59 protein-coding genes and 2 pseudogenes (2 of these 61 running past the window's edge) are annotated in these 54,023 nt (G+C 71.2%); 30 read left to right on the top strand and 31 right to left on the bottom strand.

The genetic code is table 11. From position 1 onward, the window contains the following. The 6 genes and pseudogenes from pstA to ACQP0U_RS30135 all read right to left on the bottom strand — a co-directional run. Positions 1 to 1,036 carry the 5' portion of a phosphate ABC transporter permease PstA gene (gene pstA / locus ACQP0U_RS30160; RefSeq protein ID WP_433313644.1) on the bottom strand. Its footprint begins 53 nt before the window's first position, so only the first 1,036 of its 1,089 coding nucleotides appear in the window; its start codon is at positions 1,034 to 1,036; its stop codon lies off the left edge, out of view. Then, positions 1,033 to 2,124 (bottom strand): phosphate ABC transporter permease subunit PstC, encoded by a 1,092-nt coding sequence (gene pstC / locus ACQP0U_RS30155; RefSeq protein ID WP_433313641.1) that lies wholly within the window; start codon positions 2,122 to 2,124, stop codon positions 1,033 to 1,035. Before pstC ends, pstA begins: the two co-directional genes overlap by 4 nt. Positions 2,125 to 2,162: 38 nt before the next feature. Next, entirely contained in the window at positions 2,163 to 3,269 is a 1,107-nt protein-coding gene (gene pstS / locus ACQP0U_RS30150) for a phosphate ABC transporter substrate-binding protein PstS (protein WP_366629586.1), read from the bottom strand. A gap of 291 nt (positions 3,270 to 3,560) precedes the next feature. Continuing rightward, positions 3,561 to 4,486: pseudogene (mshD, locus tag ACQP0U_RS30145) on the bottom strand (mycothiol synthase). Positions 4,487 to 4,544: 58 nt separating this feature from the next. Further along, positions 4,545 to 5,432 carry a polysaccharide deacetylase family protein gene (locus ACQP0U_RS30140; RefSeq protein ID WP_433313638.1) on the bottom strand — a complete coding sequence of 296 codons (888 nt, stop codon included), beginning with the start codon at positions 5,430 to 5,432 and terminating at the stop codon, positions 4,545 to 4,547. A 157-nt stretch (positions 5,433 to 5,589) separates the two neighbouring features. Continuing rightward, complete coding sequence (locus ACQP0U_RS30135; protein WP_181518701.1) at positions 5,590 to 6,309, bottom strand: winged helix-turn-helix transcriptional regulator; 720 nt, start codon at positions 6,307 to 6,309, stop codon at positions 5,590 to 5,592. Between the two features lie 241 nt (positions 6,310 to 6,550). Between ACQP0U_RS30135 and ACQP0U_RS30130 the strand changes: the two genes are divergently transcribed. The 7 genes from ACQP0U_RS30130 (at position 6,551) to ACQP0U_RS30100 (ending at position 11,642) form a co-directional block, all read left to right on the top strand. Next, entirely contained in the window at positions 6,551 to 7,609 is a 1,059-nt protein-coding gene (locus tag ACQP0U_RS30130; RefSeq protein WP_433313635.1) for a hypothetical protein, read from the top strand. Positions 7,610 to 7,717: 108 nt separating this feature from the next. Continuing rightward, positions 7,718 to 8,506 (top strand): LmeA family phospholipid-binding protein, encoded by a 789-nt coding sequence (locus ACQP0U_RS30125; RefSeq protein WP_433313632.1) that lies wholly within the window; start codon positions 7,718 to 7,720, stop codon positions 8,504 to 8,506. A 104-nt stretch (positions 8,507 to 8,610) separates the two neighbouring features. Continuing rightward, on the top strand, positions 8,611 to 8,688 hold the full coding sequence (locus ACQP0U_RS30120; RefSeq protein WP_310503780.1) for an Ms5788A family Cys-rich leader peptide: 78 nt from the start codon (positions 8,611 to 8,613) through the stop codon (positions 8,686 to 8,688). Positions 8,689 to 8,894: 206 nt separating this feature from the next. Further along, entirely contained in the window at positions 8,895 to 9,743 is an 849-nt protein-coding gene (locus ACQP0U_RS30115; protein ID WP_357351188.1) for a sulfurtransferase, read from the top strand. 2 nt (positions 9,744 to 9,745) lie between these two features. Continuing rightward, positions 9,746 to 10,066, top strand: coding sequence for a DUF1416 domain-containing protein (locus ACQP0U_RS30110; protein ID WP_433313628.1), 321 nt, complete (start codon positions 9,746 to 9,748; stop codon positions 10,064 to 10,066). A 106-nt stretch (positions 10,067 to 10,172) separates the two neighbouring features. Further along, entirely contained in the window at positions 10,173 to 10,718 is a 546-nt protein-coding gene (locus ACQP0U_RS30105; protein ID WP_433313625.1) for a winged helix-turn-helix domain-containing protein, read from the top strand. A gap of 60 nt (positions 10,719 to 10,778) precedes the next feature. Continuing rightward, positions 10,779 to 11,642, top strand: coding sequence for a hypothetical protein (locus ACQP0U_RS30100; protein WP_433313622.1), 864 nt, complete (start codon positions 10,779 to 10,781; stop codon positions 11,640 to 11,642). Between the two features lie 20 nt (positions 11,643 to 11,662). On the opposite strand, the gene ACQP0U_RS30095 is transcribed toward ACQP0U_RS30100, so the two are convergent. From ACQP0U_RS30095 to ACQP0U_RS30085, 3 genes are all read right to left on the bottom strand, one after another. Next, positions 11,663 to 13,717 carry an amylo-alpha-1,6-glucosidase gene (locus ACQP0U_RS30095; protein WP_433313619.1) on the bottom strand — a complete coding sequence of 685 codons (2,055 nt, stop codon included), beginning with the start codon at positions 13,715 to 13,717 and terminating at the stop codon, positions 11,663 to 11,665. Further along, positions 13,714 to 14,094, bottom strand: a complete 381-nt coding sequence (locus ACQP0U_RS30090) for a hypothetical protein (RefSeq protein WP_433313616.1) — start codon at positions 14,092 to 14,094, stop codon at positions 13,714 to 13,716. The genes ACQP0U_RS30095 and ACQP0U_RS30090 overlap by 4 nt, the downstream gene beginning before the upstream one ends. Positions 14,095 to 14,173: 79 nt before the next feature. Next, positions 14,174 to 14,548: a DsrE family protein gene (locus ACQP0U_RS30085; protein WP_238666984.1), complete on the bottom strand. Its 375-nt coding sequence runs from the start codon at positions 14,546 to 14,548 to the stop codon at positions 14,174 to 14,176. 12 nt (positions 14,549 to 14,560) lie between these two features. On the opposite strand from ACQP0U_RS30085, the gene mtfM reads away from it, so the two are divergent. Both mtfM and ACQP0U_RS30075 read left to right on the top strand, forming a co-directional pair. Beyond that, entirely contained in the window at positions 14,561 to 14,665 is a 105-nt protein-coding gene (mtfM, locus tag ACQP0U_RS30080) for a small membrane protein MtfM (protein WP_030327764.1), read from the top strand. Continuing rightward, positions 14,659 to 15,249, top strand: a complete 591-nt coding sequence (locus ACQP0U_RS30075) for an FABP family protein (protein WP_433321270.1) — start codon at positions 14,659 to 14,661, stop codon at positions 15,247 to 15,249. Before mtfM ends, ACQP0U_RS30075 begins: the two co-directional genes overlap by 7 nt. Positions 15,250 to 15,269: 20 nt before the next feature. Here the strand turns inward: ACQP0U_RS30075 and ACQP0U_RS30070 are convergent, their stop codons facing one another. Next, positions 15,270 to 16,139 (bottom strand): aminotransferase class IV, encoded by an 870-nt coding sequence (locus ACQP0U_RS30070; RefSeq protein ID WP_433313613.1) that lies wholly within the window; start codon positions 16,137 to 16,139, stop codon positions 15,270 to 15,272. Between the two features lie 69 nt (positions 16,140 to 16,208). Here ACQP0U_RS30070 and ACQP0U_RS30065 point away from each other — a divergent pair, with 69 nt between their 5' ends. The 4 genes from ACQP0U_RS30065 (at position 16,209) to ACQP0U_RS30050 (ending at position 19,651) form a co-directional block, all read left to right on the top strand. After that, entirely contained in the window at positions 16,209 to 16,637 is a 429-nt protein-coding gene (locus tag ACQP0U_RS30065) for a Fur family transcriptional regulator (RefSeq protein ID WP_433313610.1), read from the top strand. After that, positions 16,634 to 17,746 (top strand): YgfZ/GcvT domain-containing protein, encoded by a 1,113-nt coding sequence (locus ACQP0U_RS30060; protein ID WP_433313607.1) that lies wholly within the window; start codon positions 16,634 to 16,636, stop codon positions 17,744 to 17,746. Before ACQP0U_RS30065 ends, ACQP0U_RS30060 begins: the two co-directional genes overlap by 4 nt. Before the next feature lie 23 nt (positions 17,747 to 17,769). Continuing rightward, positions 17,770 to 18,597 (top strand): 3-keto-5-aminohexanoate cleavage protein, encoded by an 828-nt coding sequence (locus ACQP0U_RS30055; protein ID WP_433313604.1) that lies wholly within the window; start codon positions 17,770 to 17,772, stop codon positions 18,595 to 18,597. A 94-nt stretch (positions 18,598 to 18,691) separates the two neighbouring features. Further along, a complete protein-coding gene (locus ACQP0U_RS30050; protein ID WP_433313601.1) occupies positions 18,692 to 19,651 on the top strand; it encodes an asparaginase in 960 nt (319 codons plus the stop codon). 5 nt (positions 19,652 to 19,656) lie between these two features. Here ACQP0U_RS30050 and ACQP0U_RS30045 read toward each other — a convergent pair whose 3' ends face one another. Beyond that, on the bottom strand, positions 19,657 to 20,454 hold the full coding sequence (locus tag ACQP0U_RS30045; RefSeq protein WP_433313598.1) for an alpha/beta fold hydrolase: 798 nt from the start codon (positions 20,452 to 20,454) through the stop codon (positions 19,657 to 19,659). Between the two features lie 112 nt (positions 20,455 to 20,566). On the opposite strand from ACQP0U_RS30045, the gene ACQP0U_RS30040 reads away from it, so the two are divergent. The 6 genes from ACQP0U_RS30040 (at position 20,567) to ACQP0U_RS30015 (ending at position 24,772) form a co-directional block, all read left to right on the top strand. Continuing rightward, complete coding sequence (locus tag ACQP0U_RS30040; RefSeq protein ID WP_433313595.1) at positions 20,567 to 21,154, top strand: helix-turn-helix domain-containing protein; 588 nt, start codon at positions 20,567 to 20,569, stop codon at positions 21,152 to 21,154. Then, complete coding sequence (locus tag ACQP0U_RS30035; RefSeq protein ID WP_433313592.1) at positions 21,151 to 21,783, top strand: hypothetical protein; 633 nt, start codon at positions 21,151 to 21,153, stop codon at positions 21,781 to 21,783. Before ACQP0U_RS30040 ends, ACQP0U_RS30035 begins: the two co-directional genes overlap by 4 nt. Positions 21,784 to 21,854: 71 nt before the next feature. After that, positions 21,855 to 22,169, top strand: a complete 315-nt coding sequence (locus tag ACQP0U_RS30030; RefSeq protein ID WP_124820335.1) for a DUF2516 family protein — start codon at positions 21,855 to 21,857, stop codon at positions 22,167 to 22,169. Beyond that, on the top strand, positions 22,166 to 23,053 hold the full coding sequence (locus ACQP0U_RS30025; RefSeq protein ID WP_433313589.1) for an alpha/beta fold hydrolase: 888 nt from the start codon (positions 22,166 to 22,168) through the stop codon (positions 23,051 to 23,053). The genes ACQP0U_RS30030 and ACQP0U_RS30025 overlap by 4 nt, the downstream gene beginning before the upstream one ends. Before the next feature lie 11 nt (positions 23,054 to 23,064). Next, complete coding sequence (locus ACQP0U_RS30020; protein ID WP_433313586.1) at positions 23,065 to 23,802, top strand: alanyl-tRNA editing protein; 738 nt, start codon at positions 23,065 to 23,067, stop codon at positions 23,800 to 23,802. Positions 23,803 to 23,857: 55 nt separating this feature from the next. Continuing rightward, entirely contained in the window at positions 23,858 to 24,772 is a 915-nt protein-coding gene (locus ACQP0U_RS30015) for an SDR family oxidoreductase (RefSeq protein ID WP_433313584.1), read from the top strand. Here ACQP0U_RS30015 and ACQP0U_RS30010 read toward each other — a convergent pair. From ACQP0U_RS30010 to ACQP0U_RS29990, 5 genes are all read right to left on the bottom strand, one after another. Next, positions 24,763 to 25,731 (bottom strand): helix-turn-helix transcriptional regulator, encoded by a 969-nt coding sequence (locus ACQP0U_RS30010; protein WP_433313581.1) that lies wholly within the window; start codon positions 25,729 to 25,731, stop codon positions 24,763 to 24,765. The genes ACQP0U_RS30015 and ACQP0U_RS30010 overlap by 10 nt on opposite strands. A gap of 23 nt (positions 25,732 to 25,754) precedes the next feature. Next, positions 25,755 to 26,330 carry a response regulator gene (locus tag ACQP0U_RS30005; RefSeq protein WP_433321267.1) on the bottom strand — a complete coding sequence of 192 codons (576 nt, stop codon included), beginning with the start codon at positions 26,328 to 26,330 and terminating at the stop codon, positions 25,755 to 25,757. Between the two features lie 62 nt (positions 26,331 to 26,392). Next, positions 26,393 to 27,661 (bottom strand): sensor histidine kinase, encoded by a 1,269-nt coding sequence (locus ACQP0U_RS30000; RefSeq protein WP_433313578.1) that lies wholly within the window; start codon positions 27,659 to 27,661, stop codon positions 26,393 to 26,395. Positions 27,662 to 27,672: 11 nt separating this feature from the next. Then, positions 27,673 to 28,407 carry an ABC transporter permease gene (locus tag ACQP0U_RS29995; RefSeq protein ID WP_433313575.1) on the bottom strand — a complete coding sequence of 245 codons (735 nt, stop codon included), beginning with the start codon at positions 28,405 to 28,407 and terminating at the stop codon, positions 27,673 to 27,675. 12 nt (positions 28,408 to 28,419) lie between these two features. After that, positions 28,420 to 29,328: an ABC transporter ATP-binding protein gene (locus ACQP0U_RS29990; RefSeq protein ID WP_433313572.1), complete on the bottom strand. Its 909-nt coding sequence runs from the start codon at positions 29,326 to 29,328 to the stop codon at positions 28,420 to 28,422. A 197-nt stretch (positions 29,329 to 29,525) separates the two neighbouring features. On the opposite strand from ACQP0U_RS29990, the gene ACQP0U_RS29985 reads away from it, so the two are divergent. Continuing rightward, positions 29,526 to 30,317, top strand: coding sequence for an EI24 domain-containing protein (locus tag ACQP0U_RS29985; protein WP_433313569.1), 792 nt, complete (start codon positions 29,526 to 29,528; stop codon positions 30,315 to 30,317). Between the two features lies 1 nt (position 30,318). Continuing rightward, positions 30,319 to 30,840, top strand: coding sequence for an O-acetyl-ADP-ribose deacetylase (locus ACQP0U_RS29980; protein WP_433313567.1), 522 nt, complete (start codon positions 30,319 to 30,321; stop codon positions 30,838 to 30,840). A 125-nt stretch (positions 30,841 to 30,965) separates the two neighbouring features. On the opposite strand, the gene ACQP0U_RS29975 is transcribed toward ACQP0U_RS29980, so the two are convergent. Continuing rightward, positions 30,966 to 31,619 (bottom strand): XRE family transcriptional regulator, encoded by a 654-nt coding sequence (locus tag ACQP0U_RS29975; protein ID WP_433313565.1) that lies wholly within the window; start codon positions 31,617 to 31,619, stop codon positions 30,966 to 30,968. Positions 31,620 to 31,901: 282 nt separating this feature from the next. On the opposite strand from ACQP0U_RS29975, the gene ACQP0U_RS29970 reads away from it, so the two are divergent. Continuing rightward, positions 31,902 to 32,195 carry a hypothetical protein gene (locus ACQP0U_RS29970; RefSeq protein ID WP_433313563.1) on the top strand — a complete coding sequence of 98 codons (294 nt, stop codon included), beginning with the start codon at positions 31,902 to 31,904 and terminating at the stop codon, positions 32,193 to 32,195. Then, the gene (locus ACQP0U_RS29965; RefSeq protein WP_433313560.1) at positions 32,192 to 32,461 is read left to right on the top strand and encodes a hypothetical protein; all 270 of its coding nucleotides are present in this window, start codon (positions 32,192 to 32,194) and stop codon (positions 32,459 to 32,461) included. The genes ACQP0U_RS29970 and ACQP0U_RS29965 overlap by 4 nt, the downstream gene beginning before the upstream one ends. A gap of 7 nt (positions 32,462 to 32,468) precedes the next feature. Here ACQP0U_RS29965 and ACQP0U_RS29960 read toward each other — a convergent pair whose 3' ends face one another. From ACQP0U_RS29960 to ACQP0U_RS29930, 7 genes are all read right to left on the bottom strand, one after another. Next, positions 32,469 to 33,365 carry a GNAT family N-acetyltransferase gene (locus tag ACQP0U_RS29960; protein ID WP_433313557.1) on the bottom strand — a complete coding sequence of 299 codons (897 nt, stop codon included), beginning with the start codon at positions 33,363 to 33,365 and terminating at the stop codon, positions 32,469 to 32,471. Between the two features lie 308 nt (positions 33,366 to 33,673). After that, positions 33,674 to 34,681: a LacI family DNA-binding transcriptional regulator gene (locus ACQP0U_RS29955; RefSeq protein WP_433313555.1), complete on the bottom strand. Its 1,008-nt coding sequence runs from the start codon at positions 34,679 to 34,681 to the stop codon at positions 33,674 to 33,676. 20 nt (positions 34,682 to 34,701) lie between these two features. Next, positions 34,702 to 36,114 carry a GH1 family beta-glucosidase gene (locus tag ACQP0U_RS29950; RefSeq protein ID WP_433313552.1) on the bottom strand — a complete coding sequence of 471 codons (1,413 nt, stop codon included), beginning with the start codon at positions 36,112 to 36,114 and terminating at the stop codon, positions 34,702 to 34,704. Then, positions 36,111 to 36,944 carry a carbohydrate ABC transporter permease gene (locus ACQP0U_RS29945; RefSeq protein WP_433313549.1) on the bottom strand — a complete coding sequence of 278 codons (834 nt, stop codon included), beginning with the start codon at positions 36,942 to 36,944 and terminating at the stop codon, positions 36,111 to 36,113. The genes ACQP0U_RS29950 and ACQP0U_RS29945 overlap by 4 nt, the downstream gene beginning before the upstream one ends. Next, the gene (locus ACQP0U_RS29940) at positions 36,941 to 37,924 is read right to left on the bottom strand and encodes a carbohydrate ABC transporter permease (protein ID WP_433313546.1); all 984 of its coding nucleotides are present in this window, start codon (positions 37,922 to 37,924) and stop codon (positions 36,941 to 36,943) included. Before ACQP0U_RS29940 ends, ACQP0U_RS29945 begins: the two co-directional genes overlap by 4 nt. 69 nt (positions 37,925 to 37,993) lie before the next feature. Then, positions 37,994 to 39,298, bottom strand: a complete 1,305-nt coding sequence (locus tag ACQP0U_RS29935) for an ABC transporter substrate-binding protein (protein ID WP_433313543.1) — start codon at positions 39,296 to 39,298, stop codon at positions 37,994 to 37,996. Between the two features lie 204 nt (positions 39,299 to 39,502). Then, complete coding sequence (locus ACQP0U_RS29930) at positions 39,503 to 40,261, bottom strand: maleylpyruvate isomerase family mycothiol-dependent enzyme (RefSeq protein ID WP_433313540.1); 759 nt, start codon at positions 40,259 to 40,261, stop codon at positions 39,503 to 39,505. Positions 40,262 to 40,330: 69 nt separating this feature from the next. Here ACQP0U_RS29930 and ACQP0U_RS29925 point away from each other — a divergent pair, with 69 nt between their 5' ends. Then, positions 40,331 to 41,413: a UDP-N-acetylmuramate dehydrogenase gene (locus ACQP0U_RS29925; protein WP_433313538.1), complete on the top strand. Its 1,083-nt coding sequence runs from the start codon at positions 40,331 to 40,333 to the stop codon at positions 41,411 to 41,413. Between the two features lie 118 nt (positions 41,414 to 41,531). On the opposite strand, the gene ACQP0U_RS29920 is transcribed toward ACQP0U_RS29925, so the two are convergent. Together ACQP0U_RS29920 and ACQP0U_RS29915 are read right to left on the bottom strand one after the other, a co-directional pair. Next, entirely contained in the window at positions 41,532 to 42,320 is a 789-nt protein-coding gene (locus tag ACQP0U_RS29920; protein ID WP_433313535.1) for a class I SAM-dependent methyltransferase, read from the bottom strand. A gap of 141 nt (positions 42,321 to 42,461) precedes the next feature. Continuing rightward, positions 42,462 to 43,229: an SDR family oxidoreductase gene (locus tag ACQP0U_RS29915; RefSeq protein ID WP_433313532.1), complete on the bottom strand. Its 768-nt coding sequence runs from the start codon at positions 43,227 to 43,229 to the stop codon at positions 42,462 to 42,464. Between the two features lie 204 nt (positions 43,230 to 43,433). On the opposite strand from ACQP0U_RS29915, the gene mshA reads away from it, so the two are divergent. Continuing rightward, on the top strand, positions 43,434 to 44,798 hold the full coding sequence (mshA, locus tag ACQP0U_RS29910) for a D-inositol-3-phosphate glycosyltransferase (protein WP_433313530.1): 1,365 nt from the start codon (positions 43,434 to 43,436) through the stop codon (positions 44,796 to 44,798). A 57-nt stretch (positions 44,799 to 44,855) separates the two neighbouring features. Further along, a complete protein-coding gene (locus ACQP0U_RS29905; protein WP_433313527.1) occupies positions 44,856 to 45,371 on the top strand; it encodes a YbjN domain-containing protein in 516 nt (171 codons plus the stop codon). A gap of 240 nt (positions 45,372 to 45,611) precedes the next feature. Here ACQP0U_RS29905 and ACQP0U_RS29900 read toward each other — a convergent pair whose 3' ends face one another. Next, positions 45,612 to 46,514, bottom strand: a complete 903-nt coding sequence (locus ACQP0U_RS29900) for a hypothetical protein (RefSeq protein WP_433321362.1) — start codon at positions 46,512 to 46,514, stop codon at positions 45,612 to 45,614. On the opposite strand from ACQP0U_RS29900, the pseudogene ACQP0U_RS29895 reads away from it, so the two are divergent. Further along, a pseudogene (locus ACQP0U_RS29895) lies at positions 46,420 to 46,821 on the top strand (hypothetical protein); the annotation flags it as partial. The gene ACQP0U_RS29900 and the pseudogene ACQP0U_RS29895 overlap by 95 nt on opposite strands. A gap of 365 nt (positions 46,822 to 47,186) precedes the next feature. Here ACQP0U_RS29895 and ACQP0U_RS29890 read toward each other — a convergent pair. Continuing rightward, positions 47,187 to 48,482: an MFS transporter gene (locus ACQP0U_RS29890; RefSeq protein ID WP_433313525.1), complete on the bottom strand. Its 1,296-nt coding sequence runs from the start codon at positions 48,480 to 48,482 to the stop codon at positions 47,187 to 47,189. A 74-nt stretch (positions 48,483 to 48,556) separates the two neighbouring features. Beyond that, positions 48,557 to 49,837, bottom strand: a complete 1,281-nt coding sequence (locus ACQP0U_RS29885; RefSeq protein ID WP_433313522.1) for an MDR family MFS transporter — start codon at positions 49,835 to 49,837, stop codon at positions 48,557 to 48,559. Between the two features lie 152 nt (positions 49,838 to 49,989). On the opposite strand from ACQP0U_RS29885, the gene ACQP0U_RS29880 reads away from it, so the two are divergent. Continuing rightward, the gene (locus tag ACQP0U_RS29880; protein ID WP_124817985.1) at positions 49,990 to 50,757 is read left to right on the top strand and encodes a phosphoglyceromutase; all 768 of its coding nucleotides are present in this window, start codon (positions 49,990 to 49,992) and stop codon (positions 50,755 to 50,757) included. 67 nt (positions 50,758 to 50,824) lie between these two features. Here the strand turns inward: ACQP0U_RS29880 and phoU are convergent, their stop codons facing one another. After that, the gene (gene phoU / locus ACQP0U_RS29875) at positions 50,825 to 51,478 is read right to left on the bottom strand and encodes a phosphate signaling complex protein PhoU (protein WP_433313519.1); all 654 of its coding nucleotides are present in this window, start codon (positions 51,476 to 51,478) and stop codon (positions 50,825 to 50,827) included. A 204-nt stretch (positions 51,479 to 51,682) separates the two neighbouring features. Between phoU and ACQP0U_RS29870 the strand changes: the two genes are divergently transcribed. After that, positions 51,683 to 52,966 carry a sensor histidine kinase gene (locus tag ACQP0U_RS29870; RefSeq protein ID WP_433313516.1) on the top strand — a complete coding sequence of 428 codons (1,284 nt, stop codon included), beginning with the start codon at positions 51,683 to 51,685 and terminating at the stop codon, positions 52,964 to 52,966. Positions 52,967 to 52,990: 24 nt separating this feature from the next. Further along, a complete protein-coding gene (locus tag ACQP0U_RS29865) occupies positions 52,991 to 53,674 on the top strand; it encodes a response regulator transcription factor (RefSeq protein WP_030329696.1) in 684 nt (227 codons plus the stop codon). Between the two features lie 340 nt (positions 53,675 to 54,014). On the opposite strand, the gene ACQP0U_RS29860 is transcribed toward ACQP0U_RS29865, so the two are convergent. After that, positions 54,015 to 54,023, bottom strand: partial view of a hypothetical protein gene (locus ACQP0U_RS29860; protein ID WP_433271483.1) — the end only. The gene runs 789 nt beyond the window's last position; the window shows 9 of its 798 coding nt (coding positions 790–798); its start codon lies off the right edge, out of view; the stop codon is at positions 54,015 to 54,017.

Below are 54,023 nucleotides of genomic sequence, written 5' to 3'. Positions count from 1 at the left end.
TGAGTACGAGGGCGACCAGGGTGAGTGCCGCGGTCCACGCCCGTGCCGGTGCGTACTTCGACGCGTCACCGGCCTGCTGGTAGACGAAGAGGGACAGCGACGACTGGTTGTTCTCGAAGGGGTTGGTGTTGATCGCGGCGCCACCGCCGGCGACCAGCAGCACCGGCGCGGTCTCGCCGGCCGCGCGGGCGATGGCGAGCATGACGCCGGTGACGATGCCGGGCAGCGCCGTCGGCAGCACCACCCGCAGGATGGTCTTCCACTTGGGTACGCCGAGCGCGTACGCGCCCTCGCGCAGTGGCGCCGGTACGAGGCGGAGCATCTCCTCGGTGGACCGGACGATGGTGGGCAGCATGAGCACGCTCAGCGCGAGCGCGGCGGCGAAGCCGGAGAAGCTGGGCCGACCGTCGTTGAACCACGGGGACACGATCAGCACCCAGAACGCCAGCACGAAGAGGCCGGAGACGATAGACGGGATGCCGGTCATCACGTCCACGAAGAACCGGATCGCGAAGGCGAACTTGCCCCGCCCGTACTCGACGATGTAGATCGCGCAGAGAACGCCGAGCGGGACGGTGATCAGGGTGGCGATGCCGACCTGCTCCAGCGTGCCGACGATCGCGTGGTACGCGCCGCCGTTGGCGTCCCGGGCCCCGATGTTGTTCATCGAGGTCTGGAAGAAGTTGACGTCCAGCCGGTCGGCGCCCTTGCTGACCAGTGTCCAGACCACCGACACGAGCGGCAGCACCGCCAGCACGAAGGCGGAGTGGATCAGCGCGCTCCAGGTGCGGTTGCGGGCCGATCGGCGCCCCTCGACCGCGTTGGCGGCGGCGAAGAGCCCGACCAGGTAGAGGATCGCACCGAGGACGACCACGAGGACCGGGCCGCCGATGCCGGCGCCGTAGACGATCACGGCGGAGAGCGCCAGGGCCGCCACGGCGATGGCCGGGGCGGCGTACCAGGGCAGCCGCTTGGCCCGCAGCGAGTCGGGCTGGCCCGGCGGCCGGGTGCGGTGGGAGGTGACGGTTGTGGTCATGCGGCCGACTCCGTGAACTCCCGGCGGCGGTAGATGATCGCCCGCGCCGTGATGTTGACGATCAGCGTGATGGTGAACAGCACCAGACCGGAGGCGATGAGCGCGCCCCGGCCGGTCTCGTTCGCCTCGCCGAACGCGTTGGCGATGTTGGCGGCGATGGTGTTGCCGCCGTTCTGGATCAGGTTGAACGAGATGCCGAAGGTGATGCCGAGGGTCAGCGCCAAGGCGATGGTCTCGCCGAGCGCCCGGCCGAGGCCGAGCATCATCGCGGCGATGATGCCGGGGCGGCCGTAGGGGAGCACCGCGGTGCGGAGCATCTCCCAGCGGGTGGCGCCCAGGGCGAGGGCGGCCTCCTCGTTCGCGGTGGGCGTCTGGAGGAACACCTCGCGGGAGAGCGAGGTGATGATCGGCAACACCATGATCGCGAGCACCAGGGCGCCCAGCATGACGGACGCCCCGAAGGGGCCGTCGCCGCCGAAGAGCGGGATCCAGCCGAAGTGCTGGTTCAGCCAGACGGAGAAGTCCCGGACGGGGCTGCTGAAGACGTCCCGTCCCCAGAGGCCGAAGACCACGCTCGGTACGGCGGCCAGCAGGTCGACCAGGAAGCCGAGCGCGGTGCCCAGCCGGCGCGGCGCGTAGTGCGACAGGTAGAGGGCGATACCGAGCGCCACCGGCACCGCGATGAGCAGTGCGAGCGCCGAGCTGAGCACGGTGCCGAAGGCGAGCGCGCCGATGCCGAACTTCGGCTGCGTGTCGTTGGGGGACCAGCCCTCGTAGGACCAGAAGTTCTCGGTGTTGGCGCGTAGGGCCGGAACCGCCTTGGCGACCAGGAAGATCGCGATGGCGGCGATGATGACCAGAACGGCGGTGCCGGCGGCCAGGGTGAGACCGCGGAAGGCCCGCTCGGCGCCGAACTTACGGCTGCGCGGCAGCGCGCCGCCGCCGCCCAGCCCGGTGCCGCCCGGGGAACGGGTGCTGACTGGTGCCTCGGCCACACGCGCCGAGGCACCGGCGGGCCACTCGTGACTCTGGGTCACGCGCGTCCCGCCGGTGCCGGCGTCGGCCGAGCGGTGAGGGGTTTCACCCATCTGCTCGCTCGATTCGGTTGCGGAGGTGTGGAATCGGGTCAGGAGAGGTTCTTGACCGCGGTCTCGACCTTGGTGCGGACCGTCTCCGGCAGCGGGGCGTAGCCCAGCTCGGTGAGAGAGGCCTGGCCCTCGGCGCTGGCGGCGTGGCCCAGCAGGCCCTTGACCAGCTTGAGCTTGTCGGCCGCGAGGCCCTTGCTGCAGACGATCTCGTACGTCGCCAGGACGATCGGGTAGGCCCCGGCCTCCTTGGTGTTGTAGTCGATCTTCAGCTTGAGGTCGTCACCCTGACCCTCGACAGCAGCGCCGGCGATGGTCTTGCCAGCCGCCTCGGCGGTCAGCGCGGCGAACTCGCCGTTGCCGTTGCCGATCTTCGACATCTTCAGGCCGGCGTTCTCGGCGAACGACCACTCCATGTAGCCGATGGAGCCGTCCGCGCCCTTGACCCGGCTGGCCACGCCGTCCGAGCCCTTCGCGCCGGTGCCGCCCGGGGCCTTCCACGCCTTGGCGTTGCCCAGGGTCCAGTCGCTCTCAGCGGTCTTCGAGAGGTACTTGGTGAAGTTGTCGGTGGTGCCCGACTCGTCCGAGCGGTGGACGGTCTGGATCGTGGTCGCCGGGAGCTTGGCGTCCGGGTTGTCAGCCTTGATCGTGGCGTCGTCCCACTTGGTGACCTTGCCGGCGAAGATCTTCGCCAGGGTGGCCGGCTTGAGCTGGAGGTTGTCCACGCCGCTGACGTTGTAGGCGACGGCCACCGGGCCGATCACCATCGGCAGGTGGATGGCCTTGCCGCCGACGCACTTGGCGTCCGCCTGCGGCTGCTCCTCCGGCTTGAGCGCGGAGTCGGAACCGGCGAAGTCGGCGGTCCCGGCGATGAACGCCTGGATGCCGGCGCCCGAGCCGGAAGCCTCGTAGTTGATCGTGGTGCCCTGGCACTTCTGCTGGTACGCCTTGATCCATTCGGCCATGGCGTTCTTCTGGGCCGACGAACCCTGGGCGTTCAGCGTGCCGGTAGCGCAGTCGACCGCGGCGGCCGAGCCCGAAGCGCTCGCGCCGGAGGCGGGCTCGTTGTTGTCCGAGCCGCATGCACTGAGGCCGAGCGTCGCGGCAAGAGCGAGGCAGGCAATAGTGCCGTACCGCTGGAGCTTCACCTGAGGGGTTTCCCTTCGCGTCTGACTTGGCGCCCCGATCCCGGGGCCCGAGGACCGGCACTGACCGGCTGACACGAAAGTTAGAAGTGCCAGGTAGCCGGTTCGCCGGTCGCAAGTGAACGCGAGGTGAACACGTACGGCCGCTGAGGTGACCGCTTGCTGAGGGTGAGTTGTCCGTTAAGTGAACCCGGGTACACCTGTCGGAAGTATGGGTATATTTCCGGTTCGGCGTTATCCCGCCGAGGCCCGGCCGTTACCCGCCGGTGACTCGACCTCGGCGGTGGCCGACGGTCAGCCCAGGTGGTAGTTGATGTGCGCGGACCAGCGGGCGAAGCCCAGCCGCTCGTAGAGCGCGACGGCCCCGGTGTTCGAGTCGTCCACGTAGAGCATCACCCGGTCCAGGCCGCGCTTGTCCCGCAGGTGTGCCAGCCCGGCGGTGGTCAGGGCCCGGCCGAGCCCGCCGCCGTGCGCGGTCGGCTCCACCCCCAGGACGTACACCTCGCCGATCCGGGCCGACCCCGGCCGCTCGTGCACCTTGGTCCAGTGGAAGCCGAGCAGCCGGCCGGTCGCGGTCTCCTCGGCGAGCAGGAAGCCCGCCGGGTCGAACCATGGCTCGGCGAGGCGGACCCGCAGGTCGTCCGACGTCCACCGGCCCTGCTCGGGGTGCTCGGCGAAGGCCCGTGCGTTGAGGGCCAGCCAGGCCGCGTCGTCGGGCCCGGGCCGGAACGCGCGTAGCGCCACCCCGTCGGGCAGACGCGGCTCACCAAGCGGGGCGGCCAACGGCCGACGCAACTGCCAGAGCACCCGGGCGCGGGTGAAGCCGAGGTCGACGGCGAGCGCGGCGGCGGAGGGTGGTCGCCGTGCGCCCACGCCCGCAGCGGCCCGGTGGCCGAGGCGAGGACGCCCCGGGCGAGCGCCCGGCCGGTGCCCCGTCGCCGGTACGCGGGGTGCACCACCAGCTCGACCCCGATCCCGTCGACCGGGTCGGTGGTGTCCAGGTGCGCGTACCCGGTGAGGGTGCCGTCGTCGGCGCGGGCGATCAGGTGCACGGCGGGGGCGTCGCTGTCACGTAGCCGCAGCAGGACGTGCTCGTCGAGCGGGTCCGCTCCGTCCGTGTCACCCGCGGCGCTGGCGAGGGCCAGTACGTCGGCGATCTCCGCCGACGCCAGTCGGTCGCTCCGGGTCACCTGGTCGCTGGTCGGCTCCGCGCTGCTCATCCCGCCACCGTATCCGCTGCGTGTCGTGACGCCCGGACCGTCACCGTAAAGGCGCGGCTCACGTCGGGTCGGTGGGGAGTGCCTCCAGCTCGAACCGGGCGGTCAGGTCGGGCAGGATGCGGCGCAGCGCCTCCACCGTGCCCTGTCGGTCCCCACCGGCATCGTGCAGCAGCACCACCGAGCCCGGTTCGGCCTGGCTCAGCACCGTCGCGGTGATCTTGCTGGCGCCGGGCAACTCCCAGTCCGACGGATCCACCGACCAGTGCAGCGGGGTCATGCCGAGCTGCCGTGCCACCGACACCACCGGGTACGTCCACGCCCCGCCCGGCTGGCGGTACCAGACGATCGGGGCGTTCGGGACCGCCGCCCGGATCGCCGCGTTGGTGCGCAGGAGGTCGGAGCGGATCGCGTCGGCCGACCGGGCGCCCAGGCCGACGTCGTGGTGCCAGGAGTGATTGCACAGGGTGTGTCCGTCGTTCACGATCGACTGCAGCAGGTCGGGGTGGTTCTGCGCGTTCTCGCCGACCACGCAGAACGTGGCTCGTACGTCGTATTCGCGCAGGATGGCGAGGACTTCCGGGGTGTAGCGCGGGTCCGGTCCGTCGTCGAAGGTCAGCGCGAGCCGCGGGGTGCCGGTGGTGGAGTGCGCGCCGAACAGGTTGTCGCCTCCGGCGTCTCGTCCGGACCCGTCCTGGCCGGTCTCGGCCGGGCCGGTCTCGGTCGGGCCGGCGCTGCTGCTGGCACTGGCGCTGGGGGCGCCGCCCGGCTCGCCGACGCTGGGTTGGTCGGCGTAGTGCGGCCCGTCGGCGCTCGTGGTGACACCTGTGGACTGTCGAGGTGTCTGGTCGGGGACGAGGCTGCGGCCCAGCACGTACGCGGAGCCGAGCAGCCCCGCCACCACAAGCGTCACGATCCCCGCTGCCCGCGCGGTGGAACTGCCCCGCATCACGACTTCCGCCCGGCTCGCCGGTCACGCCGGCCCGTCGCCCCCGTGGTCAGTGCGCGCACCGTCGCCCCTTTCTCCGACAAACCCGGCAGTCAGAATAGAGCTGCCAAGCTGCGCAAAAAGGGCATATGGGAAATCGGCCGGGGCAGTCCTCGGATCAGACCGGCAGGGGCGCGTGCTCCGCCTCGGGAAGCGACCGTGACGGCGGCACGACGAACTTGTAGCCGACCTGGCGGACCGTGCCGATCATCGATTCGTACTCCGAGCCGAGCTTGGCGCGCAGTCGCCGGACGTGCACGTCCACCGTGCGGGTGCCGCCGAAGTAGTCGTAGCCCCAGACCTCGCGCAGGAGCTGGTCCCGGGTGAACACCCGGCCCGGGTGCTGGGCCAGGAACTTCAGCAACTCGAACTCCTTGTAGGTGAGGTCGAGCGGACGGCCCTTGAGCTTGGCCGCGTACGTGTCCGGGTCGATGGTCAGCTCGCCGGCCCGGATCGAGCCGCCCGCGCCGGCCGTCGCGTTGCTGAGCCGGCCCACCGCCAGCCGCAGCCGTGCCTCGACCTCGGCCGGGCCAGCCGAGGCGAGGATGACGTCGTCGACGCCCCAGTCGGCGTTGAGTGCGATCAGACCGGCCTCGGTCACCACCGCGACCAGCGGCACGCCGAGCCCGGTCGCGTGCAACATCCGACAGGTCGCCCGGGCCTCGCTCAACTCCGAACGGGCGTCCACCATCACCGCGTCCGGGCTGGGGCCCGCGACGAGGGTGCGAACGTCACGAGGCGCGGTGCGGACCGAGTGCGGCAGCAGGTCAAGTGCCGGCAGCACAGCCGACGGTTCCCCTGCGCGCGCGGTCACCAGCAGCAGGATCTCCACGATCACCTCCGTCCCGGCGGCGCGAGGCCGCGCGCGACCAGTCGCACTCATCGAGGAGTGCGCTGAGAAATTGCGTGGTCCCGGCGTCGCTGACGGGCGGGTAACGCGTTGAGCCTAACCGATCGCCTCGGCCGCGCCGTCAGGCCATTTCCCGTTTGTCTATCTTGCCCCTGATCGTGGCACGGATTTTAACGTCGCTGAAACCCGTGACCACCGCGTCGGGCGGTCGGTCTGGCACGATCGGGTCGTGTTTCCCTCCACCTCGCCCGAGGCCGGCCGCGAATCGTGGCCCGCCGGGCCCCAACCGGGCCCGGCCCCCGCACCGACGCGTGGCCAACCGCCCGCGCCGCGTACCGGTCCGGCCACCACCGATGGCGATCGCCGCGAACGGGGTGGGCCTCGTCGTGCCCGCCGCTCCGGCGAGCCGGCCCGCCGATCCGAAGACGAGATCGACGAGCCGGAAGAGGAGGTCATACCGCCGGTCGCTGTGCACCGCCAGCTGGCGCTGACCATCGCCGGCTTCGCCGCGCTGCTCGGTGTCGGCCTGGTTCTCGGTGCGCAGACGTCGGGCCCCGGTCACCGGCTGCCGTTCGCCTTCATCATCTTCGGCGTCCAACTGCTGTTCGTGCTCGCCTGGACGATGGCCATGCGCCCGCCCGCGTTGCTGGTGGTCGCCGGGATCAGCGCCGCGGTGGCGGCGCTCGCCGACCTCGCCGCCGTGCAGACCGACGTCGCCGGCCTGGCGCCGTTGGGCTACCTGGCCGCCGGCGGGTTCCTCGCCGCGGTGCTCGGCCAGCTGGTTCGTCGGGTCGACCGGGTGCGGGTCACCGACTCCCTCGGCGCCACGCTGCTCATCGTGGTCGGGGTGGTGGCCTTCGGCACGCTGATCGTGCTCAGCCGGATCCCGGCCGGCACCCAGGCGATCACCGTCTGCCTGACCGCGAGTGGCGTCGCGCTCACCGTCGCCCGGCTCACCGACGCCGTACTGCCCTGGCCCCGGCTGGCCCCGCAGGTGCCTCGGGGTGCCGCCGGCGTGGTGGCCGGCGCGATGGTCGGCACGTTGACCAGCGCCCTCCTCGGCAGCTACCTGGTGGCTCCCTTCACGCCGACCCGGGCCGCCGTGATCGGCCTGGTCGCGGCGGTCACCGCCGTCCTCTCCGACCTCGCCGTGGGGTACGCGGAGGCGGGTCGGTTGATGGCCGGTGAGCCGCCGACGATGTGGGTGGCCCGGCACATGCAGGGTCCGCTCGGCGGCTTCGCCCTGGCGGCGCCCGCCGCGTACGCCATGTGCATGCTCTTCCTCTGAGTCACGGTTGAGCGCGCAGCCGGTCGGGTACCTACGGGTGCGCCGCCGTGCGGCGTCCGGTACGAACGACCCGTCGCGGCGCGGCGGGCGGAGACAGGAGGCGGCGGCGTGGCGCAGGACTATCCGGTGGACGAGGCGCGACCCCGACGGCGTGGCCGCAAGCTGCTCATCGGGCTGTTCGTTCTGCTCCTGCTGGTGGCGGGGTTGCTGGTGGTCGCCGACCGGGTGGCGGTCGGGGTTGCCGAGCGGATGATCGGCGACCGGGTGCGTCAGGAGATCGCCAAGCAGGGTGCGCAGGCCGCCGCGCCTGACGTGGAGGTGGGTGGAACTCCCTTCCTCACCCAGGTGCTGGATGGCCGTTACCAGCGGATCACCATCAACCTGCGGGACGTGCAGGCCTCGGTCGAGGGCGACGCCGTCCGGTTGCCGGTGCTCGATGTGACGGCCCGCAACGTTCGGGCCTCACTGGACACCCTGCGCACCGGCCAGGGTGACGTCGTGGCGGACACCGTCAACGGCGCCGGCACGATCAGCTACGAGAGTCTGGCCGCGCTGCTGAACCGCCCGGGGCTCACGCTCGGCGAGCAGAACGGCAAGCTCACCGTCACGGCCCCGGCCGACATCCTCGGTCAGAAGCTCACCATCAGCGGCACCGCCGACGTCACAGTCGCCGACAACGGCGCCGTCGCCCTGCGTTTCAACGACCTGGACGCCGCAGGTCTGCCGAACCTGCCGCTGGCCCGTGCCTTCCTGAGCAACTACGCCAAGAGCATCTCCATCGACGTACCCCTCCCGGAGCTGCCGTTCCAGCTCGCGGTCCGGGAGGTTCGTCCACTGCCGGAAGGGCTGGCGGTCACCGCCGACGCGAAGAACGTGCCGATCAACTCCGCTGGCTGACGCCGGAGACGCGGGGTACGCCGAAGTCCTCGGCGGCCCCGGCGATTCCCGGATGGTGGTCGGCTGAGTGGCAGCACGGTCACTGGCTGGTAGGCTCCCTGCCCATGGGGACCCACCTCACTAAACGGCGCGCGGTCGACCTGTGCCGCGTGGCCACCTGCCTGTGTCGCCCCGTCATCTGACGGCGGGGCTGTCTCCGGCCGCCTGACGGCGGCCACCGGCACAGGGTTCTCGCACCCTCCGGTTATCCCACCGAACGCCCGGCAGCGGCGCCGTCGCACGAACCCGTGATCCCGTCCTTCCGCTGGGTCCCGCGCGTGGTGCGACTGATACATCCATCGATTCGCGCGCGTTGGCTCACCATCCATCCTCACCAGGGAGTGATTCGATGAGTCGCGACACCGCACTCGTTTCGGCCGAGTGGGCCGAGAAGAACCTCGACGCCCCGGGCGTCGTCTTCGTCGAGGTCGACGAGGACACCTCGGCCTACGACACCGGCCACATCGCCGGCGCCATCAAGATTGACTGGAAGACCGACCTTCAGGACCAGGTCCGCCGGGACTTCGTCAACAAGACGCAGTTCGAGGCGCTGCTCTCCGAGCGGGGCATCAGCAACGACGACACCGTCATCCTGTACGGCGGCAACAACAACTGGTTCGCCGCGTACGCCTACTGGTACTTCAAGCTCTACGGTCACCGCGACGTGAAGCTGCTCGACGGCGGCCGCAAGAAGTGGGAGCTGGACGCCCGCCCGCTCGTCACCGATCAGGTGTCCCGCCCGGCGACGCAGTACGTGGCGCAGGAGCCGGACACCTCCATCCGGGCCTTCCGCGACGAGGTCGTCGCCGCCATCGGCACCAAGAACCTTGTCGACGTGCGTAGCCCCGACGAGTTCGCCGGTCGCCTGCTGGCCCCCGCCCACCTGCCGCAGGAGCAGGCGCAGCGGGCCGGCCACATCCCCACCGCGATCAGCGTGCCGTGGTCGAAGGCGGCCAACGAGGACGGCACCTTCCGGTCCGACGACGACCTTCGCAAGATCTACGGTGACGCGGGGCTCGACGACGGCAAGGAGACCATCGCGTACTGCCGGATCGGTGAGCGCTCGTCGCACACCTGGTTCGTGCTCCAGGAGCTGCTGGGTCACCGCAACGTCAAGAACTACGACGGCTCCTGGACCGAGTACGGCTCGCTCGTCGGTGTGCCGGTCGCGCTCGGCGACGAACCCGGGGAGGCCTGATCATGACTCTTCCCATCGCCGCGGGTTGCGCCGCACCGGACCAGGCCGCGCCGCTGCCGGCCAGCCTGGATCTGGAGAAGGAAACCGTCATCACCGGCATCGTCCGCTCCGCCGAGGCCGAGCCGGTGCCGGGCGCGTACGTCCGGCTGCTCGACTCGACAGGTGAGTTCACCGCCGAGGTGGTCACCTCGCCCGCCGGCCAGTTCCGGTTCTTCGCCGCGCCGGGTTCCTGGACGCTGCGGGCGCTGTCCCGGCACGGCAACGGCGACACCGCGGTCACTGCCGGCCGAGGCGTCAACGAGGTTGCCGTCACCGTCGCCTGACCCACTGCTCTGATCGACAGGGGCCGGTCACCCTCCCCGGGTGGCCGGCCCCTGTCGTTTCCCCGCAGCCGACGCCGCGCCGGCACGGGCACCGAAATCCATCGGCATGCGTCACTATCTACTGGTGGAATTCAGGGATGAAAGTGGCGTGTCCGACGAAGGGGTCCCCATCGTCCTCTGCGTAGGCAGGGACATCTCGTTGCGGGAGCGGGTGCTGAGCCAACTCGACGGCCTCGCCCCGGTGCTCAGCTGCGCCGACCTGACCGAGCTGCGCGAGCTGCTGTCGTCGCCGACAGGCCCGGCGCCGGTCAGTCCCACAGCCCTTCCGTTCACCAAGGCGCAGGGCCTGGTCGAGTGGGGTGAGCTGGCCGTCGACCGGGCCGGGCACCGGGTCACCTGGCGCGGCGACCCGCTTCCGCTGACCCCCACCGAACGGGAGCTGCTCGCCCTGCTGATCGGCCCGCCGCCGGTCGTGTGGAGCTATGAACAGCTCTGTGCCTCCACGCCGGGTGGCGCGGACACCGGAGCGCTGCGGTCCACGATCAAACGGCTGCGACGCAGGCTGCGGGGCCTGCCGGGCGGACCGCAGGTGCACACCGTGCGGGGGATCGGCTATCGACTCGACCCGCCGCCCCGGCTGAACGGCCACTGACCCGCCCTGCCGACCGGCTCCGCCGCCGACTCGACGGCGGGCGCGTGACACCATGGCCGGGTGAGCGGTGCTGTCCAGACGGGTTGGGCCTCTTCGGCCGGCCCTGCCGCGCCGGCACCGACCCGGTCGCGGCGGCGCTGGCTGCTGGCCGTGACCGTGGCCTGGGCCGTGTTGCTGGCCGGGCTGACCTGGATATCGGTGCGGGACGACCCACCGACCGTGCGCGAACAGCGTTCCCTCGATCAGGCCGGTCCGGTGGTCGACCGGGCCGTCGGCGAGTTGGCTCGCGCGGTCGGTCCGGCAGGTCTGCTGGAGCTGGGGCCGCCGCGGATCGCATCCGGCTGCCGGGTCACCCCGTTCGCCGACGGGGCGAGGCTGCGGCGCGAGGTCGGGGTGCTCGCCGCCACCGGTGACGAGCGGGCCGCGCTGGCCGGCATCGCCGACCGGCTGCCGGCGAGCTGGCGGGCCGGGGTCGGGCCCGGGGTGGACGGCCCCGAGCTGCGCGCGGACGCCGGAGAATTCGTGGCCGTCGAGGGACGGCCGACCGTCGACGGCCGGGTGCGACTGATCGTCGACACCGGTTGTCGGCCGGTCGGCGCCGGCTACACGCCGGCCCCGGCCACCGCTGCCGGCCCGGAGACCGCCGCGCTGACCGCCGCGCTGCAGGCGCTCGACCGGCCGGGTGACGTCGCGCCGGAGCTGGTCACCGCGCCCTGCCCGGGTGGCGGGCTCGCCCGCACCGCGTGGTCCGCGAACGGTCCCGGCCCGCAGGCCCCGACGGCCGCACTCGCTCCGCTGGCCGGCAACGCCCCACTGCTGGACCAACCCCCGGTGTACGCGTACCGCAGCGGTGCCGTCACGGTGCTGGCCGAGATCAGCCCGGACGCCACCCGACTGGCCGCCACCGTCGGCTGCCCGGGCTGAGGCACGGCAGCACTGCCGGGTCAGCCGTCGCCCGGCTGATCCTCCGGGCCACGGCTACGGCCCAACGCGTCGACGGTGCCCCACCGGCCGGGGATGTCCAGCAGCTCGACACGGCCCATCCCCGGTGGCACGGCCGGGTCGATGATCAGGTGCTCGCCCTGCGGCTCCAACCCCAGCATCACCCGGAGCAGCAGCAGTGGGGTGCCTGTCGACCAGGCCTGCGGGCTGCACGCGGTCGGGTACTCCACCGGGTAGTCGGTGAGGTCCCGGGCGTAGCCGGCGAACGCCTCCGGCAGTCGCCCGTCGAAGTACCGGGACGCCGCCAGCATCGTGTCGCAGAGCAACCCGGCCTCCTCCCGGAAGCCGTACCGCCACAACCCCCAGGCGATGATCGAGTTGTCGAACGGCCAGACCGTGCCCACGTGGTAGCCGATCGGGTTGTACCGTCCCTCGTCCTCGGCGAGCGTCCGCACCCCCCAGCCGGAGAACAGTCGTGGCCCGAGCAGGTGCTCGACCACCTTGCCGGCGCGCGACTCGTCCACGATGCCGCTCCACAGCAGGTGCCCGATGTTCGAGGTCAGCGCGTCCACCTGCCGGCCGTCGGCGTCCAGCGCGAGCGCGTAGTGCTCGCGTTCGGGGATCCAGAAGTCGCGGTCGAACCGCCGTTTGAGGTCGGCGGCCTGCCGCTCCAGCTCGTCGGCGAACTCCGGGTCGTTCCAGAACTCCCGGGCCAGCCGGGCGGCCCGGACCTTCGCGTCGTACGCGTAGCCCTGCAACTCGCAGGTGGCCCGGGGGAAGCCGGGAAACTGGCCGTCGGCGTACGAGATGGCGTCCCAGGAGTCCTTCCAGCACTGGTTCTGCAGGCCGGTCTCCGGGTTGCGGGTCTGGTACCAGAGGTAGCCGGTGCCGAGCAGGTCACCGTAGGTGTCGATCCACTCCAGGGCCCTGCGGACCTGCGGCTCCAGCTTGCGGACGAGTGCGGCGTCACCTGTCCACCGCTCGTACTCGTCGATCAGGATGATGAACAGGGGCGTCGAGTCGGCCGACCCGTAGTACGGCGAGTGCGGCTGCTCCTCGAAGCCGGCGGTCTCGCCGTACCGCAGCTCGTGCAGGATCTTGCCGGGTTCCTCGTCCCGGAAGTCGTCCACCCTCTGCCCCTGTAGTCCGGCCAGCATCAGGATGGTCGGCGGGACCAGCTCCGGCAGGAACGGCAGCACCTGCAACGAGGTGATGATGCTGTCCCGGCCGAACAGGGTCATGAACCAGGGCAGTCCCGCGGCGATCAGCCGCACGCCCAGGGCGATCGACTCGTAGCGCAGTGCGGCCAGGTCGTTGAGGCTGCGCCGGTACGCCCCGGCCAGCGGTTCGCAGTCGCAGCCGAGCTTCGGCGCCCTGTCGATCAGCTCCTGCTGCTCGGCCCGGATGACGTCCGCGCTGCGGCTGCCGCCGTACGGGAGGGTGGCCCGGATGTCCTCGCCACGGGCTCCGTAGACGACGCTGGAAACGTGCAGCCTGGTGGTCCACCTGCCGTTGCGGGCCATCCGGATCCGGAAGGTCATCCCGGTGTCGTCGATCTGTGCCGGCGCGGTGCTCTTGACCACCATCTCCCGGTGGAACGCCTCCCGGCGGTAGGTCAGCCGCAGCTCCTTCTCGGCGACAGTGATCGTGGTCCGGCCCCGCTTCTGCCGAGAGTTCTTGATCTCGAACAGGTCGGCGAAGTCGGCCCCGATCTCGACGCGGACTGTGCACTCGACGTCCGCGCCGAGGTGGTTCAGCACGGTCAGCTCCTCCTCGAAGCTGCCCACGATCGCCCGGCTGCGGATCACCGACACCTTGGCGTCCAGATAGTGCGTGGGTTCGCCGGGCGCGAGGAAGAACTTGGTGCGGTAGGACTCGGCGTCGTCGACGGAGAGGGCGTGCAGCCGTTCGCCGTCCAGGGTGAGCAGCCAGGTGGACAGGAAGCGGGTGTCGAAGGAGAACAACCCGGTGGGGAAGTCGTAGGACGGCTCGATGTCCCCACGCCTGTCGCTGACCAGGAAGGTGTTGCCGTCCAGGATGCTGACGAGGTCCTTCACCTGATTCGCCCGGCTGCTCGACGGGCCGTTTCGCGCGGGTCGCGGGTGCCGGGCGGGTCCGGAAAGAACCGCCGGAAGGCGAGGAAGAGCACCACGTTCCCGCTGAACGTGCTCTCGTTGCGCAGCACCGCCGCGACCCCCTGGGTCTCGCCGGCGATCAGTCGGTCGAAGAGGGCCGCGCTGCTGTACCAGATGGCGTCGGCCGGGCCGCGCCCACGGCTGACCTGCACGAACCCGGGCCGCATCCGGACCAGCCAGTGTTCGGTCCGGTGGTCGTCGCCGAGGTCGATCTGGAGGGTGCCGTCGGCCAGCCCGCCCAGGACGTCGGGGGCGCGCGACGGCAGCGCTTCGAAGAATTTCTCCGCCGCCTCGGTCACATCCGAATCGTAGGCAGCCGTCCGAGATGTCGGGTCGGTATCGGCACTCCGCCCGTATCGACCCACCGCCGCCGTGCGGTCAGTAGACGAGTGCCTGCGCGCCCTCGGCCATCGCCTCCTCGACGAAGACCGCGGCGCCGGCGATCCGGACCCCGGGGAGTACGTCGTCCGGGCCGATCTCCCGCCGGGCCGCGCACTGCGTGCAGGCCGTCACCCGGCCGCTGGTCAGGATGACGTGCAGCAGCTCGGCCAGGGGTGCGGAGTGCGGCAGGTCGAACTGCTGGGCGCGACCGGGCAGCGCGAACCAGGTCGACTCACCGGTCAGCCAGAGTGAGACGTCCACCCCGGCCGCCACCGCCGTCGCGGCGACGGTGAATGCCTGTGCGCACCGCTCGGGGGCGTCCGCCCCCGCGGTGGCCTTGACGACGAGAGTGCGGGCCATGTGGCCCAGCATAAGATGGCCGGGATGGTTACCGAGATCGGGTTTGTCAGCCTGCTGGTCGCTGGCCTGGGCGGGCTCGCCGGTGGCCTGGTCTACCTTGCCGTACGCATTTCGAGAGGACGCTGGTGACCGAGAACCCGCTGCAGCCGCCGTGGCTGAACGCGCCGCCGGTCGAGGAGTACCCGTTCGAGGAGAGTCACGACCTGCGGGTCGGGCCGAAGCTGCACCCGGCGCTGGACGCCCTGCTGCCGTACATCGGCCTGTGGCGCGGCCGGGGCAAGGGCGGCTTCCCCACCATCGAAGATTTCGACTACGCGCAGGAGATCCGGATCAGCCACGACGGCCGGCCGTTCCTGCACTACGAGTCGCGTGCCTGGATCCTCGACGAGCAGAGCAAGCCGGTCCGTCCGGCCGGTCGCGAGGTCGGCTGGTGGCGGCCGGTGCTTGTGGATGGGCGGGCGACCGACGAGCTGGAGGCGTTGCTGACCACCCCGACCGGGATAGTGGAGCTGCACCTGGGCAAGCGCACCGGCACGCAGGTCGAGTTCGCCACAGACGCGGTGATCCGGACTCCGACCGCCAAGGAGGTCACCGGCGGGCACCGGCTCTTCGGCATCGTCGAGGGCGCGCTCCTCTACGCGCAGGAGATGGCCGCCATGGGGCACGGGCTCAGCCCGCACCTCTCAGCCCGACTCGTCCGGGTCGGCGGCTGACCTCGACGGTCGGCGGTCGCCTAGACGGGGAAACCCAACAGGGCCTGTAGGGCGGGGGTACGCGGGCAGCGAGCCCGACGTACCCCGTCCAGCGTGTGGACCTCGGCGGCTCCGCGCAGTGACGAGGTGAACCACACGCCGTCCGCCGCGTGCAGCTCGGCGGGGGTGACCATCCGCTCGGCGGCGCTCAGGCCCAGCTCGGTCGCGTGGGCGAGCAGCCAGGTCGCTGTGGTGCCGGCGAGGATGCCGGTGGTGGCGGCCGGCACGGTGCAGAGCGTGTCGTCGGTGAGCCACACCACATTGGCGGTGGGGCCCTCCAGCGCGTACCCGTCGGAGGAGATCCAGAGCACGTCGTCCACGCCGGCCCGGCGGGCCCAGCGGCGGGCGGCGCTGCTGACCGCGTACGACGTGGACTTGATGCCGGCCGGCAGCCAGCTCAGCCCGGTCCGGGCTGCGGCGGGCAGCCCCAACGGCAGGGTGGCCACCCCGATCCCGTCCCGCCGGGCGACCCGGGAGGCCCCCGGCACCTCGGCCAGTGTGGCGTAGACCGTGGGTGGGCCGCCGGCCTCCGGGCCTCGGGTGCAGACCAACCGAAGTGCGCCTTCCAACGGCGCTGGCCAGCCTGTTCGTACCTCGTCCAGCAGGTCGATGAGCGCGGCGGTGGGGGGCAGGGCCAGCTCGACGGCGGTGGCCGCCGTGGCCAGGCGGGCCAGGTGTTCGTCGCGCAGCCACGGCTGGCCGTCGCGCAGGTGCATGGTCTCGAAGAGGCCGTCGCCGTGCAGCACCCCGAGGTCGTCACCGCGGAGCACCGGGTCGCCGGGCTGCACCGGGCCACGCCCCAGAACGGCGATCCGCGCGGTCGGGTTCTTCCCGACGGACGACCTCACCATGACCGTCGAGCGTAGCGGTGATCGATCGCGGTGCGGGGAACAGCCTGGTGGCCGAACTATGATCGGACGGTGTCCGAATCCTCCCTCGCGGAAATGCTGCGGGCCCGTGGGCTGCGGCTGACGGCCCAACGGCAGCTCGTCCTCCAGGCCGTGCTCGATCTGGGCCACGCCACACCGGAGCAGGTGCACAACGCGGTCCGGGAGGTCGCCGCCGGCGTCAACATCACCACCATCTACCGCACGCTTGAGCTGCTGGAACGGCTCGGTCTGGTCACCCACACGCACCTGTCGCACGGCTCACCGACCTATCACGCCGCCGGTGAACACCAACACGTCCACCTGGTCTGCCGGGAGTGTGGCGCGATCGACGAGATCGATCCGGAGCTGCTCCGCCCCCTCGCCGACGAGTTGGCCGCGCAGCGCGGGTTCCGGGTGGACATCGGGCACGTGTCACTCTTCGGCGTCTGCGTACGCTGCGAGAACGGGGACGAGAAATGATTGACATCGCGGGTGCGGTGGCCGTCGAGAGCATCGACGAGGCCAGCCGTGACCAGCCCGATCCGGCGCACGTCGCGGCCGGCGTACGAGGGGTGGCCGCGCACTACGGCGACCCGCTGCGCGAGCAGCGCACCCTCGACACCGAGGTCGGTCTGGTCGACAGGTCGCATCGAGGGGTCATCGCGGTGCCCGGCGAGGAACGGGCCGGCTGGCTGCACACGATCACCTCACAGCACCTGACCACGCTCTCCGCGAACGAGGGCACCGAGTTGCTGGTGCTGTCTCCGCACGGCCACGTCGAGCAGCACGCGATGGTCGCCGAGGACGGCGAGACCACCTGGCTGGACACCGATCCCGGCGCGACCGAGGGCCTGCTGAGCTACCTGGAGAAGATGCGCTTCTTCAGCAAGGTCGAACCACGCGACGCGACGGCCGAGCGGGCGCTGTTGTCGCTTGTCGGGCCGGCTGCCATGGAGGCGCTCGGCACGCTCGGCGTGACCGGGCTCGCCGCACCGGACGTGGTCGCCGTGCCAGGTCCGAAGTTCCCGCACGGTGCCGTGCCACTCCGGGCGAGCGCGCGGTACGACGTACGACCGCTGCCGATCGGCGGCTGGGCCCGACGTGGTCCGCTCGGAGTGGACCTGCTGGTACCCCGTTCGGCGATGGACCAGGTGGTGGCCGAGCTGCGCGGCGCCGGCGTGCCGGTCGCCGGGCTGTGGGCGTACGAGGCGATCCGGGTGGCCGTCCGGCAGCCCCGGGTCGGGGTGGACACCGACCACCGGACCATTCCGGCCGAGGTCGACCTGATCGCCCCGGCGGTGCACCTGGACAAGGGTTGCTACCGGGGGCAGGAGACGGTGGCGCGGGTGCACAACCTGGGTCGGCCGCCGCGTCGCCTCGTACTGCTGCATCTGGACGGGGTGACCACCGATCAGCCGCCGGTGGCCGGTACGCCGGTGACCCTCGACGGCCGGGCGGTCGGCTTCGTCGGCACCGCCGTGCTGCACCACGAGCTGGGCCAGGTGGCTCTCGCGGTGCTGAAGCGGAACGTCCCGGACGACGCCGCGCTGCTGATCGGCGAGACCGCGGCGGCGATCGACCCGTCCTGAGCCTGCCGTCTAGGATCGCCGGCATGACGACAGGGACGTTGATCACGGTGGCCCCGACCGGCGCTGAGTCGGCCAAGGCGGAGGTGCCGGCGCTGCCGGTGACCCTCGACGAGTTGCTGCTCACCGCCAAGGAGTGCGAGGCGCTCGGTGCCGCCGTGATCCACGTCCACATCCGTGACGACGAGGCCCGGCCGACGCTCGACCCGGTGCGGCTGGCGGACACGGTGGCGGCGCTGCGGGAGAGCACCGACCTGATCGTGCAGCTCTCCTCCGGCGGTGCGGTGACCGACCCGGAGGCCGCCCGGCTCGCGGTGCTCGACGCCCGTCCGGACATGGCCTCCTGCACCATGGGCACCGTCAACTTCGGCGACGACGTCTTCCTGAACCGTTGGGAGTTCATCGTCGACCTGCACACCCGGATGCAGGAGCGCGGGATCGTGCCGGAGTACGAGATCTTCGACCTCGGCCACCTGACCGCGTTGCAGCGGTTGCTCGGCAAGTACGGGCTGCCGGCCGGCGGGCACGTGCACGTCGACTTCGTGATGGGCGTGCCGGGTGGCATGCCGGGCACCACCGAGACGCTCGTCGCGGCCCACCGGATGCTGCGGGACCTGCCCGAGGGCACCACCTTCTCGGCCACCGGCGTCGGTCGGAGCACCATCGCGGTGCTGCTGGCCTCGCTGTCGGCCGGCGGGCACCTGCGGGTCGGCATGGAGGACACCGTGACGTACGCGAAGGGCCGGCCGGTGGAGTCCAACATGCAGTTGGTCGCCCGCGCCGTGGGTTTCGCCCAGCTCGCCCAGCGCCCTCCGCTGACCACCACCGAGGCCCGCGAGCTGCTCGGGCTGTAAGGGCGGGTCAGTCCCGCGCCCCTGTCACCCGCGCGGTGGACCTCCTGGTCACCCCGCCGCCGGGCACCCCTGGACCGTCGGTACCGTCCAGCGCGTGACGAAGACGTACGAGGGCGGCGCGCCGCTCGCCGAGGTGGTCCGGTCCGGGTTCGTGGAGGGTGCGCACCGAGGCTCGGTGGTGGTGCTGGACGCCGCTGGCGTCGCGGTGGCGTCCGCCGGGGACGTGACCTCGCCGGTCTTCCCCCGTTCGGCCAGCAAGCCGATGCAGGCGATCGGGATGCTGCGGGCCGGCCTGGCGCTGACCGATCCGGCCGACGTGGCGCTGGTCTCGGCGAGTCACGCGGGTGAGGAGTTCCACCTGGCCCGGGTCGGTGCCCTGCTGGAGCGCGCCGGCCTGGACGCGTCGGCGCTGCACTGCCCACCCGACCTGCCGGTGGGCGCTGCCGCCCGGGAGGCGGTGCTCCGCGCCGGTGGCGGCCCGAGCAGGGTGCAGATGAACTGCTCCGGCAAGCACAGCGGGATGCTGCTGACCTGCGAGGCCGCCGGTTGGCCGCAGGAGGGCTACTGGCGGCCGGAGCACCCGCTGCAGCAGCGGTTGCGGGCCGCCATCGAGGAGTTCACCGGGGAGCAGGCGGCGGCGGTGGGTGTCGACGGTTGCGGCGCTCCGGTGCTCGCGGTGTCGCTGACCGGCCTGGCCGGGGCGTACCTGCGGCTGGTCGAGGCCGAGCCCGGCTCGGTGCCGCGCACGGTGGCCGACGCGATGCGGGCGTACCCGGAGATCGTGGGCGGCACCCAGGCCGACGACACCCGGCTGATGCGCGGTGTCCCCGGGCTGCTGGCCAAGGTCGGCGCGGAGGGTGTGATCGCCGTGGCGCTGCCGGGCGTCGGCGCCGTCGCACTGAAGATCGACGACGGCGCCGACCGGGCGCGGATGCCGGTACTGGTCTCCGCGCTGCGCCGGCTCGGCGTGGACGCCCCGGTGCTGACCGAGTACGCGGAGGTGCCGCTCTTCGGCGGCGGGGTACCGGTCGGGGCGGTCCGCCCGCTCTGGTGAGGTGCTTAGCTCAGGAAGTCGAGCAACGCGGCGTTGACCGGCTCCGGACGCTCCAGCGGCAGCAGGTGCGCGGCGTCCGGCACGTCGGGCAGTCGTACCGCGCCGGGGACCTCGGCGGCGATCCGGTCGGCGAGCCGACTGATGTCCGGCACGTCCGCGGCACCGGCGGTGACCAGGACGGGGATCGTCAGCTCGCCGAGTCGACCGATCGCCGGTGGCGTCAGCTCTCCCACCTCGACCGCGCCGAGTGCCAGCTCGGCGGCGAGGGCGCGCTGGTCCATCTCCTGCGCGAACGCGACGAGCTCGGGGTCGACGTCCTCCGGCCGGCGTCCCGGGCCGACCACCCAGAACCGCACCTCACCGGCCGCGCCGGCGACGAAGTCGTCGGGGTCGACCTCGCCGACCAGGTCGTCCCAGAGGTCATTCGCCTCGTCGGACCACTCGTTGCCGGAGACCGCCGTGTCGAACAGCGCGAGCGCGCTCACCCGGTCGGGGTGGGCCAGCGCGGTGTCGATGGCGACCGCCCCACCGAAGGAGCAGCCGACCAGGGCGGCCCGGGGCAGGTCGAGCGCGTCCAGCAACCCGGCCACGTCGTCGTGGTGCGCGAACGGGGCCGGCGGAAGCTCCGAGTCGCCGTAGCCGCGCAGGTCCGGGACGATCACCCGGTGCCGGGCGGCCAGCGCGGCCACCTGTCCCCGCCACATCCGCCGGTCGGCGATTCCGGCGTGCAGCAGGACGACTGGCGAACCGGTGCCGGCCTCGTCGTACGCGATGCTTGCTCCATTGACTGTGATCTTGTGCACGAACGGACCGTACGGATCGGTCGACCGGCGCGCAAACGGGATGCTGAGACCTTGCTAACTATGGCAAGCGTTTTGCTTGCAGGAGCTAGCGCGGGCGATTAGCGTCGCTGTCATGGCCACACCCAAGGACCTTCCCGACGTCGGCGGGTTCATCCGCGATCTGCGGCGCAACGCCAAGATCTCGCTGCGGCAGCTCGCCGAGCAGGCGGGGGTCAGCAACCCGTACCTCAGCCAGATCGAGCGCGGCCTGCGCAAACCCAGCGCCGAGGTGCTCCAGCAACTGGCGAGCGCGCTGCGGGTCTCCACGCCGGCGATGTACCTGCGCGCCGGTCTGCTCGACGACAAGGAAGGCCACGGGGTGCTCGCCGCCATCGCCGTGGACGCCGACCTGACGATGGCGCAGAAGCAGTCACTCAGTCAGATCTACGAGACGTTCCGGCGGGAGAACGCCCGGCTGGCCGAGACCCAGGCCGAAGCCGAGGCGGATCAGGCCGAGAAGTCCGCTGACCAGCCCGCCAGTCAGGCCGCCGATCTGGCCAATGTGGCCGCCACCGGCCCCACCACCGTGGGCGGCACTCCGACCGAGGCCGTGCTCGAGTCGGTCGCCGTCACCGAGGCGGGCACCGCCCCCGCCCCGGGCAGCACCACCATCCCCCAGAAGAAGAAGGCCGCCGAGGCGGCCGAAGAGGAGACGTCATGAGCGAGCCGAAGACCAACCGCATCCCCGCCCCGATCTACGCCGCAGCCGGCGCCGGTGAGCTGGCCATCGAGCAGCTGCGCAAGCTGCCGGCAGTGGTCGGCGTCCTCAGCACCCGGGTCGTCGCCGACCTGGGTGGTCGGGCCGTGCTGACCGGCTTCGAGCTGAAGCAGAAGGCCACCGAGACGCTGCGTACCGCCAACGAGACCGCCGACCTGGCGAAGCTGCGCGAGGTGGCCGACATCGACAAGCTGCGCGCCGCCGCGACCCGCAACGCCGCCCTGGTGGTCGCGGGCGCCCAGGTCGCCCAGGAGCGCGCGTTCGCCGCCTACGGCGCGCTTGTCGCCCGGGGCGAGCGGGTCGTCGGTGCCGGCGTGCTGGAGGCCGCCGAGACGGTCAACGCCGACATCGAGGCCACCCAGGCCGTGCCGGCGGCGACCACTGCGGCTGCCACCACCACCCCGACCGCCCCGGTCGACGCGCCGAGCCCGGCCGACGTGGCCGAGATCGCCGAGGCCAAGCCGGCCGCGGTCAAGAAGGTCGCCCGCGCGCCGAAGGCTGTCAAGCAGGCCGAAACCCCGTCGGCGAAGCTTCCCCGGGCCACCAAGCGGACCCGCCCGGCCGCCGAGTAGCTCGTCGGGTCGACGACCCCGGCGGCGTCCTTGTCGGACGTAGCCGGGGTCGTGGACATAAACTGGCCGACATGGCCAACGCCGCGCCGATCTTCGCGTTCGAAGTCCGCTACGTGATCGAGCTGATTCTGCTCGTCTTCGCGCTGATCATCCAGGGTGTCGCGCTGGTGCACGCCATCACGCAGCGTTCCGACGCCTTCCCCGCCATCGGGACGCTGCCCAAGGGCGGCTGGATCGCCATCCTGGCGGTCTGCCTCGTGCTCACCCTGCTCGGCTTCGGTCCGATCAGCCTCTTCGGTCTGATCGGCATCGCCGCCGCGCTCATCTACCTGCTCGACGTCCGGGTCGGTCTGCGCGACCTGAGCGACGGCAAAGGGTTCTGGTGAGAGGTTTTCGCTGGCCGCCCCCACCCGACAGCGGACCCCGCACCTGGGGGCCCGGGCCGGGTGGGCCGCGTACCGGCCGTCCGGCGCTGCCGGAGCCGGAGACCGAGCTGGTCACCACCCCGCACGGCGTACGGCTGGAGCGGCTGGTCACCGGCACCGGTGATCCGGTCACCGTGTTCGCACACGGGCTGGGCAACGGCATCGCCACCACCCGCCCGTTCGGCAGTGGAGTGAACGGCCGCAAGGTGTTCTTCCAGTTCCGCGGGCACGGCCGTTCCGAAGCCCCGGACGGGCCGTGGGACTACCTGGACCTGGCCCGGGATCTGCGGGCGATCGCCGACCTCGGCGGGGCCAGCCGGGCGTTCGGCGCGAGCCTCGGCGCGGGCGCCCTGTGCCGACTCGTCGCGGAGAGCCCGGAGCGTTTCGACAAACTGGTCTTCTTCCTGCCGGCGGTCCTCGACGAGCCACGCGGGCCGGTCGCCCGGGAACGCATCACCGACCTGCTGGAGGCGGTGGAGAGCGGGGACGCCTCGGCGGTCGCCGACATCGTCACGCTGGAGTTGCCCCCGGCGGTGCGCAACACCCCGGCCGGCTGGGCCTACCTGCGGCAACGGCTCGACCAACTGCTCCGCGACGGTCTGGCCGACGGTCTGGCCACGCTCACCGAGCAGACACCGCTGCGCCAGATCGGCGACCTGACGGCGGTCACCGCGCCGGCGCTGGTGATCGGCTGCGCGGGCGACGACCTGCACCCGGTCGAGGTCGCCGAGCGGCTCGCCGTCGCGCTGCCCCAGGCCACCCTGCACGTGTACGACCGGCCCGGCGTGCTGTGGTCGGAACGCGCCGATCTGCGTGACCGCATCTCCGGCTTCCTGAACGAGTAGCCTGCCCTGTCATGGGCGTCACACAGCATGGCCGCACGCACCGGCTGGACCTTGCCGACCCGACCCTGCGCGAATGGACGTGCACGGTCCTGCACGCCGACGCGGAGCAGGGCATCGTGCTGGACCGTTCGGCGTTCTACCCGGGCGGCGGGGGTCAACCACCCGACCACGGGGTGCTGCTCTGGCAGGGCGTGCAGACCCGGATCGTCGGCACCCGCAAGGGCGACGACCCGTACCTGATTCCCGCCGACGGTGACCCGCTGCCGCCGGTCGGCACCGCTGTCGTCGGCGCGGTCGAGGACGAGCGCCGCACCCGGTTGATGCGCACCCACTCCGGCCTGCACGTGCTCTGCGGTGTGGTGTTCCGCGACTTCGGCGCGCTCGTGACCGGAAACTCGATGGAGCCGGGCGAGGCCCGGATGGACTTCAACCTCCCCGAGGTTCCGCCGGACTTCAAGAGCCGGATCGAGGAGCTGGTCAACGCAGAGGTGGCCGCCGACCGCTCGGTCGCCACGCGGGTCCTGCCGCGCACCGAGGCGCTGGCCCTGCCGGACATCATCCGTACCCAGTCCAACCTCATCCCGCCGGACGAGCAGGAGGTCCGGATCGTCGACATCGTCGGGCTGGACGTGCAGGCCGACGGCGGCACCCACGTCGCCTCCACCGCCCAGATCGGCAAGGTGCAGGTGGTCAAGGTGGAGAGCAAGGGCCGGGCCAACCGCCGGGTCCGCGTCCGGCTCGTGGATTAGGTCGAGTAACGAATTCGGACGTCGGTTGTCAGGTATCCCTGACAACGTCGCAGGCATGACGCAACCGCTAACCGGAAAGATCGCGCTCGTCGCCGGTGCCACCCGTGGTGCCGGGCGGCAGATCGCCGTTCAGCTCGGCGCAGCCGGTGCCACGGTCTACGCCACCGGTCGCAGCACCCGGGCCGGCCGTTCGGAGATGGACCGGCCGGAGACCATCGAGGAGACCGCCGAGCTGGTCGACGCGGCAGGCGGCACCGGCATCGCCGTCCAGGTCGACCACCTGGTGCCCGAGCAGGTCCGCGACCTGGTCACCCGGATCGACGCCGAGCAGGGCCGACTCGACGTGCTGGTGAACGACATCTGGGGCGGCGACCCGCTGGTCACCTGGGACAAGCCGGTCTGGGAACAGCCGCTCGACGCCGGCTTCCGTACCCTGCGGCTGGCCGTCGACACGCACATCGTCACCAGCCACTTCGCCCTGCCGCTGCTGATCCGCAAGCCCGGCGGACTGGTGGTGGAGATGGGCGACGGCACCAAGGCGTACAACGACGAGAACTACCGACTGTCGGTCTTTTACGACCTGGCCAAGGTCTCGGTCAACCGACTCGCCTTCAGTCAGGCGCACGAGCTGAAGCCGCACGGCTGCACCGCCGTCGCGCTCACCCCCGGCTGGATCCGCTCCGAGGCGATGCTTGAGCACTTCGGCGTGACCGAGGAGAACTGGCGCGACGGAGCCGCCACCGACCCGAACTTCCTCATCTCGGAGACCCCGGCCTTCGTCGGCCGCGCGGTGGCCGCGCTCGCCGCCGACGAGGAGAAGGCCCGCTGGAGCGGCAGGTCCGTCGATGCCGGCACGCTGTCCAAGGTGTACGGATTCACCGACGTGGACGGCAGCCAACCCGAGGGGTTCCGCTACATCACCGAGGTGGTCGACGCGGGCAAACCGTCGGACGTGACCGGCTACCGGTAGAGCGCGGAGAGCCGGTCGGCGCTCTGCGCGAACAACTGCCGCAGCTCGGGTGGATCGAGGACCTCGACCTCGGGGCCGAGCCCCAGCAGTTGGTGGTACGCCACCTGGACCGACTCGACGGGCAGCCGCGCCTCCACCCAGCCCTGCCCGTCGGGTGGGCCGGCGGCGGCGACCATTTCGTCGTACACGAAGGGCGCATCGACCAGGTGCCGGAGCCGGCGCAGGCCGGCGGGGCTGAGCCGGACGGCGACCTCGGCCCGCAGCATGGTCCGCAGGAACGACCCGGCCTGCTCGCGCCAGTGCCCGGCCAGGTCGAAGCCCTCGTCGCGGTCGAAGTGCTCGTCGCCCACCTCGACCCCGGTGACCCGGTCCACCCGGTAGGTGCGCACATCGTCGCCGACCCGGCCGACCAGATACCAGACCCCGCTCTTGAGCACCAGGCCGTACGGCTGGACCCGGCGGCTCACCTCCTGATCGCCGCGTCGGTAGCGCAGCTCCACCACCCGGTCTGCCCAGATGGCACGCGCCAGCTCGGGCAACCAGGGCGGAGGCGCGGTCTCCCGGAACCAGCCCGGCACGTCCAGGTGGAACCGCTGCCCGGCACGGGCCGGCGCGTCACGGAGGGCGGGTGGCAGCGCGGCGAGCACCTTCAGTTCGGCGGAGGCGACCGCGTCGGCGAGCCCCATCTCGCCGGCCGGCCCGGGTAACCCGGTGAGGAAGAGCGCCTCCGCCTCGTCCCGGGTCAGCCCGGTCAGTCTGGTGCGGTACCCGCCGAGCAGGCGGTAACCGCCGGCCCGCCCCCGGTCCGCGTAGACCGGCACGCCCGCCGCGGAGAGCGCCAGGACGTCCCGGTAGACGGTCCGCTCGGAGATCTCCAGCTCCCGTGCCAGCTCACTCGCGGTCATCGACCCGCGGGCCTGCAACAGCAACAGCAACGAGATCAGTCGGGACGCGCGCACCCGCCCATCCTGCCCGGTGCCGCTCACCGCCCGCCGGGCGTCAGCAGCCCCCGGTCGTACGCGGTGGCCACCGCGGCAGCCCGGTCGTTGACCCCGAGCTTGGCGTACACGTGCAGCAGGTGCGTCTTGACGGTGGCCTCGCTGATGAACAGGCGGGTCGCCGCCTCCCGGTTGGAGGCGCCACGGGCCACCAGGGTGAGCACCTCCAACTCGCGTTGGCTGAGCGGCTCCTCGGCAGGAGCGCGCAGCCGGCCCATCAGCCGGCCGGCGACGCTCGGCGCGAGCACCGACTCACCCCGGGCCGCGGCCCGGACCGCGCGGACCAGATCTTCTCGGGGCGTGTCCTTGAGCAGGTAACCCGTTGCGCCGGCCTCGATCGCCGGCAGCACGTCCGCGTCCGTGTCGTAGGTGGTGAGCACAAGCACCCGGGCGGCGCTGCCGGCGCGAGCCAGCCTGCCGATGGCGGTCACCCCGTCCGTCCCGGGCATCCGTAGGTCCATCAGCACCACGTCCGGCCGCAGCGTCGCGACCAGGGCCAACGCCTCCGATCCGTCCGCCGCCTCACCCACCACCTCGAAATCAGGGTCGCCGGTGAACATCCCGCGGAGGCCGTCCCGCACCACCGGATGGTCGTCGACGATCAGCAGTCGTACCGGGGCGGTCAACCGGCACCTCCGGGTAGCGCGGGGACGGACGCCGAGATGGCGGTGCCGCTGCCCGGCTCGGATTCGACTGCCAACTCGCCACCGACCCGGGTCACCCGCTGCCGCATGGCGGTCAGCCCGTACCCGCCGCCCGGCTCGCGGGGCACCGGCTGGTCGGTGACGTCGAAGCCCGTCCCGTCGTCGCGGACGTCGAGCGTGACCACGTCCGCCATGTACGACAGGGTCAGCCCGACCCGCGACGCGGCGGCGTGCCGGGCCACGTTGGACAGCGCCTCCTGGGCGGCCCGCAGCAGGGTCACCTCGACCTCCGGGTGCAGTGGGCGGGGCGTGCCGGTGGTGGCCACGTCGGCCCGTACCCCGTTCAGGGCCGACCAGCGCCCGCCCAACTCGACGAGGGCATCCGGTAGGCGGGCCGTCTCCAGTGGTTCCGGGCGGACCGCCTGTACCGAGCGGCGGGCCTCGGTGAGGCTCTCCCGGGCCAACGCGAGCGCGTTGTCGACGTGCCGGCGCCAGTCGGCGGACCGGCCGCGGGTCTGCTCGGCCGCCTCCAGTTGGGTGATGATGCCCGTCAACCCCTGCGCCAGGGTGTCGTGGATCTCCCGCGCCATGCGTTGCCGCTCGTCCAGCACGCCGGCCTCCCGGGCCTGGGTGAGCAGTTGGGCGTGCAGCCCCGCGTTCTCGTTGACCGTCTCGGTGAGTTGGCGGTTGGTCTCGCCGAGTTCCGCCACCAACCGTTTGCGTTTGGCGTCCTCCTGTTCGGCGACCATCGCGAACCAGCTCACCGAGCCGGCCACCACCAGGTTGAACAGCACCAGCACCACCCAGAGCGGCCAGTGCGACACGACCACCGACAGGCCACCGCCCTGAGACGTGGCGACGAGGGCGGCCGTGGTGACCACGCCGGCGACCCGCCAGCGGCCGGGCAGCACCGGAAAGGCGTGGATGTAGCCGATCCAGGCGAAGAAGCCGTACCACGGACTGGCGGCCACGAGGGCGGCGGCGAACGCGAGCAGCCCGGCGTAGTAGACCGCCATCAGCGCGCGTCGGCTCTGCCAGTCGGGATGCAGGGTGACGAACCAGGCGACCCAGCATCCGGCCGCCACGGCGACAACGAGGGTGGGCAGCGCCCCGAGATGGTGGGGTGCCGGTGCGACGAGAGCCAGCAGAGTGCCCAGGGCCAGCCCGCCGAAGGGGAACACGCGATAGAGGCTCGCCTCGCGCTCCCGCCAACTGGTCAGACGGTCGTGCCCACCGTTGCAGATCATCGAATCTCCGCTCACTCCCAGCGGAACAGTTTCGCCGCGCCGACGCCGGCCGCCACAGCGATCACCGCCATTATCCCCAGGTGCAGCGGCTGCGGCGGGGTGCCGGTCCAGGCGTCGAGGAGCGCCTGCACCCCGGGTGGGGTGTAGTCGCCGATCCGCGCCACGACGTCCGGGAGCAGGAACCGGGGGAGGTAGACCCCGCCGAAGAACATGGTGACCAGGAACAGCGGCACCGCCAGGGCCTGGGCCGCCCTCGCCGTACGGGCCACGGCGGCGACCAGCAGGCCGAGGGCCAGCAGCGCCGCCGTGCCGAGGATGAACGCCAGCGTGAAGCCGAGCGGGTGCCGGGGGAACGGCACCCCGAACGCCACCCGGGCGACAAGGATGAGCAGCAGCGCGCTGGCCAGGATCCCGGCCAGGGCCAGCACCAGTTGGGCGGCGAGCAGCGCTGCCGGGCTCGCCGGGGTGGTCGCCAGCCGGCGCAGCACGCCGCGTTCCCGGTAGGTGGCCAGCACGGCGGGCAGGATGTTCACCCCGACCATGGCGAGGGTCACCACCAGCAGCGACGGGGCGAAATAGCTGACGAAGGTCTGCCCGTCGAAGGTCGGATCGGGCTTGCGCAGCGAGGGGACCAGCCCGAGCACCACCAGGATCACTGTCGGCAGCCCGACGGTGAGGAGCAGCGTCGGCAGGTCCCGCAGGTAGAGCCGCGCCTCGATTCTCAGGATGTTGCGGAAGGCGTGCATGCTGGCTCCCTCTCAGTTGGCGGGCCGGTGCCCGGTCAGCTCGACGAAGGCGTCGTCGAGGGTGGACTGCTCCAGCCGCAGATCCGCGGCGACGATCTGGTGGCGGGCGAGCACCGAGGTGACGGCGTGCAGCAACTCGCCGGTGCCGGTCACCACCACCTGGCTGCCGGTCCGCTGCACGGCGGACACCTCGGGCAGGTCGGTGAGGAGCCGGTCGTCGACCGGAGCCGAGGGCCGGAACCGGATGCGCTGCTCCGGAGCCACCGTCGACACCAGGCCCGCCGGGCTGTCCAGGGCAACCACCCGGCCCCTGTCGATCACCGCGACCCGGTCGCAGAGCCGCTCGGCCTCCTCCATGAAGTGGGTGACCAGCACGATCGTCACCCCGCTGTCGCGGACCTGTTCGATGAGACCCCAGGTGTCCCGGCGGGCCTGCGGGTCCAGCCCGGTGGTCAGCTCGTCGAGGATCGCGATCTCCGGGTTGCCCACCAGGGCCAGCGCGATGGAGAGCCGCTGCTTCTGACCGCCGGAGAGCTTCTTGTACGCGGTGTTCCGCTTGTCGCCGAGGCCCAGCTTGTCGATCAACCCGGCCGGGTCGGCCGGGTTGCGGTAGAACGAGGCGTACAACTCCAGAGCCTCCGCCACCCGGAGCCGGTCCGGCAGTTGGCTCTCCTGAAGTTGCACACCGACCCGCTGACGCAGTTGGGTCGCGTCCCGGCGGGGGTCGAGCCCGAGGACCGACACCCCGCCCCCGTCAGGGACACGCAGCCCGGCCACACATTCCACAGTGGTCGTCTTGCCGGCGCCGTTCGGACCGAGGACGCCGAAGATCTCCCCGGCCTCCACGGTGAGCGACACGTCGTCCACCGCCACCAGATCGCCGTACCGCTTCTTCAGGTGGGTCACCTCGATGACCGGCATCGTGCCGCCTTCCGCCGCTGGTTTCGTACCCCTCAAGGGTTGTCGGGGTGACCCGGCGGCGAATCGACTGGTCGGCGCTGATCGCCGGTGTCCCCGGTTGATCGCTCCCGTCCGTCAACCGGTTGATGCGCACGGTGCGCGTCGCTGCTAGCGCTCCGTCCGGCGAACTCGATCACCGCTCGCTAGGCTGCTGGATCGTGGATGTCAGCAGAGTCGCCAGCCCGGTCACCGGGGTCGTCGGACGCTTCTTCGCCGGGGCGGGGCTGCTCCTGCGGGGGCTGGGCCTCTACGTTCGCAGCCCGGGTCTGATGCTGCTCGGCATCGTGCCGGCGCTGATCTCCGGCGTGCTGTTCCTGGCCGCGCTCGCCACGCTCGTGTACTTCGTGGACGACCTCGCCGCGCTTGTCACCCCGTTCGCCGACGACTGGTCGAGCACCGGCCGCAGCCTGGTCCGGGTGATCGCCGGGCTGGCCTTCCTGGGGCTCGGTGGCCTGCTCGGCGTGCTCACCTTCACCGCTGTCACCCTGGTCATCGGCGACCCGTTCTACGAGAAGATCTCCGAGCAGGTCGAGCAGCGGTACGGCGGCACGCCGGGCGCGGTGGACGTGCCCTTCTGGTCGTCGCTGCGCCGCAGCCTCGCCGACTCGGTACGCCTGGTGGCGCTCACGGCGCTGGTCGGGATCCCGCTCTTCGTCGCCGGCTTCATCCCGGTGGTCGGCCAGACGGTCGTCCCGGTCATCGGGGCTGCCGTGGGCGGCTGGTTCCTCGCCGTGGAACTGGTCGGCGCGCCGTTCTACCGACGCGGGATGCGGCTGCCGCAACGCCGGACGATCCTGAAGGCCGACCGGCCCACCGCGCTCGGCTTCGGAGTGGCCGTCTTCCTCTGCTTCCTGATTCCCCTCGGCGCGGTGCTGATCATGCCGGCGGCGGTCGCCGGTGCCACCCTGCTGGCCCGCCGCTCGATGGGCCAACCGATCGAGGAGAGCTGACATGGAGATCACGCTGGTCGAGGGGGACATCACCACCCAGCGGGTGGACGCCGTCGTGAACGCCGCGAACTCGTCCCTGCTCGGCGGCGGTGGGGTCGACGGCGCCATCCACCGGCGCGGAGGGCCAGCCATCCTGGCCGAGTGCCGGGCGCTGCGGGCGTCCCGCTACGGCAGGGGCCTGCCCACCGGTCAGGCGGTGGCGACCACCGCAGGGGAGTTGCCGGCGCGCTGGGTGATCCACACCGTGGGGCCGGTCTGGTCGGCCAGCGAGGACCGGTCGGCGCTGCTGCGCGACTGCTACGCCAACAGTCTCCGGGTGGCCGACGAGGTGGGCGCGAGCACTGTGGCGTTCCCGCTGATCTCGGCCGGGATCTACGGCTGGCCGGTCGACGACGCGGTCGGTCAGGCGCTGGCGGTGCTGCGCGCGGCCACGCCGGCCACCGTCACCGAGGCCCGCCTGGTGCTCTTCGGCGCCGACACCCATGCCGTCGCCCGCCAGGTCTTCGACAACACCGCCAGTTAGGGGATGGGACCGGTCCCCGGTGCCCTCTCGGGTGCGAGAGTCGCTGAAGAGCCGTATACCTGGGAGTCATATTTATGCCTCAGAGGTATATCGCTCACCGGAGCGACACCGCGCGGACGGGCCGATTACGCCGGCTGTGCGTCGTCCCACAGGGACTCGAAGTGCTCCACATAACGATCAAACGGACCACCGTCCTCACGGCGTCGGAGGTGCATCGTTACCGAGTCCTGCCCCAGCCCCGCGCCGATGTGCGTAGCCACAATCGCCTCGTCGTCGAAGACCCACACCGACATGGCGATGTGCCGTTCCGACATCCGAGTGGCAAGGGATTCCGGAGACTTCGCGATCTCCGCCTGGGTCATGGCGATACGGGTCGCGAGCGTGAGGGGAGTCGACTCGATGCGCTCTCGCGCCGTAGTGACCTCGCTTTCAGGATCGCCGAGCAGGAAACGCACATCCGCGCCGTTCTGAGCCTTCGTTCCGAGCGTGGTGGCGGCGTTGGGTACCTCAAGCCATACGAAGTAACTCGTGTATCCGCCGAACCACAACCGCCTTTCCGCTTTGTCGATCAACTCGCGGAAGAGCGAACGCGGAAGGTCGGATCGGCGCGCGTACACACCGACCAACTCACGGTCTGAACCGACCTTGACAGCGCGGCGGACGACTTCGGGCCATAGCACCTCTACATCCTGTCCCAACACCCCCGCGGCCCGCATCCGGGAACGAGGGTGAGGAATGCGGCCCCTGGTGATCCACCGCTCAACCGTCTTCGGGTCCACCGCGCACTTCTCGCCAAGGTCAGCAACTGTCAACCCCGCCGATCTGAGGGCGTGTCCGAGTGCGTCGTTCCGCGTCATCGCATGGGGACCTTTCCTAGACGTCCCTGATGGTCGCACACGGACGGTATAGGCGTCCGATACCCACTGAAACCGTGTAGTTGAGCGCTGCTGCTGGTGGAAGCGACGCCCGGCGGTGGCTTCAGCACAGTGCCGCCCCTTGGGCGAGAACTCGATGCGGCCGCTCCTAACGATCGGGAGAGGAAGGCATCGATGGATGGCCGGATGAGGGGGTCCGTGCGGAAGGTGAAGTCGGGCGATGTCCTGCACCTGACCCGTGCGGCGAGTGTTCAGTTCCTCCGGCCGATCTTCGTCCGCGTTATCCGGCTTCCCGACTGGGTGACCTATGACGGCTGGCTCTGGATTGAGGGCTACGAGCTGGGCATGAAGGGCGAGGCGGTCGTCCGGCGGTCGCTCTTCGTCCAGACGGCGGGGCTGATCTGGCACGAGGGTCCGGCGCCGGCCGCCCGGCCCACAGCCCGTCGGCAGGTCCGCCGTGGACCGGTGCGGGTCGGATGAGCGCCCGCCCGCGCCCGCACCTGCCGATGCGCCCCGCGTGGCTGTGCCGCAACTGCGCCGCGCCGTGGCCCTGCGGTCCGGCTCAACTCGACCTTGTTGCCGAGTTCTACGGTCACTCGATCGCGCTGGCGTTCTACCTGGCCTCATCAATGCAGGAGGCCGCCGACGACATGTACAGCCTGGGCGGTCGTCCGGATCCCGCCGTGCTGCACACCCGCTTTCTCGGCTGGCTGTCCCTGGCCCGCCGATCGAACCGGGCAGGGTGATTCAGGATCAGGTCAGGTCGGCCAGGCAGCTCCACTGGGATGCCACCGGCCGGTAGCCCAGTCGGGCGTTGATCGCGAGCATCGGTGCGTTCGCCTCGTCGTTCGAGGTGTACGCGACGCGCACGCCGTTCGCGGCGGCCCGGTGCAGCGCGGCGGTCTTGGCCAGCCGGGCCAGCCCTCGCCCTCGATACGCCGGAACGCTGCCGGTGTAGTCCGACCACATCCGGTCCCCGTCCCGCTTGACCAGGCTGAAGGCGACCACCTCCCCGTCGACCTCGGCGGCGACGCTGGCCGTCTTGTCGAGCCCGAGGTTGTCCCAGACGTCGTACTGCCAGCTCAGGTAGCTCTTGCTGTCGACCGGCACGTCGCCCGGCTCGTCGACGGCCGAGGCCACGTCAGCGGCGTAGAGCAGGTGCGGGTCCAGGTCAGCGATCGGGTGCAGCCGTACGCCCGGGGGTGGGTCGGGTAGCGCGGGTGCCGGATTCAGGTCGAGCGCCGAATAGCGCACCTCGCGGCTGGGCTCGTAGCCGTGCCGGCGGGCGAACGGCAGCGCCTCCGGTTGTGCCGTGGCACGCACCCGGCGGATTCCCAGTGGACGGAGATAGTCGGTCGCGGCCGTCAGCAGCCCGCTGCCGATGCCGCGTCGCCGATGCTCCGGGTGCACGTGCAGCAGGTTGATGCCACCGACGTCGGCCACCGATGTGGTGCCGATTCGTTCGGCGGACACCCAGCCGACCACCTGGTGGTCGACCTCGGCCACGAAGGCGGTCCAGGCTTCCTCCGGCGGGGGCTCGGCGATCATCTTCCGGGTCGACTCGACCCCACGCACCAGGTACGGAAAGACCATCGCCCGCAGGGCCACCACGCCCGGTGCGTCGTCCGGCTGCGCCACTCGGATCCGCATGTCAGCCTCCCATCCGTACGGCGGCGATCGCCCCGACCTCGACGGGTTGGTGGGAACAGCTGAGTACGTGCGGTGGTGCGACAGGATCCGGCATATCGGCGAGGCTAACCAAGATCGTCCGCCCAAGCGACGCATTAACCAGGCGCTTTCCGCAGCCCGCGACCGACCAGCAGGCAGCAACTTCAGGGAAATAGTGGCCTCCCGGCGCTCGGAGGCAACTACTTCCCTGAAGTTGTGCGGATCTTGCGGGCGCGGGCGCGGGGCGGGGCGGGCGCGGGCTCGGGGGCGGGCGCGGCGCGGGCCGGGGGTCAGGCGGAGGCGCGGCGGATCAGCTCGGTGGGGAGCATGACCGCCTGCTCGATGGTCTCCCCGGCGGCCAGCCGGAGCAGTTGACGGGTCATGCGGCGGCCGAGTTCCACGATCGGCTGCCGGACGGTGGTCAGCGGCGGCTCGGTGTAGGCGGCGGTCTCGATGTCGTCGAAGCCGACCACTGCCACGTCGTCCGGCACCCGTCGACCAGCCTCGCGCAGCGTCCGCAGGGCGGCGTGCGCCATCAGGTCGGATGCCGCGAAGACGCCGTCCAGGTCGGGGTGTTCGGTGAGCAGGCGGCGCATCGCCGCCGACCCGGATTCCCGGGTGAAGTCGCCGATGGCGATCAGCTCGGGCAGCCCCGCCTCGGCGACCGTGCTGCGGTAGCCGCTGAGCCGCTCGATCCCGGCGACCATGTCCTGTGGTCCGGCGATTGTCGCGATCCGTCGACGACCGCTGTCGATCATGTGCCGGACGGCTTCGGTCACCCCGCCCACGTGGTCGACGTCGACGTACGGGACGGGCACGTCGCCGAGCGGCCGGCCGCTGACCACCACCGGGATGCCGAGTCGGGCCAGCGTGCCGGGGAGCGGGTCGGCACCGTGCAGCGACGCGAAGAGCACGCCGTCGACGTGCCGGCCGGTGGTGTACCGCTCGACCCGGTGGTGCCCGGCCGGCGAGCCGGCGAGCATCAGCACCAGTTGCTTGTCGGCCGCCTCCAGTTCCTGGCTGACGCCCCGGATGATGCCGGGGAAGACCTGGTCGTCGGAGAAGACCCGGGTGGCTGCCTCCGGCATGACCAGGGCGATCGAGTCGGTGCGCTGGGTGACCAGGCTGCGGGCGGCGAGGTTGGGGACGTACCCCAGCTCGGCGACCGCCCTGGTGACCGCCTCGCGGATCGGTTCGGCGACGGTGGTGGAGCCGTTGACCACCCGGGACACGGTGGCGCGGGACACCCCGGCCCGCGCTGCCACCGCTTCGAGCGTCGGCCGCTGCGCCGTCGTCATCGCGCCTTTCCCCCCGCTCGTCACAGCCCGTTCCGGGAGATCACCTCCTGGTACCACCGGGCGCTGGCCTTCGGTGTGCGCCGCTGGGTCAGGTAGTCGACGTGCACGATCCCGAACCGCTTGCGGTAACCCTCCGCCCACTCGAAGTTGTCCAGGAATGACCATACGAGATAACCGCGCAGGTCCACGCCCCGGGAGATCGCCTCGTGCGCCGCGCGAAGGTGCCCGTCGAGGTAGGCGATGCGGTCGGCGTCGATCACCTGCGCCGGACCGTCGGGCGAGTCGGCGCCAGCCTTGTCGGGGAACGCCGCACCATTCTCGGTGATCAGCAGCGGCACACCCGGGTAGTCGGCGGCGATCCGCTCCAGCAGCCGGGTCAGCCCGGCCGGCTCGATCATCCAACCCATGTCGGTGAGCGGCCCGGCCGGCGGCAGGAAGTGCACAGCGCCCTCGGTGCCCGGGTACGCGGCGTTGCCGGTGCCGTCGGGCCGACCGGCCACGTAGCTCGGGGCGTAGTAGTTGATGCCGAGCAGGTCGATCGGGGCGGCGATCAGCTTCTCGTCGCCGTCGCGGATGAACGTCGGCTCGACGATCCTTGCCACGTGCTCCCGGACGTCGTCGGGGTAGCCGCCGGCCAGCAGCGGGTCGAGGAAGATCCGGTTGTGCAGGCCGTCGACCAGGCGGACCGCGGCGGCGTCGGCCGCGCTCTGCGGGTCGGCTGGGCGTACATCGGCGGGGTTGACGGTGACGCCCACGCTGCGCGCGCCGGCCGCCCGCAACGCCCGCGCCGCCAGGCCGTGCCCCAACAGCAGATGGTGTACGGCGGTGAAGGCCGCCGCCGCATCCTGCTCGCCGGGAGCGTGCAGGCCGTTGGCGTAACCGAGGTAGGCCGAGCACCACGGCTCGTTGAGTGTGGTCCACACGTCGATCCGGTCGCCGAGGCGGGCGTACACAGCGCTCGCGTAGGTGGCGAAGTGTTCGGCGGTGTCCCGGTTGGTCCAGCCGCCCCGGTCACCGAGGGCCTGCGGGAGGTCCCAGTGGTAGAGGGTGACGATCGGGTCGATTCCCCGAGCGAGCAGCGTGTCCGTGAGCCGGTCGTAGAAGTCCAGCCCCCGGGGGTTGGCGGGGCCGGTGCCGTCGGGCTGGATCCGCGGCCAGGCGACCGAGAACCGGTACGCCCGCAGGCCCAGCTCGGCCATCAGCGCCACGTCGTCGGCGTACCGGTGGTAGTGGTCGCAGGCGACGTCGCCGGTGTGGCCCTGGTACACCTTGCCCGGCGTACGGCTGAAGGTGTCCCAGATGGACGGACCGCGACCGTCGTCGCGGGCCGCACCCTCGATCTGGTACGCGGCGGTGGCCGTCCCCCAGAGGAAGTGTTCGGGAAAACGGATCTCGTTGCTGTGCCTGTTGGGTTGCTCGCTCCGCTCGTTCACGCCTTGACCGCACCTTCCATGATTCCGCCGATGATCTGCCGGCCGAACAACACGAAGACCAGTAGCAGGGGCAGCGTCGCGATGGCCGTTCCGGTGAACACCTGCGACATGTCCTGGTAATACCCGTCCGACAGTGCTCGTAGGGACAGTTGCACTGTTGGATTCGCCGGATCGTTCAGTACAGCGTACGGCCAGAGGAAGTCGTTCCAGGTGGTCATGAAGGTGAGCAGACCGAGGACGGCGGCGGCGGGACGCAGGGCGGGCAGCACGACGTGCCACCAGATCCGGGCGGTGCCGCAGCCGTCCATCCGGGCGGCCTCGATCAGCTCGTCACTGACCGCCTGGCCGGCGTACTGCCGCATCATGAAGACCCCGAACCCGGTGACCAGGGCCGGCACGATGACCGCGGGCAGCCGGTCGTTCCACTGCAACTGGGTCATCAGGAGGTACAGCGGGATCACGCCGAGCTGGGTCGGCACCATCATCGTCGCGATGATGACGAGCAGCAGGGCGTTGCGGCCGCGGAACCGTAGCTTGGCGAAGGCGAAGCCGGCCAGGCTGGAGAAGAACACCACGGACACGGTGACGGTGGTGGCCACGATCGTCGAGTTGATCAGACCGGTCAGGAAGTACGCGTCGGTGTTGTCGAACAGCCGGGCGATGTTGGCGCCCAGGTTGCCACCCGGCGTCATCGGTGGCGGCAGTTGCCCCATCGCGTCGCTGGATCGGCTGGCCACCACGAACATCCACCAGATCGGGAAGACCGACAGGCCGGCGGCGACGACAAGGGCGAGGTAGGTGAGCGGGCTGGCCCGCCAGAGTCGGTTCATCGAGCCGATTCCTTCCGCGGGCGGTCCCCGCCGCCGAGGCGGCGCAGGAGCAGCACGTTGACCGCCGCGACGATCGCGATGAGCGCGAAGAGCAGCCAGGCCACCGCCGAGCCGTATCCGAAGTTGTAGTGCGGGGCGAAGGCGTTCTCGAACATGTACATGGTCAGCGTCTGCGACTCCCGCATCGGGCCGCCCCGGATCGGGTTGGTGCCGGAGTGGAACAGCCGGGGCTCGGTGAAGAGCTGCAGTCCGCCGATGGTGGCGATGATGGCGCAGAAGATGATCGTCGGTTTGAGCAGCGGCACGGTGATGGACCAGAACTGTCGGGCCCGGTTGGCACCGTCGATGGACGCCGACTCGTACAGGTCGCGGGGAATGGCCTGCATCGCGGCCAGGAGGATCAGCGCGTTGTAGCCGGTCCACCGCCAGTCGACCATGGCGGAGATCGCCACCCAGGAGGCGAACCGGTTGGACTTCCAGCCGATCGCGTCCAGTCCGACCAGGTCGAGCAGCCAGTTGATCATGCCGAACTCGCGGCCGAAGATCACCCCGAACACGATCGCCACCGCCGCTGTGGACGTCACGTTGGGGACGAGCACCGCCATCCGCCAACCGGTGCGCGCCCGCAGGCCACGGTTGAGCAGGTTGGCCAGCCAGAGCGCGGCGAGCAACTGCGGGACTGTCGAGATGACGAAGATCCCCAGCGTGTTGACGAGCGCGTGCCAGAAGTCGGCGTCGGCCAGCAGTCGGGTGTAGTTCTCCGCCCCGACGAAGGGGTGGTCGGCTCCGAGCAGGTCCCAGTCGTGCAGCGAGACCCAGAAGGTGTACGCCAGCGGGTAGGCCCCGAAGACACCGAAGAGCAGGAAGAACGGGGCGATGTAGAGGTACGGCGAGAGCCGGGTGTCGAGCCGGCTGAGCCGACCTGACGAGCGCTGCGGCGCCGGTACGACCGGCGGGCGGGCGTCGAGCTGGACGGTCATGCCCGGAAACTCCTTTCCGCCGTGCGGGCGGGACTCCGGTCGCCGGAGCCCGCCCGCACGCTGGTTGGGCTACTTGGCGGCGGCCTTCTTCGCGTTGGTCACCGCGTCGGTCCAGCCCTGCGCGGGGCTGCGCTGACCCAGCTCCACGGTCCGTACGGCGTTCTCCACCTCGGTCCGTACGGCCTGGTTCTTCGGGCCCATGTAGACCGGCTTCAGGCTCTTCGCGCCGGTGCCGAAGATCGCGCCGACAGGTGCCCCCGAGAAGTACGCGTTCGTCGCGCCGGTGATCGCCGGGTCGTCGAGCGCCTGCGGCGAGGAGGGCAGCGGACCCTTGGCCTTGAACGCCCCGATCTGCCCCTTGGCGCTGGTCAGGAACTTGGCCAGCTCGATCGCCTCGGCCTGGTGCTTGCTCTGCTTGGGCACGGCGAGGTGCGAGCCACCCCAGTTGCCGCCGTTGCCGGGCACCCGGGCGATGTCCCACTTGCCCTGGGCGGCCGTGCCCGCGTTGGCCTCGATGACGCCTGTCATCCAGGCGGGGCAGGCGATGGTGGCGAACTTCGACTGCTTGAAGGCGGAAACCCACTCCTCGGACCAGGAGCCGTACTTTCCGGAGAGGCCCGAGTCGATGATGTCCATTGTGGTGTCCCACGCCTGCCGTACCGAGGGGTTGCTGTCGACGACCAGGTTGCCGCTGGTGTCGTAGTAGCTGTAGCCGGTCGTGTTTCCGGCGGTCTGGAGCAGGATGGTGTTGAAGGTGTTGGTCGCGGCGTCGAGGAAGGACGCGCCGGTCTTCGCCGCCGTGAACCGCTCGCCGGTGGCGATGTAGTCCGGCCAGGTGGGCCAGAGTTTGGAGACCGCGTCCCGCTCGGTGGGCAGGCCGGCCTTCTGGAAGAGGTCCTTGCGGTAGCAGATCGCGATGCCGCCGACGTCGGTGCCGAGGCCGATGAGCTGCTTGCCGTCGGCGGTCAGACCGGCGTTCCACTTCCATTCGAGGAAGTTGCCCTTGAGGTCGGCGGCGCCGTGGTCCAGCAGGTTGACGAAGTTCGCCGGGTTGGCCTTGTACTCGACGAGCAGGCCCTCCTCGATGGCCACCACGTCGCCGGCGCCGCGGCCGGCGGCGAGCCACTGGGTCAGCTTCGGCGAGTACTCGTCGAGGTTGGTGCCGGTGCCGCGCTCGACGATCTTCACGTCGGGGTTCGCGGCCATGTACTCCTGGTAGAGCTGCTCGTAGCCGAACTGGCCGAAGACGTCGACGGTCAGGGTGACCGGTCCGTCGCCCGGCTCGTCACCACCGCCGCAGCCAGCGGTGACGAGTAGGGCGGTGGCGGTGGCGAGGGCCACCGCGGCGAGGCGGCGGCGGGGGAGGACAGCCATGGGTTTCGACCTCTCTCAAGGCGGGCGGGTGATGGCAGATGGCTAAGAGAGCGCTCTCACGACAGGGTGGTGGGTCGTCATGCCGCTGTCAAGAGAGCGCTCTCTCGCCGTCGCGATTCCCGTCCTCCGCACGCCGGCTCGTCTCCCGACGCCGACGAGGGCGCCACCCCGGTGTGGGGTGACGCCCTCGTACGGGTGGGTCCGTCAGCCGGTGCGCAGACCGTCCAACAGGGTGCGATCGCCGACGACGTCCAGCGTCTCGAAGCTCACCCGACCCCAGAGCGCCAGCAGCAGGTCGCTCGCGGTGCCGCTGACCTGGGCGCGAGCGTGGTGATCGTCGTGGTCGAAGATGGTCGCGGTGTCGAGCAGCGCCACCCCCTCGCCGCGCAGCCGCAGATACCACTCCTGGGCCGCGTCTGTCGCACAGAGCTGCACCACCCCGTGCCAGTCACCCGGCACCTGCCGGCGGCCCGCCGGCAGCCAGGTGTCCAGCACCTCACTCACCCCGTCGGCCGCGAGCTTCGCCTCGACCGGGTCACCAGCCGCGATGGCGAGCTGGGCGTCCCAGCGGTGCACAGCCGTCTCGTGTGCCATCCGACGCGGCCAGAAACCGGCCTTCTTCGGCTGCGGGGCCCAGTTCCACGCGGGCGCCTCCGGGTCGAGCCCGTCGAAGAGGGTCATCACCCGGTCGTAACCCTGCTGCCACAGCTGGAGCGCGTTCACGCCCGGGTCGGCCTCGAGCTTCTCCCGCCGAGGCGGTTGGCTGGTCTGGCCGGAACCGGCGAACGACGAAACCCAGTGGTAGAGCCCGGCCATGTGCAGTGTGAGGTCGTTGACCGTCCAGCCCGGACAGGACAGCACCGGTGTCTCCGGTGGCGCCTCGGCCACCGCTGCCGCGAAAGCCGGACCCTCCGCCCGCAGCGCCCCGATCCAGAAATCCTTGCTGCCCTGCAGTCTGCTCATCGCCATCCTCCCGGGGGTGCCGGGCGACCAGTGGGTGCCGCGGCTACTTGTCAGCCTAAGGTGAAGGGCGTGCCAGACGCTTCCGCCCAGCCGACAACCGACGCCGATCGTGCCATCCCCGGTCCACTCGCCGGCTACACCACCCTGGGAACGGGTGGGCCGGCCGAGCGGATCGTGGCCGCCGGCAGTGCCGACGAGATCGTCCGGGCGGTCCAGGCCTCAGCGGAGCCGGTCCTGATCCTGGCCGGAGGCAGCAACGTGGTGATCGGCGATGCCGGCTTCCCCGGCACCGTCGTGCTGGTGCGCTCCCGTGGCCTGCGGGTCGTCGCCGAGGATGCCTCCTCGGTCACCGTACGAGTCGATGCCGGCGAGCCCTGGGACGACCTGGTCGCCGCCACTGTCGCCAATGGCTGGGCCGGGCTGGAGTGCCTGTCCGGCATCCCCGGCTCGACCGGCGCCACCCCGATCCAGAACGTCGGCGCATACGGCCAGGAGGTCGCCGAGACGATCACCGGCGTCGAGGTGTACGACCGGGTCGAGGGCACCCGCCAGATCATCCCCGCCGCCGACTGCGGCTTCGCCTACCGGGGCAGCATCTTCAAGTACGTCGACCGCTGGGTGGTGCTCTCGGTCGACTTCCGGCTCACCAGGTCTCCGCTCTCCGGGCCGGTGCGTTATGCGGAACTCGCCAGAGCGCTCGGCGTCGAGGTGGGCGACCAGGTGCCACTGGCGGACGCCCGAGCGGTGGTGCTGCGGCTGCGTGCCGGCAAGGGCATGGTGCTCGACGCCAATGACCCGGACACTCGCTCGGTCGGCTCCTTCTTCACCAACCCGGTGCTCGACCGTGCGACGTACGAACAGCTCCTGGAACGCTCCGCCGAACTGGGCGACCCGCCCGCCTGGCCCGGGGCGGACGGCCTGGTCAAGGTGAGCGCCGCCTGGCTGATCGACAAGGCCGGCTTCACCAAGGGCCACCCCGGCGACGGTGGGGTGGCCATCTCCAGCAAGCACACCCTGGCCCTGACCAACCGCAGCGGCACCGCCCACACCAGTGATCTGCTGGCCCTCGCCCGCACCATCCGTGATCAGGTCCACGCCCGCTTCGGCGTAACCCTCCACCCCGAACCAGTCCTCATCAACTGCACCTTCTAGCCGCCCACCCCGCCCCGCCCTCAGCTCCCGCGATCTTGCACTTTGTGCGGGGACATAGCGGCTGCAAAGGGGGCGAATCGTCGACTGAAAGTGCAAGATCGACGGGCGTGGGTGGGGGTTAGGGGAGGGGCCAGGGGAGGGTTAGTTCGCCCTGGCGCCAGCGGGTGGGGTTGTCGAGGACGGGCCAGCCCGTTTCGCGCAGGCGGGTCACCGCTCGTAGCCAGCGTTGCCGGGGGCCGAAGGTGGCGTACGGGGCGGCGGCCTGCCAGGCGTCGTCCAGTGCGCTGATCAGAGCGTGCACCGGCTCACCGGGAACGTTGCGGTGGATCAGCGCCTTGGGCAGCCGCTCGGCCAGCTCGGCGGGGCTGCCCAGCGTGGTGAGCTTCGCGGCCAGGGTCAGCGTCCGGGGGCCCTCGGCGTCGATCAGCAGCCAGCTGGCGAGCCGGCCCAACTCGTCACAGGTGCCCTCGACGAGCACTCCACCGGGGGCGAGCGCGGCGGTCATCGTCCGCCAGGCTTCGGCGACCTCGCTCTCGTCGTACTGTCGCAGCACGTTGAACGCGCGGACCAGCACCGGCCGGAGCCCGGTCAACTCGAAACCACCCCGGGCGAACGTCAGCCCGGGTGGGTCGGCGGCCGGCGCCGCGGCCGCCACCCGGGCCGCGTCGATCTCCAGCCCGACCAGCCGGACGTCCGGACGAACCCCGGCCGCCAGCCGCGCGCGCAACTCCACGGCGGTCACCGGTGTGGCACCGTAGCCGAGGTCGACCACCAGCGGGTCGTCCGCCGCCAACAGCCGGTCGGCGCAGGTGGCGACGATCCAGTTGTCCACCCGACGGAGTCGGTTCGGGTTCGTCGTGCCGCGCGTGACCACGCCGAACGGCCGCCGCCGCGCCGCAGGGCTCATGGCAACCTCCCCGCCGACGACCTCAGCGCCGTTCTCTGTTCGCGACTGCGGGGCTCGCAGACCCGGCTCACTCCTCGCGCTTCACTGGGCAATCTGTGTTCGCGACTGCGGGGCTCGCAAACCCGGCTCACTCCTCGCGCTTCACTGGCCGACTCGGTGCACCTTGTGCTGGGCGGCCTGCGCCCGCGGCCGGACCACCAGCCGGTCGATGTTGACGTGCTCGGGGCGGGTGGCGCACCAGGCGATGCAGTCGGCGACGTCCTCGGCGACGAGCGGCCCCGGCACCCCGGCGTAGACGGCCGCCGCCCGTTCCGCGTCGCCCTCGAAGCGGACCAGCCCGAACTCCTCGGTCTTCACCATGCCCGGGTCGATCTCGATGACCCGCAGCGGCCGGCCACACAGCTCCAGGCGGAGCGTGCCGGCGATGGCTGTCTGCGCGTGCTTCGCGGCGGCGTAGCCGCCCCCGCCCTCGTACACGGTCAGGCCGGCGGTGGAGGAGACCACCACGATGGTGCCGGAGCCGGAGGCCTCCAGCGCCGGCAGCAGCGCCTGGGTGACCCGTAGGGTGCCGAGCACGTTCACGTCGTACATCCACTGCCAGTCGGCGACCGAGCCGGACTCCACCGGGTCGAGCCCCCGCGCTCCGCCGGCGTTGTTGACGAGCAGGGTGACCGGCCCGGGTGCCCGGGCAGCAGCCTCGGCCAGTTGGGCCACCGACTCGTCCGAGGTGATGTCGCAGGTCACCGCGGTGGCCTGCCCACCGGCGGCGGTGATCTGGGCGACCAGGTCGGTGAGCCGTTCGGCGCGGCGGGCGGCGGCGAGCACGTGGAAGCCCTCGGCGGCGAGCCGGCGGGCGGTGGCCGCGCCGATTCCGCTGGACGCTCCGGTGACGATGGCGACTGAGGTCATTCCGACATTGTCACCCCGGGCGTACGACCCGCCCCGGCCGGGCGTACGGCAGCCATTGGCGGCTTTCGGTGATGAGGTCCGTCACGCGGAGGGGCCGTGCCGGGGAATTTCCGAAGCCCGATGGGGAAGATGACATCCGGCGTACAGGTTGACCGAGAAGCGCCGGTCGTGCGAGACGGCATCAACCGTGACAAAGGAGCGGATGTGGCGGAAATGCACACCGGTGTCGGTCGTCAGCGAGGTGCCCAACCGTGGCCCCGGCCTCGCCGCATCGCGACCCTTTCGGTGCACACCTCACCCCTGCACCAGCCCGGCACTGGTGATGCCGGCGGAATGAACGTCTACATCCTCGAAGTCGCCAGGCGTCTCGCCGAGGCCAACGTGGAGGTGGAGATCTTCACCCGGGCCACGTCCGGTGACCTCCCCCCGGTGGTCGAGATGGCGCCCGGAGTGCAGGTCCGACACATCACCTCCGGCCCCCTGGAGGGCCTCACCAAGGAGGAGCTGCCCGGTCAGCTCTGCGCCTTCACCGCTGGGGTGCTGCGCGCCGAGGCGTCCCGTCCGCCCGGCCACTACGACCTGATCCACTCCCACTACTGGCTCTCCGGCCAGGTCGGCTGGCTGGCCAAGGAGCGCTGGGGTGTGCCACTGGTACACACCGCGCACACCCTCGCCAAGGTCAAGAACGCCCAGCTCGCGGCCGGTGACCGGCCGGAGCCCAAGGCCCGGGTGATCGGCGAGGAACAGGTCGTCGCCGAGGCGGACCGGCTGGTCGCCAACACCCGGGTCGAGGCCAGCGACCTGCTCGCCAGGTATGACGCCGACCCGACCCGGGTGTCTGTCGTGCAGCCGGGCGTCGACCTGGCCCGGTTCCGGCCCGCGCCGGGCGACAGGTCCGCGGCCGCCCGCCGGGCCCGCCGCCGGCTGGGGCTTCCAGTCGACGGGTACGTGGTTGCGTTCGTCGGCCGGATCCAGCCGCTCAAGGCCCCCGACGTGCTGATCCGCGCGATCGCCGCCCTGCGGGATCGTGACCCGGCGCTGGCTGACCAGGTGACGGTGGTGATCTGCGGCGGGCCCAGCGGCAGTGGGCTGGACCGGCCGACCGCCCTGATCGAGCTGGCCGCCAAGCTCGGCGTCACCGACGGGGTGCGGTTCCTGCCACCGCTCACCGGTGACGACCTTCCGGCCCTGTACCGGGCGGCGGATCTGGTCGCGGTGCCGTCGCACAACGAGTCGTTCGGGCTGGTCGCCCTGGAGGCGCAGGCCTGCGGTACGCCAGTCCTGGCCGCCGCCGTCGGAGGGCTGGTCACCGCCGTACGGGACCAGGTCAGCGGCGTACTGATCGACGGGCACGACCCGGTCGACTGGGCCCGCGAGCTGGGCGGCCTGCTGCCGAACCGGGCACTCCGGTCGGTGCTCGCCCGAGGTGCCGAGCAGCACGCACGGCACTTCTCCTGGGACCGTACGGTCGCCGGTCTGCTCGGGGTCTACGGCGAGGCGATCGCCGCGCACCGCACCCGGCTCGCGGCCGACCTGGCGGGCGACCCGGCGCTTTCCTGCTCCTGGTGACTCGGGGCGGCGGTCGCCACCCGGTGCGCGGGCCGGGTCGGTCGTAGAGTGGGTCCGGTGAGCCCGAAGAGCGATCTTGCGACCCTGATCGAGTCGGTCTGCGCCGAGCGCGACCTGGCCTGGGAGTCGACAGGCCCCGGCTCGTACGCGGTGACGCTGCCGGGCACCCACAAGCTCAAGACGATCTGCAACCTGATCGTCGGCGAGCACGCGCTGCGGGTCGAGGCGTTCGTGATGCGCCAGCCGGACGAGCGCCGCGAGGAGCTGTGGGCCTGGCTGTTGCAGCGCAACGCCCGGATGTACGGCGTCTCCTTCTCCACCGACGCGGTCGGCGACGTGTACCTGACCGGCAGGGTCAACCCGGCCGGCGTGGACGCCGACGAGCTGGACCGACTGCTCGGGGCTGTGCTCACGTACGCCGACGAGTCGTTCGACACGATGCTGGAGATCGGCTTCGGCAGTTCGATCCGGCGCGAGTACGAGTGGCGGGTCAAGCGGGGCGAGTCGACAGCCAACCTGGCCGCCTTCGCCCACCTCTTCGAGCCCTCCGGCGCAGGCCCCGACCCGACCTGACCCACCACGCAGGGTCTGCGCTCTGCGCCCCCGGTCCCGCCCCGCGCCCCATGATCGTGCTCGAACCAGGAAGTAGTGGTGTCGTCGACGCGGCGATGCCACTCGATCCTGGATCCAGCACGACCATGGCGAGCTGACTGTGGTTCGGACTGCTCCTGACGGGTATGCCGCACCGCGCGGTGCGGCAAGGGACCCCCGCGCGCCGATGACGGAGTGCCAAGGAGCGGAGCGTCCCATGGCTCAGCGGAACAGCTCAGGTCGCGGCGCGACTGCGACCAGGACCAAGCGACAGGCCGGCAACCAGACGCCGGGTACGCCCGGAGTCTCCGAGTCGGAGATCTCCCGGATGCGGGTGGACGACATCCGCGGGCAGCTACGCAAACGCGGGGTCTCCGGGATCTCCGCACTGCGCAAGCCAGACCTGGTGAAACAGCTGGTGCGCTCGATGCGGGCCGGCGCGGGTCGGAGCAGCACCGGCCCGTCGGGCCGGGCCACCGGCACCCGCGCGTCGGCGGGTCGTGCCGCCGCCACCAAGAAGTCGGCGGCCAGGCCGGCGTCGAGCCGCGCGAAGGCCGCGCCGGCGAACAAGAGCGCGCCCGCGAAGCGGGCCGCCGCGACGAAGGCGACAGCCGCGCGGAAGTCGACGGCGGCGACGAAGAGGGCGCCGGCGAAGAAGGCGACCGCCGCGAAGAGGACGACAGCGGCGACGTCGACGACCGCACGCAAGACCGCAGCCGCAACGAAGGCGACCGCCGCCCGGAAGACCGCGGCGGCACGCAAGACTGCGGCTGCGCGGAAGACCACGGCGGCGCGAAAGACCGCGACGGCGCGTACGGCGCCCGCGCGGAAGGCGCCGGCGAAGAAGGCACCGGCCCGGCCGGCGGCCAAGCGCACGACGCCGGCCAGGAGCGCGGCGGCGAAGCGCACGGCACCGGCCAGGGGTACGGCCGCGAAGCGCGCCGCGCCGGCCAAGAGCACGGCGGCCAAGAGCACTGCCGCGAAGCGCGCGGCACCGGCCAAGAGCGCGCCGGCCAGGCGTACGTTGACGCGGTCGACCGGCGGCGGCACGGCGGCCGGCGGGATCCGGACCGGACGGGGCACGGGTCGGTCGGTCCGTAGCTCGCAGGTGATCTCGTCGACCATGGACCGGCCGGAGCGCCCGGGGCGGAGCCTGATCACGACGAACCACGAGGTGATCCAGCGCTGGGCCCGTGAACGCGGGGCGAAGCCGGCGACCATCGCCGGTACCGAGCGGGACGGCCGGGCGGGTGTGTTGACCTTCAACATTCCCGGATACCGGGAAAGCAGCCGGATCCGCGAGATCACCTGGGATGAGTGGTTTTACACCTTTGACCTGCGTCGGCTGAACCTGATTTATCAGGAACAGTTGCGCGACGGCCGGCAGAGCAGCTTCTTCCGGACCGAGTCACCCGATCGGGAAGACGGTTGAGGTGTTTGCGGGAATGGCTGACGGGTAGTCGGCTGTTGCCAACGGACGAGGCCGGAGCAGCGGATACTCGCCAGTTGTGACCGGCGAGACAGCCGTTCTGGGTTGAATCCAGAATCCGGGCGAACTAGCTTTATTGCACCGCGCCACGTTTGGAAACGTTCGGGGGAGCGGCGGATCGATCAGATCCGCGCACCAGACGAGGCGCGAGGGGACGGGTGGATTAACCGTTGGGGGACGGTGCCCACCTGTTAGGACCGGCGGCGTGAGCGGGCGATGCTTACGGGGGTGAGTGTTGCCCGCCGCCGCCGGCCCCACCGGCGGGCGCCCACCACGACCTCAGGGACGTGGTGGGCGCTTTGCGTCGGTTACCCGGTCGGTACGCGGTCTGCGGGGGTTTTCGGCTCCAGGTCGGCGACCCGGCGCAGCGCGGCGACGTGCCGCTCCCGGGGTGGTCCGGCGAGCAGGTGCCCGAGAGCGGCCAGCAGGCCCAGTCCGGCCACGATCAGCCAGTGCCGGTCGCCGAGGTGCTGGAGGCTCACCCCGCCGAGGGTGGGCGCGACGAACGCGGCGGCCGGGAACGTCAGGTAGAAGACCGACTGGTAGCGCGCTCGTAGCTGCGGTGGTGCCAGGTCCGCGTTGATCTGCGCGTTCGGCGGGGCGGCGAGCATCGAGCCGACCGTCCAGACCACAGCGGCACCCAGGTAGATGGCCATGTCGTCGGCGATGGCGAGCGCCCCGAAGCCGAGCGCGAGCAACGCCGTGGAGGCGGCCAGCACGACGTCCTTGCGGTGCCTGTCGATCAGCCGGGGCACGAACAACTGCCCGATCACGATCAGCGCGCCGCCGAGCGCGACCACCAGCCCGTACGCCGATGGGCCCAGGCCGTCCGCGCGCATGGCCAGCGGCATGATCGTCGACGTCTGCATGGTGAGTACGGCCAGCACGAAGGTGAGGCCGACGAAGATCAGGAAGGTGCGGTCGGTGAGCGCGGTGTGCAGTCCCGGTCGGCGGACCCGGACGGATGTCGGCGCCGCGTGGGTGGCGGGCGGGAGGCCGCCCGCGGGCCGGGCCAGCCGCAGGGTCTCGGGTACCTTCCAGCCGATCACGGCGGCGGCGGTCAGCGTGGCACCCGCGTCGACCAGGAACAGCGCCGTGAAGCTCGCCTCGGCCAGGACCCCGGCGAGCAGCGAGGCGACAGCCATGCCCAGGTTGAACGCCCAGAACTGAAGGTTGAACGCCCGCGAGCGGCGTTCGGCGGGCACCACGTCGACGATCGCCGCGACGAACGCCGGGCTGGGCATCGAGTGGACCACGCCGATCAGCGCGGAGAGCAGCGCGATCAGCAGCAGGGGTCGGGTGAAGGCGAGCGCCACCATCAGGACGACGGTGGCCAGGTGCGCGGCGAGCAGGGTTGCCCGGCGGCCCCACCGGTCGGCGAGCACCCCGCCGAGCAGCACGCCGGCCGCCCCGCCGGCCCCGTACGCGCCGACCACGGTGCCGGCCAGCCCTTCGCTCGCGCCGCGTACGTCGGTGAGGTAGAGCGAGAGGAACAGCATGGCGAACGCGCCGGCCCGGTTGATCAGCAGGCCGGCCCACAGATACCAGAAGGTGGCGGGGAGTCCGCCTGCGGTGTCGTGCCACCAGCGCCGCAGGGCGTGCACCCGACCTCCCGACAGTTCAGATTGTTAACTGTTTCGACTGCACAGTAGGAACTCCGGCACCGGCGCGCCAGTCATTACGCCTCGGCGGGCTGCGGCGCCCGGGTGGCGGTGACAGGTGCCAGCGCCTCACCGGAGCGGCGCAGCGCAGCCGCACGCCGCTCGCGAGCCGGCCCGGACACCAGGTGGGCCACCGCGGTCAGGAGGCCGAGCGCGGCGCAGCCGTACCAGAGGGTGTCGTTGCCGGCATGCTCGCGCACCAGGCCACCGAGGATCGGCGCGCTGGCCCCGGCGATCTGCCAGGAGAGGGAGAACACGCCCTGGTAGCGACCGCGCAGCTCGGCCGGGGACAGCTCGGCGATCAGCGTGGAGTTGGAGGGCGAGTTCAACATCTCGCCGACCGTCCAGATCAGCACTGTCAGCCCGTAGAACCAGGCGGTGCCGGCGAACGCGGTCAGCCCGAACCCCACGCCCATCACCACCGAGGCCAGCGCGAGCACGTGCGAGCGGCTCCGACCCCGGATCAGACGGGGTACGAAGAGCTGGCCGACCACGATGAGGATGCCGTTGAGCGCGATCACCGAGCCGTAGGTGGCCGGGCTCAGACCGTCGTCGCCCATCGCGATCGGCAGCATCGAGATGTGCTGGAGGAACACCAGCGCGGCGAACAGGTTGAGTGCCACGAAGCCGAGGTAGACCCGGTCGGTGAGGATCGTGCGCAGGGCGCCGAGCGGGACCGCCTTCGCCGTGGCGGCGGTGGCGGGGCCGGCCTGTCGGGTCTCCGGCACCTTGCTGAAGATGATCAGCGCGGTGATCAGCATGGTGGCCGCGTCGACCACGAACAGCAGCAGGTAGTCGGCCTGTGCGGCGAGCCCGGCGAGGACGGCGGCGCAGGCGAAGCCCAGGTTGATCGCCCAGTAGTTGAGCGAGAAGGCGCGCAGCCGGTCCTTCGCCGGCACCACGTCGATCATCATCGCCCCGAACGCGGGCCGGGCCGCCTCGGCGAACATGCCGAGTAGCAGCGCGCCCAGCGCCACCGCCCAGAGGTCCCGGGCGAGCCCGAGCCCGAGCATCATGGCCGCCGCGCCCACGTGGGCGGTGAGCAGCGTCGGTCGGCGACCCCACCGGTCGGCGAGGGTGCCTCCGGCGGTCGTGCCGAACGCCCCGCCGACGCCCCAGAGGCCGATCACCAGGCCGGCCTGCGAGGCCGAGAAGCCACGTTCCTGGGTCAGGTAGATGGCGAGGAAGACGAGGACGAACGAGCCGAGCCGGTTGATCAGCGTGCCCGACCAGAGGTACCAGAAGGTGGTCGGTAGGCCGCCGGTGGTATCCCGGAACCAACTCCGCATCGTCCGCATATGGCGCCCCGCTTGCAAGTAATGACCGATGTGACTGGCGTGCCTTACAACCCTAGTGGCGGCCGGATCTCCTGGTCATCCGCTTTTTCACGTGGTGGTCGTCACGACGGCTGCCCGCGTGTCCGCCCGGCGGTTGAGGCAGGATGATCCGCATGACTGCGAGCGAAGGGCCCACCGTCGGGACGCTGGTCCTGCTGCGACACGGTGAGAGCGACTGGAATGCCAAGAACCTCTTCACCGGTTGGGTGGACGTCGACCTGACCGAGAAGGGCGAGGGCGAGGCGAGGCGCGGCGGAGAGCTGATGCGCGAGCACAGCCTGCTGCCGGACGTCGTGCACACCAGCGTGATGCGCCGTGCGATCCGCACCGCCGAGCTGGCGCTCAACGCCGCCGACCGGCACTGGATCGCCGTGCGCCGGTCGTGGCGGCTCAACGAGCGGCACTACGGTGCCCTGCAGGGCAAGGACAAGAAGCAGACCCTCGACGAGTACGGCGAGGAGCAGTTCATGCTCTGGCGCCGGTCGTACGACACGCCGCCGCCGCCGATCGACGACAACGACGAGTGGTCGCAGGTGGGTGACCCCCGCTACGCGCTGCTGCCGACCGAGCTGATGCCGCGCACCGAGTGCCTCAAGGACGTCGTCGACCGGATGCTGCCCTACTGGTACGACTCGATCGTGCCGGACATCCTGGCCGGCCGGACGGTGCTGGTGGCCGCGCACGGCAACTCGCTCCGCGCCCTCGTCAAGCACCTCGACCAGATCTCCGACGAGGCGATCGCCAAGCTGAACATCCCGACCGGCATCCCGCTGCGCTACGACCTCGACCCGCAGCTGCGCCCGCTCACGTTGGGCGGCACCTACCTCGACCCGACCGCTGCGAAGGCGGCCGCCGCGGCGGTGGCCAACCAGGGGCGCTGAGCCTGACCAAAAGGGGCCCCTCGTCGTCGCGGAGAGCGATGGCGAGGGGCCCCTTTCGTCGTGCGAGTCAGTTGCTGCTGGGCGCGCTCTCCCCGGTGATCAGGAAGATCACGTGCTCGCCGGCGTTGACAGCGTGGTCGGCGAAGCGCTCGTAGAAGCGGCCCAGCAGGGTGGCGTCGATCGCCGTCTCCACCCCGTACGGCCAGTCGTCGCCGAGCAGCACCGCGAACAGGTTCTTGTGCAGCTCGTCCATGGCGTCGTCGTCGCGGTCCAGTTCGCCGGCGAGGTCGGCGTCGGGCTTCGCCAGCACCGAACCGATCTTCACAGCCATCCGGTCGGCGATCTCGGACATCTCGGTGAAGACCGTCCGCAGCTCGGCCGGGACGGCGGGGGAGGGGTGCCGGCGCAGCGCGGTCTTCGCCACGTGCTCGGCCAGGTCGCCCATCCGCTCCAGATCAGCGGCCACGTGCAGCGCGGTGATCATGGCCCGGAGGTCGGAGGCGACCGGCGCCTGTCGGGCGAGCAGGTCACAGACCCGCTCCTCGACGTGCCGGTAGAGGTCGTCGATCTCGGCGTCCCGCTCGATGACCGTCTCGGCGGCCTGCCGGTCGGCGGTGAGCAGGGCCCGGGTGGCCTGGCGCATGGCGGCGCGGACGCCCTCCGCCATGTCCACCAGCAGTTGGCTGACGATCTGGAGGTCGGCCCGGAACTCGTCGCGCATCATCACGTCCTGTGGTCGGTCGCCGCCGACGGGTGCCGGCGCAGGGGGTTGAGCAGGTGCGACGCCAACGGTAGGGCGCGCGGACGGATCCCGGATGAACGACGGTGAACGACGCCAGACGTGGGGGTGAACACTTCCGTAAGTGAGGGTAGTTCGTCCCGGTCTGTGTGGTAGCCAGGTTAACAATGACCCTACGATCGCCGGGTGGAGTGGGCGGTGGCGGTCGTGGTGGCCGTGGCGTTGGTGGCCGGGATGGCCGCCGGCTTGTTGCTGCCCCGGTTCCTGCCGAGGCGGGACGATCGCTCCACGCCGACGGGGAGCGTCAGCTTCCGCTGGAGCAGGGGGAGGCCCGCGATAGGCGACGAGCAGCAGGCCGGGCTCGGCCGCCGGACGATCGACTCACTCCGGGCCGGTGTCGTGGTACTGGACAACGACGACGTCCCCGTGTTGATCAACCCGGCCGCCCGTGCGATGGGGCTGCTGCGTACCGGCAGCACCCCCGGCTCAATCGCCGCGCACCCGCTGATCCGTACCCTTGCCGGCCAGGTGCGACGCACCGGCGTGCGGCGCGAGATCGAGCTGGACCTGCCCCGGGGTCGCGACAGCGCGGGGGAGAACCCGCTCGGCGTGCACCTGCGGGCGATGGGTCTCGGCAACGGCTTCATCGCGGTCGAGGCGGTCGACGTGACCGAGTCGCACCGGCTGACCCGGGTACGACGCGACTTCGTGGCCAACGTGAGCCACGAGCTGAAGACACCGATCGGCGCCCTGCAACTGCTCGCCGAGGCGTTGCTGGACGCGACCGAGCCGGCTGACGCCGCAGCGCCCGACCTCTCCGAGGACCTGGTGGCCGCCCGCCGGTTCGCCGAACGGATCCAGCACGAGTCGACCCGGCTGGGTCGGCTGGTGCAGGAGTTGCTGGAACTGACCCGGTTGCAGGGGGCTGAGCCGCAGCCGCCACCGGAGCCGGTCGCACTGGACTGGGTGATCGCCGAGGTGGTCGACCGGACCCGGACCACCGCCTCCGCCCGGGGTGTCGTGGTGGCCGTGGACGGTGAGCGTGGCCTCACGGCGTACGGCAGCGACTCCCAACTCGCCACGGCTGTGGCGAACCTGGTGGAGAACGCCATCAACTACTCGGGCGAGGACACCACTGTGCAGGTGACCCTGCGGGGCGACGACGAGCACGTCGAGGTCGCCGTCGCCGACCAGGGCATCGGTATCGCCCCCACCGACGTGGACCGGATCTTCGAGCGGTTCTACCGGGCCGACCAGGCCCGCTCGCGTGCCACCGGCGGCACCGGGCTCGGTCTGGCAATCGTGAAACACATTGCGAGCAACCATGGCGGACGGGTCGAGGTGTCGAGCACTCTTGGTGGTGGATCGACGTTCACCCTCCGGCTGCCCGCCAGTCCACCGGACGACCTACTGGCGACACTGCCGCCGGTTGGGATCGAGTCCGGTCCGACTGGGCTACGGCAGGTCTGACAGCAAATGGAAAGGAAATCCCCGTTGAGCCGCGTTCTCGTGGTCGAGGACGAGGAGTCGTTCTCCGACGCCTTGTCGTACATGCTCCGTAAGGAGGGCTTTGAGGTTTCGGTCGCCGCGACCGGCACCGACGCCCTCACCGAGTTCGACCGGACCGGCGCCGACATCGTGCTGCTCGACCTGATGTTGCCCGAGATGTCGGGGACCGAGGTCTGCCGGCAGTTGCGGCAGCGCTCCGCCGTGCCGATCATCATGGTCACCGCCCGCGACAGCGAGATCGACAAGGTGGTCGGGCTGGAGATTGGCGCCGACGACTACGTCACGAAGCCGTACTCGCCGCGGGAACTGGTCGCCCGGATCCGGGCGGTGCTGCGCCGGCAGAGCCCGGAGGTGGCCGAGGCGGGTGCGCCGACGTTGGCCGCCGGGCCGGTGCGGATGGACATCGAGCGGCACGTGGTGACCGTCGACGGCGGGGCCGTGCAGTTGCCGCTGAAGGAATTCGAACTGTTGGAGCTGCTGCTGCGCAACGCGGGCCGGGTGCTCACCCGCGGCCAGCTCATCGACCGGGTCTGGGGTGCCGACTATGTCGGTGACACCAAGACGCTCGACGTGCACGTCAAGCGGCTGCGCTCCAAGATCGAGCCGGAGCCGTCCGCGCCGCGCTTCATCGTGACCGTCCGGGGTCTGGGCTACAAGTTCGAGCCGTGATCGGCGTACCCGAAGGGGTCTGCGCTCGACGCAGGCCCCCTTCGGCCTGTCCGCGCCTGCCCAGCGAGCCAGTTCCGAGAGCTGAGCCACCTGTGCGCCGGGGGGTGCGAGTCCGTTGGTGCGGTCCTTTGGAGCTGATGTCACAGACGAGTCAGCCGCCGGTGCCGTGGAGCCGGCGTCGCTGAGCCGGTGTCGTGGAGCCGGCGTCGTGGAGCCGGCGTCGCTGAGCCGGTGTCGTGGAGCCGGTGTCGTGGAGCCGATGTCGTAAACGAGTCAGCTCCAAAGGCGTCGCACCCGACGCCCGGCTCCTCGCCCGGGAGGCCGCCGACGGTCGAGACCGCTAGACCTC

Origin of the sequence: Micromonospora sp. CA-269861 (genome assembly GCF_050948505.1) — a bacterium.
Lineage (GTDB): Bacteria > Actinomycetota > Actinomycetes > Mycobacteriales > Micromonosporaceae > Micromonospora.
Note: the sequence above shows the minus strand (reverse complement) of the source record. Positions and strands in the feature narration are given on the sequence as shown.

Bases quoted from the DNA above. Each gene is read 5' to 3' on its own strand.
- ACQP0U_RS29960 (WP_433313557.1), bottom strand. From the start codon at position 33,365: ATGCGGATCCGAGTGGCGCAGCCGGACGACGCACCGGGCGTGGTGGCC.
- ACQP0U_RS29945 (WP_433313549.1), bottom strand. From the start codon at position 36,944: ATGAACCGACTCTGGCGGGCCAGCCCGCTCACCTACCTCGCCCTTGTC.
- ACQP0U_RS30105 (WP_433313625.1), top strand. From the start codon at position 10,173: ATGCGTCACTATCTACTGGTGGAATTCAGGGATGAAAGTGGCGTGTCC.
- ACQP0U_RS30055 (WP_433313604.1), top strand. From the start codon at position 17,770: ATGACGACAGGGACGTTGATCACGGTGGCCCCGACCGGCGCTGAGTCG.
- ACQP0U_RS29880 (WP_124817985.1), top strand. From the start codon at position 49,990: ATGACTGCGAGCGAAGGGCCCACCGTCGGGACGCTGGTCCTGCTGCGA.
- ACQP0U_RS30000 (WP_433313578.1), bottom strand. From the start codon at position 27,661: ATGATCTGCAACGGTGGGCACGACCGTCTGACCAGTTGGCGGGAGCGC.
- ACQP0U_RS29990 (WP_433313572.1), bottom strand. From the start codon at position 29,328: ATGCCGGTCATCGAGGTGACCCACCTGAAGAAGCGGTACGGCGATCTG.
- ACQP0U_RS30060 (WP_433313607.1), top strand. From the start codon at position 16,634: ATGATTGACATCGCGGGTGCGGTGGCCGTCGAGAGCATCGACGAGGCC.
- ACQP0U_RS29970 (WP_433313563.1), top strand. From the start codon at position 31,902: ATGAGGGGGTCCGTGCGGAAGGTGAAGTCGGGCGATGTCCTGCACCTG.
- ACQP0U_RS29900 (WP_433321362.1), bottom strand. From the start codon at position 46,514: ATGGTCGACGAGATCACCTGCGAGCTACGGACCGACCGACCCGTGCCC.
- ACQP0U_RS29915 (WP_433313532.1), bottom strand. From the start codon at position 43,229: ATGACCTCAGTCGCCATCGTCACCGGAGCGTCCAGCGGAATCGGCGCG.
- ACQP0U_RS30085 (WP_238666984.1), bottom strand. From the start codon at position 14,548: ATGCTGGGCCACATGGCCCGCACTCTCGTCGTCAAGGCCACCGCGGGG.
- ACQP0U_RS29980 (WP_433313567.1), top strand. From the start codon at position 30,319: ATGGAGATCACGCTGGTCGAGGGGGACATCACCACCCAGCGGGTGGAC.
- ACQP0U_RS30020 (WP_433313586.1), top strand. From the start codon at position 23,065: ATGGGCGTCACACAGCATGGCCGCACGCACCGGCTGGACCTTGCCGAC.
- ACQP0U_RS30040 (WP_433313595.1), top strand. From the start codon at position 20,567: ATGGCCACACCCAAGGACCTTCCCGACGTCGGCGGGTTCATCCGCGAT.
- ACQP0U_RS30115 (WP_357351188.1), top strand. From the start codon at position 8,895: ATGAGTCGCGACACCGCACTCGTTTCGGCCGAGTGGGCCGAGAAGAAC.
- ACQP0U_RS29965 (WP_433313560.1), top strand. From the start codon at position 32,192: ATGAGCGCCCGCCCGCGCCCGCACCTGCCGATGCGCCCCGCGTGGCTG.
- ACQP0U_RS29955 (WP_433313555.1), bottom strand. From the start codon at position 34,681: ATGACGACGGCGCAGCGGCCGACGCTCGAAGCGGTGGCAGCGCGGGCC.
- ACQP0U_RS30005 (WP_433321267.1), bottom strand. From the start codon at position 26,330: ATGTTCACCGGCGACCCTGATTTCGAGGTGGTGGGTGAGGCGGCGGAC.
- ACQP0U_RS29935 (WP_433313543.1), bottom strand. From the start codon at position 39,298: ATGGCTGTCCTCCCCCGCCGCCGCCTCGCCGCGGTGGCCCTCGCCACC.
- ACQP0U_RS30035 (WP_433313592.1), top strand. From the start codon at position 21,151: ATGAGCGAGCCGAAGACCAACCGCATCCCCGCCCCGATCTACGCCGCA.
- ACQP0U_RS29995 (WP_433313575.1), bottom strand. From the start codon at position 28,407: ATGCACGCCTTCCGCAACATCCTGAGAATCGAGGCGCGGCTCTACCTG.
- mtfM (WP_030327764.1), top strand. From the start codon at position 14,561: ATGGTTACCGAGATCGGGTTTGTCAGCCTGCTGGTCGCTGGCCTGGGC.
- ACQP0U_RS30120 (WP_310503780.1), top strand. From the start codon at position 8,611: ATGGGGACCCACCTCACTAAACGGCGCGCGGTCGACCTGTGCCGCGTG.
- phoU (WP_433313519.1), bottom strand. From the start codon at position 51,478: ATGCGCGACGAGTTCCGGGCCGACCTCCAGATCGTCAGCCAACTGCTG.
- ACQP0U_RS30015 (WP_433313584.1), top strand. From the start codon at position 23,858: ATGACGCAACCGCTAACCGGAAAGATCGCGCTCGTCGCCGGTGCCACC.
- ACQP0U_RS29930 (WP_433313540.1), bottom strand. From the start codon at position 40,261: ATGAGCAGACTGCAGGGCAGCAAGGATTTCTGGATCGGGGCGCTGCGG.
- ACQP0U_RS29940 (WP_433313546.1), bottom strand. From the start codon at position 37,924: ATGACCGTCCAGCTCGACGCCCGCCCGCCGGTCGTACCGGCGCCGCAG.
- ACQP0U_RS29885 (WP_433313522.1), bottom strand. From the start codon at position 49,837: ATGCGGACGATGCGGAGTTGGTTCCGGGATACCACCGGCGGCCTACCG.
- ACQP0U_RS30070 (WP_433313613.1), bottom strand. From the start codon at position 16,139: ATGGTGAGGTCGTCCGTCGGGAAGAACCCGACCGCGCGGATCGCCGTT.
- pstC (WP_433313641.1), bottom strand. From the start codon at position 2,124: ATGGGTGAAACCCCTCACCGCTCGGCCGACGCCGGCACCGGCGGGACG.
- ACQP0U_RS30110 (WP_433313628.1), top strand. From the start codon at position 9,746: ATGACTCTTCCCATCGCCGCGGGTTGCGCCGCACCGGACCAGGCCGCG.
- ACQP0U_RS30140 (WP_433313638.1), bottom strand. From the start codon at position 5,432: ATGCGGGGCAGTTCCACCGCGCGGGCAGCGGGGATCGTGACGCTTGTG.
- ACQP0U_RS29920 (WP_433313535.1), bottom strand. From the start codon at position 42,320: ATGAGCCCTGCGGCGCGGCGGCGGCCGTTCGGCGTGGTCACGCGCGGC.
- ACQP0U_RS30030 (WP_124820335.1), top strand. From the start codon at position 21,855: ATGGCCAACGCCGCGCCGATCTTCGCGTTCGAAGTCCGCTACGTGATC.